Origin of the sequence: Paenibacillus abyssi (assembly GCF_014640295.1) — a bacterium.
GTDB lineage: Bacteria > Bacillota > Bacilli > Paenibacillales > Paenibacillaceae > Paenibacillus_D > Paenibacillus_D abyssi.
Genome location: NZ_BMGR01000001.1, coordinates 1 through 57,671, shown reverse-complemented (window position 1 = coordinate 57,671; position 57,671 = coordinate 1). Strand labels below are relative to the sequence as shown.

Annotated in this window: 63 protein-coding genes, 2 tRNA genes and 1 pseudogene (1 of these 66 running past the window's edge); 10 read left to right on the top strand and 56 right to left on the bottom strand. The window is 48.8% G+C overall.

Annotated elements, in window-relative coordinates; genetic code table 11:
• From dxs to IEW11_RS00230, 20 genes are all read right to left on the bottom strand, one after another.
• A protein-coding gene (gene dxs / locus IEW11_RS00325) for a 1-deoxy-D-xylulose-5-phosphate synthase (RefSeq protein ID WP_188527897.1) crosses the window boundary here: on the bottom strand, positions 1–1,045 show its 5' portion. The gene continues 854 nt to the left of window position 1, outside the view; 1,045 of the gene's 1,899 nt are visible here — the first part of the coding sequence; its start codon is at positions 1,043–1,045; the stop codon falls past the left edge of the window.
• Positions 1,046–1,166: 121 nt separating this feature from the next.
• Positions 1,167–2,081: a polyprenyl synthetase family protein gene (locus tag IEW11_RS00320; protein ID WP_188527895.1), complete on the bottom strand. Its 915-nt coding sequence runs from the start codon at positions 2,079–2,081 to the stop codon at positions 1,167–1,169.
• 2 nt (positions 2,082–2,083) lie between these two features.
• Positions 2,084–2,335, bottom strand: a complete 252-nt coding sequence (xseB, locus tag IEW11_RS00315; protein ID WP_188527893.1) for an exodeoxyribonuclease VII small subunit — start codon at positions 2,333–2,335, stop codon at positions 2,084–2,086.
• Positions 2,319–3,692, bottom strand: a complete 1,374-nt coding sequence (gene xseA, locus IEW11_RS00310; RefSeq protein ID WP_188527891.1) for an exodeoxyribonuclease VII large subunit — start codon at positions 3,690–3,692, stop codon at positions 2,319–2,321. The genes xseB and xseA overlap by 17 nt, the downstream gene beginning before the upstream one ends.
• Before the next feature lie 8 nt (positions 3,693–3,700).
• Positions 3,701–4,561 carry a bifunctional methylenetetrahydrofolate dehydrogenase/methenyltetrahydrofolate cyclohydrolase FolD gene (gene folD / locus IEW11_RS00305; protein WP_188527889.1) on the bottom strand — a complete coding sequence of 287 codons (861 nt, stop codon included), beginning with the start codon at positions 4,559–4,561 and terminating at the stop codon, positions 3,701–3,703.
• 38 nt (positions 4,562–4,599) lie between these two features.
• On the bottom strand, positions 4,600–5,049 hold the full coding sequence (nusB, locus tag IEW11_RS00300; protein ID WP_188527887.1) for a transcription antitermination factor NusB: 450 nt from the start codon (positions 5,047–5,049) through the stop codon (positions 4,600–4,602).
• A 102-nt stretch (positions 5,050–5,151) separates the two neighbouring features.
• Complete coding sequence (locus IEW11_RS00295; protein WP_188527885.1) at positions 5,152–5,382, bottom strand: DUF2273 domain-containing protein; 231 nt, start codon at positions 5,380–5,382, stop codon at positions 5,152–5,154.
• Between the two features lie 14 nt (positions 5,383–5,396).
• Positions 5,397–5,957 carry an alkaline shock response membrane anchor protein AmaP gene (gene amaP, locus IEW11_RS00290; protein ID WP_188527884.1) on the bottom strand — a complete coding sequence of 187 codons (561 nt, stop codon included), beginning with the start codon at positions 5,955–5,957 and terminating at the stop codon, positions 5,397–5,399.
• A gap of 103 nt (positions 5,958–6,060) precedes the next feature.
• Positions 6,061–6,471 carry an Asp23/Gls24 family envelope stress response protein gene (locus IEW11_RS00285; protein WP_188527882.1) on the bottom strand — a complete coding sequence of 137 codons (411 nt, stop codon included), beginning with the start codon at positions 6,469–6,471 and terminating at the stop codon, positions 6,061–6,063.
• 114 nt (positions 6,472–6,585) lie between these two features.
• Positions 6,586–7,971: an acetyl-CoA carboxylase biotin carboxylase subunit gene (accC, locus tag IEW11_RS00280; RefSeq protein WP_188527880.1), complete on the bottom strand. Its 1,386-nt coding sequence runs from the start codon at positions 7,969–7,971 to the stop codon at positions 6,586–6,588.
• A gap of 29 nt (positions 7,972–8,000) precedes the next feature.
• Positions 8,001–8,489, bottom strand: a complete 489-nt coding sequence (gene accB, locus IEW11_RS00275) for an acetyl-CoA carboxylase biotin carboxyl carrier protein (protein ID WP_188527878.1) — start codon at positions 8,487–8,489, stop codon at positions 8,001–8,003.
• A gap of 172 nt (positions 8,490–8,661) precedes the next feature.
• Positions 8,662–9,288: a SpoIIIAH-like family protein gene (locus IEW11_RS00270; protein ID WP_188527876.1), complete on the bottom strand. Its 627-nt coding sequence runs from the start codon at positions 9,286–9,288 to the stop codon at positions 8,662–8,664.
• Positions 9,289–9,339: 51 nt separating this feature from the next.
• Positions 9,340–9,972: a stage III sporulation protein AG gene (spoIIIAG, locus tag IEW11_RS00265; RefSeq protein WP_188527874.1), complete on the bottom strand. Its 633-nt coding sequence runs from the start codon at positions 9,970–9,972 to the stop codon at positions 9,340–9,342.
• A 25-nt stretch (positions 9,973–9,997) separates the two neighbouring features.
• On the bottom strand, positions 9,998–10,732 hold the full coding sequence (spoIIIAF, locus tag IEW11_RS00260; protein ID WP_188527872.1) for a stage III sporulation protein AF: 735 nt from the start codon (positions 10,730–10,732) through the stop codon (positions 9,998–10,000).
• Positions 10,733–10,784: 52 nt separating this feature from the next.
• Positions 10,785–12,026: a stage III sporulation protein AE gene (spoIIIAE, locus tag IEW11_RS00255; protein WP_188527870.1), complete on the bottom strand. Its 1,242-nt coding sequence runs from the start codon at positions 12,024–12,026 to the stop codon at positions 10,785–10,787.
• Positions 12,027–12,031: 5 nt separating this feature from the next.
• A complete protein-coding gene (gene spoIIIAD, locus IEW11_RS00250; RefSeq protein WP_188527869.1) occupies positions 12,032–12,427 on the bottom strand; it encodes a stage III sporulation protein AD in 396 nt (131 codons plus the stop codon).
• Between the two features lie 41 nt (positions 12,428–12,468).
• Positions 12,469–12,672: a stage III sporulation protein AC gene (spoIIIAC, locus tag IEW11_RS00245; RefSeq protein ID WP_188527867.1), complete on the bottom strand. Its 204-nt coding sequence runs from the start codon at positions 12,670–12,672 to the stop codon at positions 12,469–12,471.
• Between the two features lie 21 nt (positions 12,673–12,693).
• Positions 12,694–13,212 (bottom strand): stage III sporulation protein SpoIIIAB, encoded by a 519-nt coding sequence (spoIIIAB, locus tag IEW11_RS00240; protein WP_188527865.1) that lies wholly within the window; start codon positions 13,210–13,212, stop codon positions 12,694–12,696.
• Positions 13,205–14,275 (bottom strand): stage III sporulation protein AA, encoded by a 1,071-nt coding sequence (gene spoIIIAA / locus IEW11_RS00235; RefSeq protein WP_188527864.1) that lies wholly within the window; start codon positions 14,273–14,275, stop codon positions 13,205–13,207. The genes spoIIIAB and spoIIIAA overlap by 8 nt, the downstream gene beginning before the upstream one ends.
• Positions 14,276–14,375: 100 nt before the next feature.
• Complete coding sequence (locus IEW11_RS00230) at positions 14,376–14,642, bottom strand: YqhV family protein (protein ID WP_188527863.1); 267 nt, start codon at positions 14,640–14,642, stop codon at positions 14,376–14,378.
• A gap of 150 nt (positions 14,643–14,792) precedes the next feature.
• Between IEW11_RS00230 and comA the strand changes: the two genes are divergently transcribed.
• Entirely contained in the window at positions 14,793–15,656 is an 864-nt protein-coding gene (gene comA, locus IEW11_RS00225; RefSeq protein WP_188527862.1) for a phosphosulfolactate synthase, read from the top strand.
• 105 nt (positions 15,657–15,761) lie between these two features.
• On the top strand, positions 15,762–16,226 hold the full coding sequence (locus tag IEW11_RS00220) for a DUF441 domain-containing protein (protein ID WP_188527861.1): 465 nt from the start codon (positions 15,762–15,764) through the stop codon (positions 16,224–16,226).
• Between the two features lie 123 nt (positions 16,227–16,349).
• Here the strand turns inward: IEW11_RS00220 and IEW11_RS00215 are convergent, their stop codons facing one another.
• The 5 genes from IEW11_RS00215 to IEW11_RS00195 all read right to left on the bottom strand — a co-directional run bounded on the left by IEW11_RS00215 (position 16,350) and on the right by IEW11_RS00195 (position 20,495).
• Positions 16,350–17,603 carry an aspartate kinase gene (locus tag IEW11_RS00215; RefSeq protein WP_188527860.1) on the bottom strand — a complete coding sequence of 418 codons (1,254 nt, stop codon included), beginning with the start codon at positions 17,601–17,603 and terminating at the stop codon, positions 16,350–16,352.
• A gap of 149 nt (positions 17,604–17,752) precedes the next feature.
• Entirely contained in the window at positions 17,753–18,310 is a 558-nt protein-coding gene (efp, locus tag IEW11_RS00210; protein WP_188527858.1) for an elongation factor P, read from the bottom strand.
• A 32-nt stretch (positions 18,311–18,342) separates the two neighbouring features.
• Positions 18,343–19,416, bottom strand: a complete 1,074-nt coding sequence (locus IEW11_RS00205; RefSeq protein WP_308422674.1) for a M24 family metallopeptidase — start codon at positions 19,414–19,416, stop codon at positions 18,343–18,345.
• 35 nt (positions 19,417–19,451) lie between these two features.
• Positions 19,452–19,889, bottom strand: a complete 438-nt coding sequence (aroQ, locus tag IEW11_RS00200; RefSeq protein WP_188527854.1) for a type II 3-dehydroquinate dehydratase — start codon at positions 19,887–19,889, stop codon at positions 19,452–19,454.
• A 102-nt stretch (positions 19,890–19,991) separates the two neighbouring features.
• Positions 19,992–20,495 (bottom strand): YqhR family membrane protein, encoded by a 504-nt coding sequence (locus IEW11_RS00195; protein WP_188527852.1) that lies wholly within the window; start codon positions 20,493–20,495, stop codon positions 19,992–19,994.
• A 172-nt stretch (positions 20,496–20,667) separates the two neighbouring features.
• Here IEW11_RS00195 and IEW11_RS00190 point away from each other — a divergent pair, with 172 nt between their 5' ends.
• Both IEW11_RS00190 and IEW11_RS00185 read left to right on the top strand, forming a co-directional pair.
• On the top strand, positions 20,668–21,663 hold the full coding sequence (locus IEW11_RS00190; RefSeq protein WP_229724894.1) for a DUF1385 domain-containing protein: 996 nt from the start codon (positions 20,668–20,670) through the stop codon (positions 21,661–21,663).
• A gap of 16 nt (positions 21,664–21,679) precedes the next feature.
• A complete protein-coding gene (locus tag IEW11_RS00185; protein ID WP_229724893.1) occupies positions 21,680–21,973 on the top strand; it encodes a hypothetical protein in 294 nt (97 codons plus the stop codon).
• On the opposite strand, the gene IEW11_RS00180 is transcribed toward IEW11_RS00185, so the two are convergent.
• Positions 21,970–22,887, bottom strand: coding sequence for a patatin-like phospholipase family protein (locus tag IEW11_RS00180; RefSeq protein WP_188527851.1), 918 nt, complete (start codon positions 22,885–22,887; stop codon positions 21,970–21,972). The genes IEW11_RS00185 and IEW11_RS00180 overlap by 4 nt on opposite strands.
• A gap of 135 nt (positions 22,888–23,022) precedes the next feature.
• The gene (gene mntR / locus IEW11_RS00175; protein WP_188527849.1) at positions 23,023–23,445 is read right to left on the bottom strand and encodes a transcriptional regulator MntR; all 423 of its coding nucleotides are present in this window, start codon (positions 23,443–23,445) and stop codon (positions 23,023–23,025) included.
• Between the two features lie 170 nt (positions 23,446–23,615).
• Here mntR and splB point away from each other — a divergent pair, with 170 nt between their 5' ends.
• Positions 23,616–24,683 carry a spore photoproduct lyase gene (gene splB, locus IEW11_RS00170; protein WP_188527847.1) on the top strand — a complete coding sequence of 356 codons (1,068 nt, stop codon included), beginning with the start codon at positions 23,616–23,618 and terminating at the stop codon, positions 24,681–24,683.
• 14 nt (positions 24,684–24,697) lie between these two features.
• Here the strand turns inward: splB and IEW11_RS00165 are convergent, their stop codons facing one another.
• From IEW11_RS00165 to IEW11_RS25090, 17 genes and pseudogenes are all read right to left on the bottom strand, one after another.
• Positions 24,698–25,405 (bottom strand): cytochrome c biogenesis CcdA family protein, encoded by a 708-nt coding sequence (locus IEW11_RS00165; protein ID WP_188527845.1) that lies wholly within the window; start codon positions 25,403–25,405, stop codon positions 24,698–24,700.
• A 62-nt stretch (positions 25,406–25,467) separates the two neighbouring features.
• A complete protein-coding gene (locus tag IEW11_RS00160) occupies positions 25,468–26,271 on the bottom strand; it encodes a metal ABC transporter permease (RefSeq protein ID WP_188527843.1) in 804 nt (267 codons plus the stop codon).
• A 19-nt stretch (positions 26,272–26,290) separates the two neighbouring features.
• Complete coding sequence (locus IEW11_RS00155; protein WP_188527841.1) at positions 26,291–27,097, bottom strand: metal ABC transporter ATP-binding protein; 807 nt, start codon at positions 27,095–27,097, stop codon at positions 26,291–26,293.
• Between the two features lie 94 nt (positions 27,098–27,191).
• Positions 27,192–28,367, bottom strand: coding sequence for a metal ABC transporter solute-binding protein, Zn/Mn family (locus tag IEW11_RS00150; protein WP_229724892.1), 1,176 nt, complete (start codon positions 28,365–28,367; stop codon positions 27,192–27,194).
• A gap of 178 nt (positions 28,368–28,545) precedes the next feature.
• Positions 28,546–30,558, bottom strand: a complete 2,013-nt coding sequence (gene metG / locus IEW11_RS00145; protein WP_188527839.1) for a methionine--tRNA ligase — start codon at positions 30,556–30,558, stop codon at positions 28,546–28,548.
• A gap of 405 nt (positions 30,559–30,963) precedes the next feature.
• Positions 30,964–31,200 (bottom strand): membrane protein insertion efficiency factor YidD, encoded by a 237-nt coding sequence (gene yidD / locus IEW11_RS00140; RefSeq protein WP_188527837.1) that lies wholly within the window; start codon positions 31,198–31,200, stop codon positions 30,964–30,966.
• 20 nt (positions 31,201–31,220) lie between these two features.
• The gene (locus IEW11_RS00135) at positions 31,221–31,652 is read right to left on the bottom strand and encodes a Fur family transcriptional regulator (RefSeq protein ID WP_188527835.1); all 432 of its coding nucleotides are present in this window, start codon (positions 31,650–31,652) and stop codon (positions 31,221–31,223) included.
• A 104-nt stretch (positions 31,653–31,756) separates the two neighbouring features.
• A complete protein-coding gene (locus IEW11_RS00130; protein WP_188527833.1) occupies positions 31,757–33,733 on the bottom strand; it encodes a copper amine oxidase N-terminal domain-containing protein in 1,977 nt (658 codons plus the stop codon).
• 144 nt (positions 33,734–33,877) lie between these two features.
• Positions 33,878–34,096, bottom strand: a complete 219-nt coding sequence (locus IEW11_RS00125) for a hypothetical protein (protein WP_188527831.1) — start codon at positions 34,094–34,096, stop codon at positions 33,878–33,880.
• 114 nt (positions 34,097–34,210) lie between these two features.
• Entirely contained in the window at positions 34,211–34,411 is a 201-nt protein-coding gene (locus IEW11_RS00120; RefSeq protein WP_188527829.1) for a hypothetical protein, read from the bottom strand.
• Positions 34,412–34,554: 143 nt separating this feature from the next.
• Positions 34,555–36,516 (bottom strand): glycoside hydrolase family 15 protein, encoded by a 1,962-nt coding sequence (locus IEW11_RS00115; protein WP_188527827.1) that lies wholly within the window; start codon positions 36,514–36,516, stop codon positions 34,555–34,557.
• The gene (glgA, locus tag IEW11_RS00110; RefSeq protein WP_188527825.1) at positions 36,516–37,961 is read right to left on the bottom strand and encodes a glycogen synthase GlgA; all 1,446 of its coding nucleotides are present in this window, start codon (positions 37,959–37,961) and stop codon (positions 36,516–36,518) included. The genes IEW11_RS00115 and glgA overlap by 1 nt, the downstream gene beginning before the upstream one ends.
• A 42-nt stretch (positions 37,962–38,003) precedes the next feature.
• A complete protein-coding gene (gene glgD / locus IEW11_RS00105; RefSeq protein WP_188527823.1) occupies positions 38,004–39,116 on the bottom strand; it encodes a glucose-1-phosphate adenylyltransferase subunit GlgD in 1,113 nt (370 codons plus the stop codon).
• Position 39,117: 1 nt separating this feature from the next.
• Positions 39,118–40,278 (bottom strand): glucose-1-phosphate adenylyltransferase, encoded by a 1,161-nt coding sequence (locus tag IEW11_RS00100; RefSeq protein WP_188527821.1) that lies wholly within the window; start codon positions 40,276–40,278, stop codon positions 39,118–39,120.
• Between the two features lie 627 nt (positions 40,279–40,905).
• Positions 40,906–41,040 (bottom strand): annotated as a pseudogene (locus tag IEW11_RS00095) (metallophosphoesterase family protein); the annotation flags it as partial.
• 24 nt (positions 41,041–41,064) lie between these two features.
• A complete protein-coding gene (locus IEW11_RS00090; protein WP_188527817.1) occupies positions 41,065–41,619 on the bottom strand; it encodes a hypothetical protein in 555 nt (184 codons plus the stop codon).
• Between the two features lie 22 nt (positions 41,620–41,641).
• Complete coding sequence (locus IEW11_RS25090; RefSeq protein ID WP_268237349.1) at positions 41,642–41,770, bottom strand: hypothetical protein; 129 nt, start codon at positions 41,768–41,770, stop codon at positions 41,642–41,644.
• Between the two features lie 222 nt (positions 41,771–41,992).
• Between IEW11_RS25090 and IEW11_RS00085 the strand changes: the two genes are divergently transcribed.
• On the top strand, positions 41,993–44,500 hold the full coding sequence (locus IEW11_RS00085; RefSeq protein WP_188527815.1) for a septation ring formation regulator EzrA: 2,508 nt from the start codon (positions 41,993–41,995) through the stop codon (positions 44,498–44,500).
• Positions 44,501–44,567: 67 nt separating this feature from the next.
• Here the strand turns inward: IEW11_RS00085 and IEW11_RS00080 are convergent, their stop codons facing one another.
• Positions 44,568–45,590: a Gfo/Idh/MocA family protein gene (locus tag IEW11_RS00080; protein ID WP_188527813.1), complete on the bottom strand. Its 1,023-nt coding sequence runs from the start codon at positions 45,588–45,590 to the stop codon at positions 44,568–44,570.
• 22 nt (positions 45,591–45,612) lie between these two features.
• Positions 45,613–46,380, bottom strand: coding sequence for a sugar phosphate isomerase/epimerase family protein (locus IEW11_RS00075; protein ID WP_188527811.1), 768 nt, complete (start codon positions 46,378–46,380; stop codon positions 45,613–45,615).
• Between the two features lie 144 nt (positions 46,381–46,524).
• Between IEW11_RS00075 and IEW11_RS00070 the strand changes: the two genes are divergently transcribed.
• Positions 46,525–47,361 carry an AraC family transcriptional regulator gene (locus IEW11_RS00070; RefSeq protein WP_188527809.1) on the top strand — a complete coding sequence of 279 codons (837 nt, stop codon included), beginning with the start codon at positions 46,525–46,527 and terminating at the stop codon, positions 47,359–47,361.
• A gap of 32 nt (positions 47,362–47,393) precedes the next feature.
• Here IEW11_RS00070 and IEW11_RS00065 read toward each other — a convergent pair whose 3' ends face one another.
• From IEW11_RS00065 to helD, 3 genes are all read right to left on the bottom strand, one after another.
• On the bottom strand, positions 47,394–47,657 hold the full coding sequence (locus IEW11_RS00065; protein ID WP_188527807.1) for a DUF1294 domain-containing protein: 264 nt from the start codon (positions 47,655–47,657) through the stop codon (positions 47,394–47,396).
• Positions 47,657–48,295, bottom strand: a complete 639-nt coding sequence (locus tag IEW11_RS00060) for a DUF4309 domain-containing protein (protein WP_188527805.1) — start codon at positions 48,293–48,295, stop codon at positions 47,657–47,659. The genes IEW11_RS00065 and IEW11_RS00060 overlap by 1 nt, the downstream gene beginning before the upstream one ends.
• A gap of 182 nt (positions 48,296–48,477) precedes the next feature.
• The gene (gene helD, locus IEW11_RS00055; protein ID WP_188528734.1) at positions 48,478–50,862 is read right to left on the bottom strand and encodes an RNA polymerase recycling motor HelD; all 2,385 of its coding nucleotides are present in this window, start codon (positions 50,860–50,862) and stop codon (positions 48,478–48,480) included.
• A 229-nt stretch (positions 50,863–51,091) separates the two neighbouring features.
• On the opposite strand from helD, the gene IEW11_RS00050 reads away from it, so the two are divergent.
• Positions 51,092–51,568, top strand: a complete 477-nt coding sequence (locus IEW11_RS00050) for a glutathione peroxidase (RefSeq protein WP_188527803.1) — start codon at positions 51,092–51,094, stop codon at positions 51,566–51,568.
• Positions 51,569–51,865: 297 nt separating this feature from the next.
• On the opposite strand, the gene IEW11_RS00045 is transcribed toward IEW11_RS00050, so the two are convergent.
• The gene (locus IEW11_RS00045; RefSeq protein ID WP_188527801.1) at positions 51,866–52,156 is read right to left on the bottom strand and encodes a Rieske (2Fe-2S) protein; all 291 of its coding nucleotides are present in this window, start codon (positions 52,154–52,156) and stop codon (positions 51,866–51,868) included.
• A gap of 178 nt (positions 52,157–52,334) precedes the next feature.
• On the opposite strand from IEW11_RS00045, the gene IEW11_RS00040 reads away from it, so the two are divergent.
• Both IEW11_RS00040 and IEW11_RS00035 read left to right on the top strand, forming a co-directional pair.
• Positions 52,335–52,410, top strand: a tRNA-Thr gene (locus IEW11_RS00040).
• 9 nt (positions 52,411–52,419) lie between these two features.
• A tRNA-Pro gene (locus IEW11_RS00035) sits at positions 52,420–52,496 on the top strand.
• A gap of 78 nt (positions 52,497–52,574) precedes the next feature.
• On the opposite strand, the gene IEW11_RS00030 is transcribed toward IEW11_RS00035, so the two are convergent.
• The 6 genes from IEW11_RS00030 to IEW11_RS00005 form a co-directional block, all read right to left on the bottom strand.
• Positions 52,575–53,252: an oxidoreductase gene (locus IEW11_RS00030; RefSeq protein ID WP_188527800.1), complete on the bottom strand. Its 678-nt coding sequence runs from the start codon at positions 53,250–53,252 to the stop codon at positions 52,575–52,577.
• A 168-nt stretch (positions 53,253–53,420) separates the two neighbouring features.
• On the bottom strand, positions 53,421–54,632 hold the full coding sequence (locus IEW11_RS00025; protein ID WP_188528732.1) for a stalk domain-containing protein: 1,212 nt from the start codon (positions 54,630–54,632) through the stop codon (positions 53,421–53,423).
• Between the two features lie 249 nt (positions 54,633–54,881).
• The gene (locus IEW11_RS00020) at positions 54,882–55,574 is read right to left on the bottom strand and encodes an LrgB family protein (protein ID WP_188527798.1); all 693 of its coding nucleotides are present in this window, start codon (positions 55,572–55,574) and stop codon (positions 54,882–54,884) included.
• A complete protein-coding gene (locus IEW11_RS00015; RefSeq protein WP_188527796.1) occupies positions 55,558–55,920 on the bottom strand; it encodes a CidA/LrgA family protein in 363 nt (120 codons plus the stop codon). Before IEW11_RS00015 ends, IEW11_RS00020 begins: the two co-directional genes overlap by 17 nt.
• A 33-nt stretch (positions 55,921–55,953) precedes the next feature.
• Positions 55,954–56,550 (bottom strand): thymidine kinase, encoded by a 597-nt coding sequence (locus IEW11_RS00010; RefSeq protein WP_188527794.1) that lies wholly within the window; start codon positions 56,548–56,550, stop codon positions 55,954–55,956.
• A gap of 35 nt (positions 56,551–56,585) precedes the next feature.
• Complete coding sequence (locus IEW11_RS00005) at positions 56,586–57,560, bottom strand: NAD(P)H-quinone oxidoreductase (RefSeq protein WP_188527792.1); 975 nt, start codon at positions 57,558–57,560, stop codon at positions 56,586–56,588.
• Between the last annotated feature and the right edge of the window lie 111 nt (positions 57,561–57,671).

Below are 57,671 nucleotides of genomic sequence, written 5' to 3'. Positions count from 1 at the left end.
TCATCAATCCGGAGCCGCCAGGCATAGCCGGCGTAACAGCTATAATGCGTTCATCCTTTTCCGCCAATTCGATCAAAGCATCCCCGAACACTTCCGTATACATAGGAGGCCCGACCGCCTTGAGGACTTGTCCTGATTCAATCTTATACGGCGTTATGCCGTGCCACTTGTGGGAGTCTGACTCAGCAGGCGAGTAGCCCTTTCCCTTCGTCGTGAGGACATGAACCAGAACAGGGCCGGTCACATTATTGGCTTGCTGGAATACCTCCTGCAATTTGTTTAGATCATGTCCATCAACCGGACCAAGGTAAGTAAGCCCAAGCTCCTCAAACAGCACGCCGGAGACGACCATATATTTCAGGCTATCCTTCAAGCGTTCGGCCGTTTTGGCTATTTTGCCGCCAATCGCCGGGATTTTGTTCAATAGGTACTGAAGCTCGTCCTTGGCTTTTTGATAATGCTTATCCGAACGAATCTTGCCCAAGTAATTATGAATCGCACCGACATTAGGCGCGATCGACATCTCGTTGTCATTCAGAACGACGATGAGATTCTTTTTCTCATGACCGATATGATTGAGCGCTTCCAAAGCCATACCGCCCGTTAGCGCACCATCCCCGATTACCGCGATAACCTTATTGGTCTCTCCCTTTAAATCCCGCGCAAGCGCCATCCCCATTGCGGCAGACAGTGAAGTGCTGCTATGGCCGGCTTCCCAAACGTCATGCTCACTTTCGGAGCGTTTAACGAAACCGCACAACCCTTTGTACTTGCGCAGCGTATCAAACCGGTCCATGCGCCCGGTTAACATTTTGTGTACGTATGATTGGTGTCCCACGTCGAAGATGAACTTATCGGTCGGGCTATCATATAAGTAATGCAGCATAAGCGTTAATTCAACAACGCCTAAGTTGGGAGCCAAATGGCCGCCTGTAATTGATAATTTCTCTATTAAGAACTGCCTGATTTCAGCTGCCAATTGCTCCAACTGGCTAATCGACAATTCCTTTACATTTTTAGGCTCTTTAATCTTCTCGAGCAGCACGTGTTTTCCTCGCTTTCTTGGACTGAAAACACTGTTGTCCAACGAACGTCTAACGTTTTTCCTAATTATATCACAATATAACCTATAATCCCAAGCGCAAACCAAGAGACCTCCAACCGCATCAATGATCCCGTTGCATCAAGAAGTCCGCAATTTGAATCAGCCGTTCCGGTTGAGCCAAGTTTGCGGCAAGCAGAAGCTGCTTTGCTTCAGCTGTTAAGCGTTCCACCTGCGCTTTGCTCTCGTCCAAGCCGATCAGATATGGATATGTAACTTTGTTTTGTTCCACATCACTGTTTATTTTTTTGCCGAGCTTTTGTTCATCACCGATCAAATCAAGGATATCATCCTGAATTTGAAAAGCAAGACCAAGTTTACGCCCATATTGTTCCAATGCATTTAATTGTGCGCTGTTCGCGCCGCCAATCCGACCGCCGGCTTTCAATGAAAAAGCGATAAGATCGCTCGTTTTATGGCGGTGAATATATTCAAGATCAGCTAACGTGGTAACGCCCTGCTCGCCGAGGATATCCGCCGCTTGACCTCCGACCATTCCCGGTGCGCCAGCCAGTACGGAGAGATCTTCTACGATGGATAGCGCAGTTTCTGCGCTTACCTGATGCTGCTTGGCCGCCATCGTTACACAATAGAAAGCATGCGTAAGCAATGCGTCGCCAGCCAGTATTGCTATCGCCTCGCCATACACCTTATGGTTGGTCGGCTTGCCTCTGCGAAAATCATCATCATCCATAGCCGGCAGATCGTCATGGATAAGCGAATAAGTATGTATAAGCTCGACAGCACAAGCGATCGGCGTAGCCGCATCTACAGCAGATTGATCCCCAGTTACGGCTTCCGCCGCCGTAAGCACAAATACCGGACGCAATCTTTTGCCGCCTGCCATCGTGGAGTAATTCATCGACTCGCGCAGCGTAGGCGGCACATCCCATTCGGAAGGCACAATACACTGCAGCGCGGCTTCGATGTGCTCTGCTTGTGCAGCAATATATTCTTTAATCGAATTCGATGCTTTCAAGCTTATTCCCCTTTATCTTCGTTTGGCGTTGCAAACGGTTTTTTCTGCAGTCCTTGTTCTGTTTCGATCAGCATTTCAATTCTGCGCTCTACCTGCTCCAGCTTGCTTCCGCATAACTGTGAGAGCCTCATGCCTTCCTGAAACAGCTCAATTGCCGTCTCCAAAGGAACATCGCCGTTCTCCAGCTTCGCTACAATGATCTCAAGCTGCTCCATCGCTTCCTCGAAGCTTTCGGTTTTATCCGTTGTTTCCATCGTTAACCGTCTCCCCTTTCATCGACCAAACATGACATTCCATTTGCCCGTCGGCCAGCTTTACCTTTATCATATCGCCCGGCTGTACATCTCCGATTGATTTGATCAGGCGTTTCTCCTGCTCATCATATACAAGGCTGTAACCTCTTGCCATGACTTTCAAAGGGCTTAAAGCGTCCAATCCGCGTATTTTGCCGTGCAGTTCCATTTTACGGGAACGTACAAGCCCCAGCATTGTCGATTCCAGCTGCCGTGAAGTTGTGCGCCACCGCTTATTGGCATAAGCCAATTGCTCTCCGGGATGCGCTGCCGCCACCGCGGCGGATAACCGCATAAAACGTCCTCTGACACGCTCGGCTTGCCTGGTTGTCAAGTGCCTAAGCTTGTCCTGCAAGCGATCCAGCCGCTCAGCAGGCTCCATTAAATAACGCCGCGGATGCATGAACAACGAAGAACGCCTAACGCGCAGCAGCCGCTCTTGGCCGGATTGAAGCTTCATATGTAATGCTTGCCGCAACCGCTGCTGAATCCGCGTAAGCTGCTGCTGCAGCTCCATCCGGTGCGGAACAGCAAGTTCCGCGGCCGCGGTAGGCGTGGCGGCTCTTAAATCCGCAACAAAATCGGCAATCGTATAGTCGGTCTCATGACCGACAGCTGAAATAATCGGAATAGTGGAAGCAGCTATGCTGCGTGCGACCGTTTCTTCGTTAAAGGCCCATAGTTCCTCCAACGACCCGCCGCCCCGGCCGACGATTAACACGTCCACTTCATTTTGTTCATTCAATTGCTGAATCGCTTTTACAATGGATGGCGCCGCTTGGGGGCCCTGCACGAGCACAGGCACCACAATTACCGGCACGGTAGGAAACCGGCGCTCCAGCGTAATCAGGATATCCCTAACCGCCGCGCCAGTAGGTGAAGTGACTACGCCGATCGCTCTAGGATAAAGAGGGATTGTCCGCTTACGTTCCTGAGCAAACAATCCTTCCGACTCCAGCTTTTGCTTTAACTGCTCAAATGCAAGATATAAACTTCCAATGCCATCCGGCTGCATTTGCGTGACATAGAACTGATAATTCCCGTCACGTTCATAAACCGAGACATTTCCTCTTGCGATTACTTTCGTGCCTTCGCGGGGAATAAACGGAAGCCGTTGATTATGTGAGGCAAACATGATGCATTTCACGCGGCTGTCCTTATCCTTTAGCGTAAAGTACATATGCCCGCTGGAATGATGCGTAAAGTTCGATATCTCGCCGCGAAGCCAGACATCGGATAGTACATGATCCGATTCCAGTTTCATACGAATATAACGATTAATTTCCTTGATCGAATAAATGCGAGGACTTTCTGCCATTGTTCGGATCACTCCTTGATTCCGTTCAACCTTTTAGCCGCTTTTAATGTATTCATCATCAGCATCGTGATGGTCATTGGGCCTACACCGCCTGGAACCGGCGTGATGTATCCGGCCGTTTCGAGGGCATCCTCAAAATCAACATCCCCTGCCAGCTTCCCATCAGGCAAACGATTAATACCCACATCAATGACAACTGCACCCGGCTTAATATAGCTGCTGTCAATCGCCTTCGCTTTGCCGATGGCTACAACCAGAATGTCCGCCTGCTTGGTGATCTCTTTCATATTCGACGTTTTGGAATGGCAGATCGTTACAGTTGCATTTTCACGAAGCAGCAGCATGGAGACAGGCTTGCCCACGATATTGCTTCGTCCGATTACAACAGCATGTTTGCCTGCAATATCAATGCCTGTCCGTTTGATCAGCTCAATGCTGCCCGCTGGCGTGCAAGGCAGAAGGCTGTCATCGCCAATAACCAGATTACCTGTGCTTACCGGATGAAAGCCATCAACGTCTTTATCCACGCTGATCGCGTCGATTACTGCTTTCTCTTCGATGTGGGCAGGGAGCGGCAGTTGAACCAAAATACCGTGAATAGTGTCCTGCCCGTTTAATTGTGCGATAAGCTCTAAAAGCTCCTCCTGCGAAGTTGTCTCAGGCAAGCGGTGCACTTCGGAATAAAAGCCCATTTGCTGACACGCTTTTTCTTTGCTTCCTACGTACACTTTTGATGCAGGATCTTCGCCTACAAGCACGACCGCCAGACCAGGTATCACTGCTTGTCCTTTAAGTTTCTCGGTTTGCTGCTGAATTTCCAAACGAATGGTATCCGATATTTTTTTACCTTCAATGCGTTGTGCGGTCATATTGCGATCTCTCCAGTCTCCATAAACTTGATTCTGTTTTAGTTTGGTTTTTTAAGCTCTTCCAAAGCCTTGATCAATCGGCCAAGAACGCCGTTAACAAATTTCCCCGATTCATCGGTTCCAAAATGCTTGGCCAGTTCAATCGCTTCATTAATGACAGCTTTTGGCGGCACGTCATTACGATACACCATCTCATAACATGCCAATCTCAGCACCTGCCGGTCAACTCTGGACAACCGGTCCACTTGCCACCCTGTCAAATACTGCTGCAGCATATCATCGATAGACTGCCGTTGCCCGGTAACCCCATTCACGAGCTCCCTGACAAACGCATCAATTTTGTCGACCTCGCCGGTATCCGCACCGATTTCATTTTCTTCCTTTACTTCTTCAATAAGCATATCGACCGCATCGCTTGCGGTCACCTCATTCATTTCCATTTGATACAAGCTCTGTACCGCTATTTCTCGTGCCAGTCTTCGTTTCATGGATCCTCCCAAATGCTTTGTAATATTTGAAAAATCCTATGATCTCCTCCCTGCCCCGAACAGCAGCTTGCCGATGTCCGGCGTACGGAGGAGATCACAGGATTATCTAAACGGCCGCCAACGGTCAGAGAACCAGTCGGTTATCTGATGCCACGATATTCTAGGCAGGGCGGACATATCCTTCTGCTTGCCGAAAAAATATCCGATCCACAACAATAATGCGAAAAACAGCATATCCCAAAAACCGGAAAACAGATAAATAAAACCTAATAAAAGAGCAGTAGCAACACCGGTTATACGCCCGGCGTAGGTGATCCAAAACTCCCTCCACATGGATATGCTCACCTCTATTCTACACGACTTTTAAAGGTTTGGGTTTGGATGATATTTGCTACATATACCGTAACCAGCGCAACAGGAATTCCGGTAATTTCTTCAATATGTTCCTTGACTGCACGCTGGATGTCTTCCGTCAGCCCTGGAATCGAGGTTTCTCCGTCAACGACCGCGCGAAGCATGATTTCCAAACCAGCTTCCGCAATCCGGATGCGAGCCTTAAGATCTTTTACCCCCCGCTGCTTGCCTGCTGCTTTAAGCGCCAGGTTCTCGACGGTTTCCATAGAAATACGGATATCACCAAAATCGGTTCTTTGGTCGATGGAAGGTACGGAAGCATTCCCCCGCTTGACAGATACATAAAAGAATCGCAAGCTGACCAAAAACAGAACGATCGAGACGGATATGAGTGTAGCTTGAAGCCATAACGCATCTCCAAACAATTCATTGACCCATGCAGATACGATTCTCTCGGAAATCCATCCTGCCCCCAAACCTAATCCAGCGATCGAAACGGCACCGATTATTAAGCTGTAAAAGAACAATAGGAGCCTGTCCATTATTTTGACCAACGCGTATGCCTCCTCCTCCGACCATTCGAATGAAAAGCCCCCTTGCGCCGAGCGGCAAGCCCTTCACGAGGGGGATCTTATAATTTATGAATCATTACATCGTCTACTTCACGCGATGAGGCTGAGCATCTTCTTCCTCAGGTTTGTCCGAGGCTTTAAAATACACGTCATGGATGTGTACATTCACCTCGACAACATGAAGTCCTGTCATCGTTTCAATCGAGCGTTTGACATTGCGTTGAATCTCCGATGCGATATCCGGAATTCGATTGCCATATTCCACGATAATGGACACGTCAACAGCAGCTTCCCGCTGTCCGACTTCAACCTTGACCCCTTTGGATAAGTTCTTGCGCCCGAGCAGTTCCGCAATCCCGCCGGCAAAACCGCCGCTCATCCCTGCAACGCCTTCCACTTCGACCGTTGCAAGTCCGGCAATCACTTCGATAACCTCTGGAGCGATCTGAATGGTTCCCATTTCAGTCTTTTCATAATCCGCAGCAATCGTACTCATATTGGATCACTCACCTCCCATAAAGTTGCGGAATTATCCGCTGATTTTCCTATATGCTTATCCGCAATCTTATTCCTATACTATAACATTTGAAGAGATTTATGACAAACTTGCTTAAATGTTAAAATTGGCTCCATTACTGGCTCCGTCGGCATCATTGACATCGTATTCCTCGAGAAATTTGATATCAAAATCGCCTTGGATGAACTTCGGATGATTGAGCAATTTCATATGGAACGGGATCGTCGTTTTAATTCCTTCGATCGCGAATTCAGAGAGCGCCCTCTTCATCCGGTTTATCGCTTCTTCACGTGTGGCTCCCCATACGATCAATTTTGCGATCATCGAGTCGTAATGCGGCGATATCGTATAGCCGGGATACGCAGCACTATCAACACGAACACCCAAGCCTCCCGGAGGCAGATAAAACTGGATATGGCCTGGTGAAGGCATGAAATTACGTTCGGAGTCCTCGGCATTAATCCGGCATTCCATTGACCAGCCGTTAATCGTTAAATCCTCCTGCTTGAAAGAAAGCTCATTGCCTTCAGCAACGGAGATCATTTCTTTAATCAGGTCCGTATTTGTAATCATCTCTGTTACGGGATGCTCGACTTGGATGCGGGTATTCATCTCCATAAAGTAGAATTGCCCGTCCTGTCCCATCAGAAATTCAAGCGTACCGGCTCCGGAATAATTAACCGCTAACGCAGCCCTGACTGCAGCCTGCCCCATCCGCTCGCGCTGTTCCGGTGTAAGGATCGGACAAGGCGCTTCTTCAACAAGCTTCTGACGGCGGCGCTGGATCGAGCAGTCACGCTCGAAAAGATGAACGGCATTGCCGTGTTTATCCGCAATAATCTGGATCTCCACGTGTTTCATGCCTGTCAAATACTTTTCTAAGTATACCCCTGCATTACCGAACGCTTTTTGCGCTTCCTGCTGGGCGGTTGTAATCTGTTGGATAAGGGATTCTTCATCCTCTGCAATCCGGATCCCTTTCCCGCCGCCGCCGGCAGTCGCCTTAATGATGACCGGATAACCGATCTCGCGGGCGATCAGAACCGCTTTGTCCAAATCCTCGATCAGCCCGTCCGAGCCCGGGATTACCGGTACGTCGGCCTGTTTCATCGTCAGCTTCGCAACCGATTTGTCCCCCATCTTGCTGATCGCTTCCGGAGACGGTCCGATAAACGTAATATTGCAGGATTCACAAATCTCGGCAAAATCCGCGTTCTCGGCCAAAAACCCATATCCCGGATGAATCGCGTCACATTCAGTCAGCGTTGCAACGCTCATAATGTTCGTCAAGTTCAAATAACTGTCTCTAGATAACACGGGACCGATGCAATACGCTTCGTCAGCCAAACGCACATGCAGTGAATCACGGTCCGCTTCAGAATAAACGGCAACGGTCTGAATGCCCAATTCACGGCAAGCGCGAATAATGCGAACCGCAATTTCCCCGCGGTTAGCAATCAATATTTTATGAAATTTCACCCTTTGAACCCCTTTCGCGAAGCTATCGATTATTCCGGTTTGACAAGGAACAACGGTTGTCCAAATTCAACAAGCTGTCCATTCTCAACAAGAACCTCGACGATCTCCCCGCGTACTTCCGCTTCGAGCTCGTTCATTAATTTCATCGCTTCGAGAATGCAGACGACCGTTTTATCGTTCACTCGGTCTCCAATTTTAACAAAAGGCGCCGCATCCGGCGATGCCGCCCGGTAAAATGTGCCTACCATCGGAGAAACGATCTTATGCAGGTTGTCAGCTGCTGAAGATGCCGGCTCAGCGGCCTGAGGCGCTAGCGCAGCAGATACCGGCGCCGCTTGAGGCGCGGGAACCGCCGGTGAATATGTATGGGTAATCGGGGCGGTCTGTAAGTTCACCACTTCCGTTTTTCCCGGTTTGCGAATGAGCAGGCGTGCCCCTTCATTTTCAATTTCGAGCTCTTGTACAGAGGTCTGATCAACCAGTTTAATCAGCTCTTTAATCTCGCTCAATTTGAACATCGATTTTATTCACTCCTTAACATTTGTAAAGCTGTGTTATGTTACATTATTGCTATAACGTTAGTATTATATCACAAATGATCGTGAACACGAACCCATTTTTTACACAAGCTTTAACAAGCAAAATCCCCGTACCGGATTTGAGGGTACGGGGATGCGGCATTAATGTCTATTAAGGAACAAACTGAACGGATATGCGCTCTGCGCCTACGTCTAATGTAGTCATGACCAATTCAATAATGCTGTCCGCTTGGCTTCTCTCCAGCTTCTCGCTTTGTACGACGACCTTAAAGTTGTCGTTCTCTTCAGCGATCACCGCATTCGAATACTCGGCGAGCAGCTCCTCTTCGAGGCTCGTAAGTTTGAGCTCCTGCTCTTCAAGCAGATTCAGCTTTTCCAATGCGCTAGTCGCATCTTCTGTTTTCTGCTCCGTATCAGCCACGATACTTAACAGGCGATCGGTTTCCACGGCAAGTGTTTCAGCGCGAAGCAATTGCTGTTCTGTGAAATAATCGTTCGATAAGGCAGCCGCTCCATTCTCCTCCAATTTGTTAAGCACTTCCTGGTCGGCCTCGCTCAAGCCGGACTCCCCGATTTGTTCAATCTCTGTCACTATGACTTCATCGAGTGTAGGATCGGCGCCATTCGTGCCTGCGGCAGCTTCAGTCGCTCCCCCTTGGCCGGCGTCGGTAAACATATTCGAAGATCCTGAGTCTTCAGTAAACAGATAATATGCCGACAATATGACCATTAAACTGAGCATGGAAACCAACCAGACGGTTTGTCTCTTCGTGTTCATTGATAGATCATCCTTCCTGGATTATAGTTCGGTTGTATTGACATTATTTTCTTAAGGCTGCTTGCTTGGCAGGACTGAAATTCTGTGCGACTGCACATGAAACCCTTTTTGAATGGCGTCCACGATAAGCTGCCGGACGGTCTGATTCTCTGCGCCGCGGGCAACGACCAGAATACCGCGGATCCGCGGATTGATCCTTTTGGTTATGATCGGCGTATTCTCCCCAGCAACCTCGTACAGCACGACTTGGCCATCCTTTGTATAGGACGTAATATGTCTTCTGCCGCCATTCTTATCGGTTTCCTCCGTCGACTGCTGGGTCAGCTTTTCATTTCGCTCGACAACCAATTCCTCGGTCGATTCGATCGTTATTAATACATCCACTGTACCTACTCCAACGATCTTCTCTAAAATTTCTTTTAATCTGTTCTCCAGCGGATGTTCAATTGAAGCAAACATGGATTCCGGCTCCACGCGTCCGAGCAGTGTTTCTTGAGCTTCCGGCGGAGGAGGCACTGTATCTGCTGCAGGCTCGACTTGCTTCAGCGAGAAGAAGGAGTTCATAATCATCAGTCCGATGCCGATCGCACCGATCAATAATAACCAACGCAGCGTTTTCACCCTCTTCGGCCCCGAAGGGCCCCCTCCAAGCATGGTTTCCAATTTATTCAGCCATCCGGCCACCGCATTCGCACCTCCTTTAGGGCTGCTAGCCTTCGGCTGCAGCTGCGCTGACGCGCACGTCGCCTGGGGCAATCCCCCATCCAGCCGACAGCACTGCCGCAATGCGCCGAACCCTTTCATCGGTCGCAGGAAGCCATTGATCGGCGGCACCCTTTGAATCTGCAGTATCTGCGGTACCCTCCTTGTGCCCAACCGATTGCGCCTCGGCTGGATTCACAATGGGAATCGTCACATCAACTGCGATAGACTCCACCGGCACGATTTCTTCCTCTTCTTCCTGGGCATCTGTTAGTTGCTCAGGCGCCATATTGGACAGATATACATTCGCTTTTACGATGCGATCGTCACCTGTACGTCCGTTTTTCTCCAGCTTCACGCTCATTCCCAGCAAGTCCAGGCCGGTTATCCGCTCGACCTCGGCTTCGATCGACGCCGCCAAATGCTTTTCGGCTAACAGCGCCGCTTGCTGCTGCTGATCCTCTTTTATGCGCTGCGCTTGCTGGCGGATTTGTTCCAGTCCCATCATCTCCGATGATGAGGACAGGGAGCGATTCCAGGCCTTGAAGCTATCCGTTAATTTCCCTTCATAATCGCCTTGCAGCAGCTGTAAAACCGGAGAAAGCAGGATAAGCAAAATCAGCATGCCGACAACAAGACGGATATAACGCTGATAAGCGGAGCTTGGCAGCAGCAGCTCGATAATGCCGGCCAGTAGGATGACAGCGATAATCTGTCGTAACCAATCACTGAGCCACGCCATCAACCGTTCCGCCTCCAATCCTCAGGTTGCGGCTCAGTAGCCGCTCCATGTCTCATCTCACCATGATCGCCGCATTGCCGGCCATTAAAATGATGGTCACCGCCATAAAAAACATCAACCCGACCGAGGCCAACGCCGCAAATATGTAGATCATCGTCTTACCGATGGTTTCCAAGCAGGTGATGATCGGACTATCGCCAAGCGGCTGCAGGATAGCGGCGCACAGCCTGTAAATAAGCGCCATTACAAGAATCTTGACCGCAGGAAAAGCGCAGAGAAACAGCAGAATGACGACGCCCGCAATTCCGATCGCATTTTTGACAAGCAGCGACGCGGATAATACCGTATCAGCGGCATCCGAGAACATGCGTCCGACTACAGGCACAAAATTACCGGTAATGAATTTCGCTGTGCGCAATGTCACGCCATCGGTTACTGAACCCGTTGCTCCCTGTACAGAGATGACGCCGAGAAATATAGTCAACAGTCCACCAAGCAATCCCACGCTGATTGTGCGCAGCAGATTTGCAAGCTGTGTCACCTTGAAGCGATCCGAAATCGCACTGGCAATATGCAGCACGGCGGAGAAGAACAGCAGCGGAAACACGATGACATGGATCAAGGTGCCGACTGCATGGATCATGAATACGATCAAAGGATGCATGACAGATACCGTGATTACATTTCCCATCGAAGCCAGGAGCGTAAGCAGCAGCGGAATCATCGCCATCATGAATTGGATCATTCCGCTAATAGCATCCTTGGCGTACCCGATTGCAACATGAAAGCTGTTGACGGCGATCACGATCAACACCATATACGAGACCGCATAGGCGACTTTACTTACCGTTTTACGTTCGAACGCATTTTGCAGCGTCTCGAGAATCATGCTGAATACGGTAAGGATGACGATCGTAACGAGCAGCTTGCCATTGTACAACACCTCATGCAGCACATACTCGAGCAGGCCTTGCAGGATCATGCCAAGCTTTAAGCCTTCACCTCCCGGCCTTATCATGTCAAAGAAGCTGGGCATTTGCCCTTCGGGAAAGTACCCTCCGTATTCCCTCATCAAGCGATTCCAATAATCCTCCACCACACCGGTATCAATCGCCCGCAGCTGCTCCTCTGCTAAACGTCCGGGCAGTTGAACCTCTGCCTGTTCCTCAGGCTGTCCTGAATTTGACATCTCGGCATCCTGCGGCAATGCATAGCCAGATTGAACAGATACCAGGCAGATGAACACGAGAGCAAACATGCAAGCAGCCGTCTTCCATACGGTCAGTCGGTTCATTATACTCATCCTCCTGCCGGCAGCAGGTTCATGACGGATTCAACGATGACGCTGATAATCGGCACAGCCATCACTAGGATTAGAATTTTACCCGCGAATTCGATTTTGGAGGCAATGCTTTCTTGTCCGGCGTCACGTACGATCTGCGCGCCAAACTCGGCAATATAAGCAATCCCTATAATTTTGAGTATGGTCGACATATAAATAGAAGGAATACTCGAACGGTTAGCAAGATCTTCCAGCACCTTAATAACCGCATCAATCTTGCCGATCAAGAACAAGAATAAATAGACGCCGGTGAATGCCGCCAGCACGAAAGCGAATATCGGCTTCTGCTCTCGGACAACCAATATTAAAACGGTAGCAATGAGACCGAGGCCGACGATCTGGATCATTTCCATGCTGATTCACCTCTAAGTACCCTATGGCAAAATAAAGCCGGTTATTGGAAAAGAAAGATCGTTTTAATTTCTTGAAACAATTCATTCAACAAACGCACCACCATGAATAACACAACGACAAAGCCGATAACCGTGACCCAGTGAGCCATATCCTCCTTGCCCATTTGCTTCAGCACAGTGTGGATCATTGCAATAATAATTCCGATTCCAGCGATTTGAAATATCGCACTGACATCCATGTTCATTTCTCCGGCACCCCACCTCTGTTACACCATCAGAATGACGATCAGCGCAGCAGCCAGAATCCCCAGGCTCTTGCTCATTTTTTCGTATCTGCCTTGGTCTTCACGCGCCGCGTCTTCCTCCGATTTCAGCTGCAGCAGCGCCAGTCGAATATGTTTGATCTGATCGTCCCTGTCACTAATGCCTAATGCGGAGCCTAGACGAAGCAAGACGACCTTCTCATTGTCCTTCATCGCTGTCATTGACCACTGTTCATTAATTGCAATCTCCCAGCATTCCTGAAAAGTCAGTCCTTTCGTATCGCACAATTGGCTGGCAGTGTTTCGGAACACTCCGGCAACCGGCTCTGGTATCGTAAAGACCGCTCGTGCCAATGCCTCCGGCAGCGGCGTATAACCGTAACCGATCTCGGTTTCCAGCCTCTGCAGCGCATGAGCCAGCTGACGCAGCTGCCTTGGACGCGCGGCGAACTTCGCTGCTTGTTGAAAGCCAATCATCGTTCCTGCAAATAATACCAGCACAGCGCCAATGATTTTAATCATGCCGATCACCTCGGCTTGGCCGGCTGGAAATGGCCAGTTTCACGGGCTGACCCCTGGCAATGGCCTGCCTGTCTTCCGTCTCCGTCGGCTCCCTGGCTGCCGGCGCTCTTGCCCTTGTCCCTAATGGTATCGTCTGAAACACAGCACCAACAGCAGACCGCCGGATCACGACGACTGCGGCAAATACGCCTTCCTCCAGCAGTCCCCGCAGAACGGGCCTGCCCTTGGCATCCTCCAAATCATAAGCATGGGCGGTCGCAATGACACTTACCCCCGCATGGCTCGCTTCGCGGATGGCTTCCGAATCTTCGCGGCGCCCGATTTCATCAACGATCAAAATCTCCGGAGACATCGAACGCAGCAGCATCATCATGCCTTCAGCTTTCGGGCAAGCATCCATCACATCGGTACGCGGGCCGACATCAAAAGTCGGCACCCCCCGCATGCATGCGGCAATCTCCGATCGTTCATCCACAATGGCGACTTTTCTCCCCGGCCAGCCAGACGCTCCCGGATGCAGCCACCGGCCATAGCTAATCGACCTTGCCAGATCTCTGACCACTGTTGTTTTTCCTTGTTGGGGCGGACCGATGATGAGAGTTGGAAGCACCGATTTCCGATCCCAGTCCATCAGTTTATCCTGCAGCCGATCCGCTGCGCCTACTACTTCTCTGGCAATCCTAATATTGAACCCCCCGACTTCCCGGATCCCCCTTACCGCACCTGCTTCAAGCACCGTACGGCCAGCAAGGCCGATTCGATGACCACCGCCGACGGTGATATAGCCCCGCTTCAGCTCTTCTTCCATCGCATACAAGGAATGGTTCGTAATACGTTCGAGAAGCTTTCGGCAGGTTGTCCCTTCCGGCTTGTAAGCAGCTGTCGGGACCATGCTCAGCGAGCCGTCTGCGGATGCGAACCGGAACAAGCCTCCATAACTGATCTCCAGCGGACGTCCTTCGCGCACCCTGATTTCTTCAAGCTCATCCCGAACCTGCTCCGGCAGCCGCTCCAGCACGGCTTGCAGCTCTAATGGCAGCAGGTGCATTACGCGAGTCAACATGCGGCAACCCTCCCGGAAGTTTGTCCTTGCTTGTAATCATATGTATGCGATGTACTTGGTTTTATGACAAGCTTTGCCGCTGCTGAAGCTGCGAGGGTAGTCATTTTTTCAGTATCCCGACCAGCAAACAAGTAATGCCTGCAAGCACCCAAAAAAACTTGTCCATCGAAAGCTTGTCTGAAAGGCCGACCAGACCAATTGTCGTGGTCGATATTAAGATCAACGGCCCCACCAAAGCAAGCGATGAATTGACGACTAACGCTTTGTCAACTTGGTTTAGGCGGAGCATCAGAAAAGCCGCAAAGACCTCGATGCTGCCGGACAGGATGCGCAGAATCGCCATACTTAAGACAATTTTGTTCACCACGTTCCTCCTCCTTATTCATTTCTTACTAAACTGTATGCGGGCTTGTCTAATTTTAGGCATACCCGGCACCAGCCTACCCATGGCCGCATATATTGCTCACATGGTTGGATGGTTTCCACCCTAATACGATCAAGCAAGGAGAATCGGAATATGGAGGTAACCTCAAGCGGGGCATGGCACAGACTGCTGTGCGACCCTAAAGGTGAACGCAGCAAAATGCGGCAATCAAGCTCGGCTAACTGGGAGAAGAGCAGCGAAGCATGCGGCAGGACGATGATTATCGATAAAGGCCTGGGAAAACATGCGTATTCTGATCTTATCGAAACAGCGGGTCAATATGTGGACTGTATCAAGCTTGGCTTCGGCACGTCCCCCCTTTACTCGGATGAGCAGCTGCAGCACAAAATTAGATTGGCAGCAAAGCGGAATATTCTCATTATGCCTGGCGGAACATTGCTCGAAGCAGCCGTGGCGCAGGATGTGGTGTCATCGTTTTTCGATTCTGTATGCCAGTTAGGATTTACGGCTATTGAAGTGTCGGACGGCACAATTGAACTTAGCAGACGCAAAAGAACGGAGCTTATCCGTGAAGGGGCGGCCCGGGGACTGCGTGTTTTTACGGAATACGGTAAAAAAACAGCAGGATCTACGATCGACCCCTTTGAATTAGCGGATACGGCAGAGGAAGATCTTCAGGCGGGTGCGGATCTGGTTACAGTAGAGGCCAGGGAATCCGGCATCGGTGTAGGACTGTTTGATGAACAGGGAAATTGCCGGCAGGAAACCTTCGAACGCGTGATTGCGCAGCTGCCGGATGTCAACCGCATCTTATGGGAAGCACCGTTGAAATCACAACAGGTACTGCTTCTTGAAGCCATCGGCTCCAATGTAAACCTGGGTAACATCCCACCTGCTGATGTAATTGCCCTGGAGGCAATGAGACGCGGATTGCGCTCCGATACGTTCCCAATCATTACGAAGCAGTTGCCGGAGCCTATTCTTTATATGATATAAAGGGAGGAAGACTACAAGGGTTTGTCTGCATATTCTCGTTCTTCGGACATACATTGAACTATATGCTTTTGTAACCGAAAACGCGCAAAGAACGGGAGAATCGGCATGACCGGAGAAATCATACTTGTCGCCCTTATCATTATCGGATTAATAGGCAGGTCGCCGATCATCGCGACGGCTGCCTGCATTCTATTAATCGTGAAGCTCATTCATTTGGAACGCTTTTTGCCGACGATTGAGCGAAGAGGACTCGAGCTCGGCCTGTTATTTCTGACCTTTAGCGTGCTGGTGCCGTTCGCTTCAGGACGGATTCAGACGAAGGAAATCATGGGAGCCCTAACCTCATGGCCTGGTTGGCTGGCACTTGCCGGGGGAGCTCTGGCTACCTATGTAAATGGCAAGGGACTTGAGATGCTGAAGTTTGACCCCCAGCTTATCGTAGGGATTGTGATCGGCTCCATCCTCGGGATTGTCTTTTTGCGGGGAATACCTGTCGGCCCCTTGATGGCTGCGGGGCTCACAGCCCTACTGTATAAAATATTTTCCATGATCAGTGATCGGCTCGGTTAAGCTGGTTGAATCCTCCTGTTCAGAACATAAAACAAATTAAAAATCACCTCCGTTATGCCCATATTCGACATAGCGAAGGTGATTTTTTATTGCGCAAACCGAAGCAGGCAGAACCGGCTCAAATTACCTTCTATCCTGCGGTCCGCCAACAAACACCTGCTCGTTTGTATCCAGACCATATGCAGTATGCAAAGCGCGCACAACATCCTGCAGCGGGTCAGCGTTAATGACACAAGACACTTTGATCTCGGATGTGCTGACCATCTTTATGCTCACGCCGATTCTCGAGATCGCTTCAAACATCGTAGCGGCAACGCCCGGGTTACTCACCATGCCGGCACCTACAATCGATACCTTTACAAGGTTGTCTTCCGAGCTGGTTTCACGGAAAGGAATCTCTCCGCGAATGCTTTCGATTACGGATAAAGCTTTTTCCTTATCGCTGTTTGAAAGCGTGAAGGAGAAATCGGCTTTGCCGTCCAGCACACCGCTTTGTACGATGATATCCACATCTATTCCGTTTTTCGCTAGAGCGCCGAACACCTTAGCCAATACTCCCGGAATATCCTGAACTCCCATAATACTGATGCGTGCCACATTTTTGTCAAATGCAATACCGCGGACGACAACACCCTGCTCCATTACCGCTTCCTCCTTCACATACGTCCCATCATTTTGCGTAAAGCTGGATCTTACAACCAGGCACACATTGTTATGCTTCGCATATTCAACGGCTCTCGGATGCAGGACAGCTGCGCCTAAATGCGCAAGCTCCAACATTTCATCATACGAAATTTCATTCAGCTTTCTCGCGACCTTTACAACACGCGGATCCGTAGAATAAACGCCATCAACGTCGGTATAGATCTCGCACAGGTCTGCTTGTATTGCAGCGGCAAGCGCTACGGCAGTCGTATCCGATCCACCGCGGCCCAGCGTCGTAATCTCTCCATCTTCCGACATCGCTTGAAATCCCGCAACAACCACAATGTTTCCTTCGTCAAGCGCCTTGAAAATACGCTCCGGCCGGATATCCGTAATCCGGGCTTTACTGTGCACGCTATCCGTGCGGAAGCCAGCCTGCCAACCCGTATACGAAACCGCCTGATAGCCGAGGCTGTGAATCGTCATCGACAATAAGGCAATTGAAATTTGCTCTCCGGTCGTCAGAAGCATATCCATTTCGCGTGCCGGTGGATTCGGATTAAGCAGCTTGGACTGGTCAATCAGATCATCCGTTGTATCTCCCATTGCCGAGACAACGACAACGATCTTGTGGCCTTCTTGCTGTCTCTCTACAATTCGTTTGGCTACCCGCTGCATCCGCTCCGGACTGCCAACGGAACTACCGCCGAACTTCATCACTATTAACGACAACGCTCATTCACTCCTAACCACAACATTTACATACAAGTACATATTATAACATAACACAAAGCACGGCGAATAGACCGATCGTGATTTATATTCGAAAAAAAGCCGCTTTCAGCCTTAAAAGGCCGAAGCGGCTTTCCTTCACTCCCAATCTATGCGCGGGAGATATACTTGCCTTCACGAGTATCGATCAGCAGTACGTCGCCTTCATTAATGAACAACGGCACTTGTACGTTCAAGCCGGTTTCTACCTTCGCACTCTTCGTTGCGCCCGTAGCTGTATTTCCTTTAATGCCGGGCTCGGTCTCGATAACCTTCAGCTCGACACTGTTAGGAATGTTAATTCCGATAATTTCGCCTTGGTAGCTGGAGATATTGACGTTCATGTTTTCTTTCAGGAAGTTGATTTCCCATTCCAACTGTTTTTTATCCAGGTTAAACTGGTCATACGTTTCATTGTCCATGAACGTATATTCATTACCGGAGTTGTACAAATATTGCACTTCACGGTTCTCAATAATCGCCCGGCCAATCGTCTCGCCCGCACGGAACGTTTTTTCCACGGTATTGCCGTTGCGGAGATTTTTCAGCTTAGAGCGCACAAATGCAGCACCTTTGCCTGGCTTAACATGCTGAAAATCCAAAACGGTAAAAATGTCGCCATCTACTTCTACGGTCAAGCCTGTTTTAAAATCATTAACTGAAATCACTGCTTATAACCTCCATTTAATCTTGTTCCTTATCATCCCAACAGCATAAATTCCTTGGGAGACGAGGTTAATATTTTAATCCCGTTATCCGTAATGACAACGTCGTCCTCGATTCGAACTCCGCCAAAACCGGGGAGATAAATGCCGGGCTCCACCGTCACCGTCATGCCGGGGGTTAAAATTGTGTCGCTAAGTTTGGACAGTCGGGGCGCCTCATGGATCTCCATGCCAAGGCCATGCCCTGTGCCATGTCCAAAACGGTCACCATAACCATACCTCGTGATGATATCTCTCGTCAAGGCATCGGCTTCCCTGCCGGTCATACCGGGTTTAATCTCAGACAGCGCGTGCATTTGTGCCTCGAGGACGATCTCATAAATCTCCCGGTGTTTTGCCGTCGGCGTGCCGATGAACACAGTCCGGGTCAAATCGGAGCAATATCCCTCATAATAAGCGCCAAAATCCAGCTTTACGAACTCATTGTCCTGCAATATTCTGGCGCTTGCTACGCCATGGGGCAAGGCCGAACGCTCTCCGGACGCTACAATCGTGTCAAATGAGGAGGAAGTCGCACCGCGGCTGCGCATGAATACTTCCATCTCAAGCGCAATATCGGATTCCCGCATGCCCGGTTTAAGCAGGCCGGTGATATGCGCAAGGGTCTCATCTGCCAGCTTGGCGGCATCCTGCATGATCGCGATCTCGCTGTCATCCTTGATCATTCTCAGCTCTTCCACGACGGAAGATACCGGTACAAGCTCAATGCCCTGCAGTGCCTCTGACCAATTGGAATAATCGCTGAACACGACTGCATCCTGCTCGAAACCAAGCCGTTTGATCCCCGCATTCGCAAGCAATTCCTTCACCGTTTCGATCGGCTTGGCTGCGTGCTCGATCACGTCAAACGCCGGTGCTTGCGCAGGCGCCTGCGACATATAACGGAAATCGGTAAGGAGCCAGCTGTTGGTTGCTGTAATTAGAAGATAACCGGAAGATCCGGTAAAACCGCTGATATAACGGCGATTGACAGCGTTTGTGATGAATAGCGCCTCCAACCCCCGTTCAGAAAGCGACTCCCTCAATCGGGTAACCCGTTTGTTAACCAACTGCCTTCCTCCTTTGCAAATAAAATCCATGCTCTTTATGAAGAAAGATGCTGAATAAGCGCAAGCAAGCCCAATTCGTAACTATACGCGCCCATTCCGGCGATTTGTCCAACTGCCACCGGGGCGATGACTGATACATGGCGGAACGATTCTCTTTTGTGGATATTCGACATATGTACCTCGACGGTCGGCAATCCAACTGAGCTAATTGCGTCACGCAGCGCATAGCTGTAATGGGTATAGGCTCCGGGATTAATCACGATCCCGTCCACATTCCCGTATGCTTGATGAATCCGATCAATCAATCCGCCTTCTTGATTGGATTGGTAAAACTCAATATCAACGGACAGCCGCTTTGCTGTATCGCGCAGAGCAGCTTCAATACCGGACAGCGTCACCGTACCATAGACCCCGGGTTCGCGTATGCCGAGCATGTTTAAATTAGGTCCGTTGAGAACCAGAACCTTTGGCACGCCGCACCTCCAACAATATCGTATCGACATTTAAGAATAAAGCAAAAGATCACTTGACATTTTACCATAAAACAGACGAGATTGAGAAGACTTTCCTGTTTACTAATGAACGGTTGAGGGTTCGCGCGAAGCTTCGTCCGTAAATTCAAATGCTATGCTGTAACCGATAAACAATCCCCAGACAATAAATACGCAGCATTCAGTAAATACCGAGTTCCAACCAAGCTTTGCAGCAGGAGGCATCATACCCAGCATGGGACCGAGCCACATAAATAACACCAGCCACCATGTTACACCGTAGATCAATCCCGCCCAGGGGCCGAGTAATCGCCCAAGTACAGCCTTATATAAAAGCGCCGCCGCGATCGAAAAGACGATGAATACTGCGATTCCGGCAACATGCCCCCAGCCTGTAAGGAGAAAGGAATGAACCATAAACGGTTCGGCTAAAAAACCCGGCAGCACGTTGGTGAACGAGATCGTGTATAGCAGCCAACGCATCACTCCCCATATTAAACCGGCAAAGAAACCAAGCTGCAGACAATACAGCCAGCTGTTCGTATGGTATTCTTTTGCATGTGTTTCCAGATTATCTTTCTCGTGCATGGCGCTCTCCCTTTCTGTCTCGTGTTTCCACGTAGTATATGAAAATCCGGTACCCGTTTATCCAAATTGGTTCATATACTGCTTCGTTCAGTGGCAAAGCTCGAGGGAATGCAGTACAATACAAATACGGCCAATTAAGGTCATAAGTATAGACAAGGAAGGTGACATACTCTTGCCGGAGAAGAGACCAAACATTTACGGCGGACAGGCCGTTATCGAAGGCGTCATGTTTGGCGGTCAGCATGTGAATGTAACCGCAGTGCGCCGTAAAAACAATGAAATCGAGTTCTATGAGGTGCCCAAATCATCCAAATCTTGGGTGCAGCGGCTTAAAAAAATACCGCTTATTCGCGGCGTTGTGGGAATTATCGAATCAAGCGCAAAAGGCTCCCAGCATTTGAATTTCTCTGTTGAAGCGTATGCGGAAGATGAAACAGAGGAAGAATCAAAGAACGAAAGCGCAGCAAAACAGCTGGATGAGAAGAAAAAACCGGAAGAAAAGCCGGGCTGGAGCCTTTCCATGGTGTTCGGGGTTGCCGCTGCCGGCGTCATTTCCTTCATTCTCGGCAAGCTTGTATTTACCGTCGTACCCGCTGCGGTCGAGCAGCTTTTATTCGGTCAGGCATTCGAAAACATTTTTGTGCATAACCTGATTGAAGGAGCTATCAAAATCGCTTTTCTGCTGATTTATCTCTACATTATTTCATTAACACCGATCATTAAGCGGCTGTTTCAATATCACGGCGCTGAGCATAAAGTAATAAGCGCCTATGAAGCGGGATTAGAGTTAACCGTCCGCAACGTGCAAAAGTTCAATACCCTGCACTACCGGTGCGGCAGCAGCTTTATTATACTTTCGGTTATTATCGGCGTTATCGTATATTCATTTTTCCAATGGGACAGCTTGTGGGAAAGAGTCTATCTGCGCATTCTGCTGCTGCCTTTGGTATTAGGCATTTCATATGAAGCGCTGCGCTTCACGAACTCGCTGCGTGAGACGCCTGTGCTTCGTTATCTCGGCTATCCCGGATTGTGGCTTCAGAAATTGACGACAAAAGAGCCGACGGATGAGCAGGTCGAAGTGTCCATTGCTTCTTTCAATCGGATGCGTGAGCTTGACCAACAGTTTGCAAATGGCTTGTCCGCTTCAAACCGTCCAGCAAGTTAATGAAAGGGTGATTGAAATGCGAAGAATGCATCCTGGCATGATCATTATACTCTCTCTAATGGTCATTGGCATCATATGGATGTTGTTGACAAATCCGGGATATTTCATTATTCCGATCGCAGTTCTAGGTGTCATCTATTTGCTTTACAAGTTTCCGCCGTCCCGTTTTCGTTCGAAGCCTGCATCCCCTAGCCGGTACAAGCCGGCTCAACCAATGCAGGCGAAGGCAAAGAGCACACGGAAAAAGAACATCCCCTTCCGCGTTATTGAAGGCGGCAAGGACGATGACAACGTGCCAAAATATCACTAACGCTCGCAAAAGTATTTTTCCGCTGCCAGGCGGCCAGACTCAAATAATTGTTCACTTGCCTCCAAGGACAGATTGAATTGTGTCGTGCGAATGCCGAGCGTCGGGATTTTGATCGTACGGTCCCGGTTTTCCTTTTCGATATAACGCTCGTCATGCGCCTGCAGCATCGTCTCGAAAATGGCTGTAAGCATTGATAACGGACCGCGAATTGTTCGCGGTCTGTTTTCGTTTTTACCTACCATTTGGAATCCGACGACAGGGATCGGCTTTGCCTGATCGCGCTGCTCCCGATCAAATAACCATAACGGGAAATTGCTCAGCAGTCCGCCGTCCACGATATAAGCAGTTTTATGATACAGCCTGATTCCGCTAATTCGCGTTTTGAATTGCTTCTCCTTAATCACGACCGGGTCAAAGAAATACGGCAGGCTTGCACTCATCCGGATGGCTTTGGCCACTTCCAGACGTTTTGGATTCATGCCATATTGCGCGATGTCGTCAGGGAGCACCAGCAGCTTGCCGTTCGATATATCCGATGCAATGATTCTTAGCTTATTCGGAGGCAGATCTGCGAATGTCGATATGCCTTTGGCGCTAAGCAGCTTCCTCATCCACAGTTCCATCTCATCCCCGCTGTACAACCCTTTTCGCAGCAGCAGCCTTGCGGCTGGTCCTATGTATTTGACATTGAAAACCTGTGATCGTTTTAAGAAGGCAGCAAACGGTGTGCGGCGGATAATTATTGTCATCTCTTCAGCTGAATACCCGGCGGCCAGCAAGGCCGCTACAATCGCTCCCGACGATGTGCCTGCAACCTGTCCAAAGGTCACCCCGCACTGCTCTGCGGCAAAGACAGCGCCGACCAGCGAGATACCTTTGACACCTCCGCCTTCGAACACCGCGTTGATCTTCATCGCTCTCCCCCATTTGACTCAATTAGGCACTGCAGCCTAGTATTATCTGTCTGATGTATATGCAGGGAACGATCTCTACCATGAACAATTTACACAAAAAAACGTCTGCCGGGGGCAGACGTTTTTCCTTTGGAGCTATTCATTGTCTAGCTCAGAACGAATACGGGACAACTCTTCCGATCGTGCCGGATCCCTGTGGAAATACTCGACAAGCGTTTCGATGCAGGTAATAGAGTCCCAACTAAGATGATGTTCGATGCCCTCTACGTCACGATAAATATTCTCTTCTTGAACACCTATCGTCGTTAAAAATGTTTCCAGCAGCTGATGACGATCAACAAGCCGTTTACCCATCTTCTTCCCTTTATTGGTTAAGACAAGTCCCCTATATTTTTCGTAGATCAGATAATTATCCTTATCTAACTTCTGAATCATCTTCGTAACGGATGAGGGATGGACCTCCAGGCCTTCAGCAATATCAGAGACGCGCGCGTATCCTTTTTCATCGATGAGTTTGTAAATTCGTTCCAAGTAGTCTTCCATGCTCGGTGTCGGCATTGAAAGATCCCCCTAACCTGCTTCATTCACCATATCCATTGGCGGTACTCTATGTATCATACACTGTTCGCCACCCATACCGCAACCTGACAAACCCCAAACTTACCATGAGTGAATTTCTTCATCATGTCCAAACTAACGAAAGAATCTGATTGTTTTGGAGGTTAATGATGGGAACGACTGTTACGGACAAACCTGTAAAAGCCGCCGCGCTTTCATTTGTGCCTGAGCTTGTATACTTCGAACCGGCTGCTCTGGACTATCCAAAAGGAAAACAAATTTATGAATGGGTGCAGCGTCAAGGCATCCCTTTCCGCATGACTACTTCTCACAATCGAATAACAAATTTGCCTGGCGAAACCGAACTGGAGCAGTACAAAATCGCGAAACGCACGCTCGTTGTCGGTTTGCGCAAAACGCTCAAATTCGACACCTCTAAACCGTCTGCGGAATATGCGATTCCGATTGCTACAGGATGTATGGGACATTGCCATTATTGTTACCTGCAGACAACCCTGGGCGCTAAGCCTTATATCCGTGTTTATGTGAATATGGATGATATTTTACATGCCGCACAAGGCTACATTGACGAACGCAAACCGGAAATCACACGATTTGAGGCGGCCTGTACATCCGATCCGGTCGGATTAGAGCCAATTACCGGAAGCTTGAAGGACCTCATCGAATTTATGGCAGGCCAGGAATACGGCAGACTGCGGTTTGTCACCAAATTTCATCACGTGGATTCATTATTGGATGTGAAGCACAATGGACGCACACGTATTCGCTTTAGTGTCAACAGCAAATATGTCATCAAACACTTCGAACCATCAACATCACGTTTTGAGGACCGGATCGAGGCAGCTGGCAAGGTTGCCCGTGCAGGCTACCCTCTCGGATTCATCATTGCGCCAATCATATGGCATGAGGGCTGGCAGGAAGGGTATGCGGAATTAATCGAGTCCTTAGCCAAGACATTGCCTCCCGAAGCAGCAGGCGCCGGCTTGACCTTTGAGCTGATTCAGCACCGATTCACGAAGACGGCTAAAAACGTCATTGAAAAGCGTTATCCGCGTACAAAGCTGGAAATGGATATTGAGAAGCGGAAATACAAATGGGGGCGGTGGGGACAAGGGAAATACGTGTATCCCGATGAACAAGCAAATGCGCTCCGCATGTTTATATCGGAGCGCATTTTTGAGCATTTTCCGGAAGCCGTCATCGATTATTTTACCTGATAAACATCCTTTTGTTATCCTAACCCCGGAGGAGCAAACTGGTTGAGCCAGATTGTAATTTTTGTCATTTGATCGGTGAACAGCAGGATGCCCATGAGAATCATCAGCGCTCCCCCGACCTTCATAACCTTGTTTGAATGCTTTAAGATCCATCTTGTCGAGCCCAGGAAAAAGGCAAGGATAAAGAACGGAATCGAAAAACCAAGCGAAAAAGCTGTTGTAAGCCCAAACCATGTACCCGGCGATGATACAGCCAGAGCTAAAATCGCCGTTAGAATCGGCCCGACGCATGGGGACCAGCCTGCTGAAAATCCAATGCCAAAAATGAAAGATCCGAGAAACCCTTTCTTCCCCATCGGCATTTTGAGCTTACGTTCTTTCATTAATACTTGCGGCTGGAAAATACCAGCGAGGAATAAACCCATCAAAATAATTAAGATTGCGGATATTTGCCGGATCAAATCCTGATAATCGATGAAAAAGTCCGCAAACACATTCGTTCCGTAACCTAATGTATAGAACACAAGGGAAAAGCCCAGCAGAAAGAAAAACGTATGCGTCATCGTTCGGATCCGCACGTCTTTTGAGCGATGCTCTGCTTTTAAATCGCTAACGGAGATGCCCGTTATGTAAGATAAATAAGATGGATACAAAGGAAGACAGCAAGGTGAAATGAACGATGCGACCCCTGCTCCGAAAGCCAACCAAATATTCAAATCCATTCACGAAAGCTCCTTTGTGCTTGAGACTGCAGACTTTGATATGTCATAAGCTGCAGCTGATGTCATATTTTGAATCCGCGCTTCATCGCCAGCAGCAAAACGAGAATCAGAATTAACAACAATACAACAGATGCTCCAGGTGCCAGATTCCACACTCCGGCAGCCATCAGACCGCCGATCACAGCAAGCTCCGCAATCACAACGACCGTGATGATCGATTGCTTAAAGCTTCGCGCAATGATAAGGCTGCATGCTGCGGGTATCGTCAATAGAGCGGAAACAAGCAGCGCTCCGACAATTTTGATCGAGGCGCTAATGACAAGCGCAGTCAATACACTAATCATAATATTAAAATAGCGAACAGGCAAACCGTTGACCGCAGCGGCGTCTTCATCGAAGGTCAGAAGAAACAGTTCTTTGAAATGAAGCTTTACCATAAAAAGCACAATGACGGTTACCGCGCCGATGACGATCAGATCTGTATTATCCAGCGTATAAATACTGCCGAACAAATAACTCGTTACATTGACATTAAAGCCTTTGCCCAGCGTAAAGAGCAAAGAAGCAAGCGCTACACCGCCGGACATGATGATGGCGATCGAAAGCTCCGCATAGGTTTTGTAAGCGCGCCTGAGCTTCTCAATCGCAAAGGATGCCGCTAATGCAAATACAAGCCCCATCGCAATCGGATATACGCCGATCAAAAAACCGAGCGCAACGCCGGCGATCGAGACATGGGCCAGCGTATCGCCGATCATGGCAAGACGCCTAAGCACAAGAAACAGCCCCATTAAAGGAGCTGTAACACCGATCAGCACACCGCCGATCAGCGCTCTTTGAAAAAATTCAGTTGATAAAATGTCCAAAATAAAGCCCTACCTTCCTTTAAATCACGACCGGTGCACGTTGGTTCATCGATTGCCTGAGGCCCTTCAAGCTGTGCGTCAGATCATTCTCCACACAATTCTCCAATTCATGGGAATGCTTCACATAGAACTTCAGCTTGCCGTTCTGCTGCAGGGGCTCCTGGCCGAGGTATGAACGGACCATATCCATATCGTGCGAAACCATAAGAAATGTTATGTTATGATGCTGGTGCATATGCTTAATCATATGGAAGAAGCCTTCTTGTGTTTCCACATCGATTCCAACCGTCGGTTCGTCAAGAATAAGCAAGGCCGGGTTATTAATCAGCGCTCGAGCCAAAAATACCCGCTGCTGCTGGCCGCCGGAGAGCTGACCGATCCGTTTATTTGACAAATCTTCAATTTGCATCGCATGCATCGCGTCCTCAGCTTTCACCAAATCCGCTTTGCTGATGCGGGAAAATAATTTGCTGCGGCCGTACAGGCCGGATAATATGACCTCGCGCACAGTCACCGGAAATAAAGGGTTAAACGAATTTTTCTGCGGGACGTAGCCGATCCGCTCCCAATGCTTAAATTTCCCGATCGGCTCTCCGAACAAGGAGATCGAACCGTGCTCCGGTTTCAGCAATCCGACAATCATGCGCAGCAGCGTTGTTTTCCCCGCTCCGTTAGAACCGATCAAACCAACAAAATCCCGTTCTTTGATCGAAAAATTCAAGTCCGTAATGACCTGCTTTTGTTCATAGGAAAAAGTGATATTCTGCATGGTGATGATTTCTTGGTGACACGAGGGATTGAACTTTGATTTCGTATGCTCTGCCATGCTTGCCCTCTCCTTTCGCCCGCGAACGTTGCAACTGTTAATTGCAATTCTATGCAATTCAGTTGGCAACCAAGATTCGCAAGAAACTATCTTTCTATTGTAACGCCTTCAGCAGATTTTGCAAATTAACTTCCATAAGGGAAATAAAATCCTCGCCCGCCTGCTCCTGCTGCGGCGTCAAGCCTTCAAGCGGATTAAGCACCAGCGTGTCTACTTTCGCCTCTCTTGCCAACGTATCCGCTAAATCGCTGGACACCAATTCTTCAAAGAATATATACTGAATCCCGTTTTGTTTCACGAAATTCGCAATGTTCATCAAGTCCTGCGCCCGCGGTTCAGCATCTGGGGACAAGCCCATAATCGATACCTGATTCAAACCATAATCCCGTGTGAGGTAACCAAACGCTTGGTGAGATACAACGATATCTTTACGGGTTGTTTGAGACAATTGTTCCTCGAACTTTGCATCAAGGGCCGTGAGCTTCTCTTGTAAAACTTCAAAATTTGCGATGTAGCTTGCCTCATTGTCCGCATCCACTTCAATAAAGCTATTTTTGATATTTTCAGCCATGATGAGGGCGGATTTCGGGCTTACCCATGTATGCGGATCGATATCCAATGAATGGCCGTGGGCATCATGCCCGTGGCCGTCATCTTCTGCTTCTGCCTCGTGTGCTTGCTCATCTGCATGGCCTTCTTCATGTGCTTGCTCATCTGCATGGCCTTCTTCATGTGCTTGCTCATCTGCATGGCCTTCTTCTTCATGTGCGTGTTCATCTGCGTGGGCATCTTCTTGATGGGTTTGCTCTTCTGCAGCTTCTTCCTGATGATTGTCATCTGTTTTGCTGCCATCGATCAGCTCGATGCCATGGCTCACCTCGGAAGTGACGACTGTGCTGTCCGTGCTCAATCCTTTAAGGAAATTATCAACCCAGCCCTCAAATCCCGCTCCATTATAAAGGAACAGATCCGCCTTGGACGCATTGTCCAGATCACGGCTTTTCGGACTCCAGTCATGCGGCTCTACGCCTGCAGGAACCAGATTAACTACTTCCGCATGTTCTCCGCCGATCTCACTTGCTAAATAATACAGCGGATAAAAGGTGGTTACAACCCCGACCTTCCCATTCCCATCTTCGTTCGCGCCAGCTTCTGCTTGGCCTGTACTCTCTTGATTATTATTTCCGCATGCTGCTAATATCGTCATACAAACCAACAACACCGCTAAGGACAACCTTGACCCCATTAATTTCATGTTATTCACGCTCATATCCACTCATTCCTCTTCTTCTTATTCCAATTAGTAATCGTTACTATTACGTTAGAATTATATCGGCTCAGCCCACTGCTGTCAACCATCAATACAAAATGATAACCTTATCGTTTCCAATATTTCAAAACAAAAACCTGACGGAAAACCGTCAGGTTAAATGGTGATTCAGTTCCTATTACTTCACAATTGCGCCATTTGGCATGCTCTCAGGAACAGTGGCAAGCGTGAGCTGATCGCCGTGCGACGCAGCAAGAATCATGCCTTGCGACATCTCACCGCGAAGCTTCACCGGCTTCAGATTGGTTACACAGATCACCTTTCGGCCGACAAGCTCCTCCGGTGAATAAAATTTGGCGATTCCTGAAACAACCTGTCTGCGTTCCGTCCCCAGATCAAGCTGCAGCTTTAACAGCTTATCAGCTTTCTTAACCGGCTCAGCAAACAACACTTGGGCCACGCGAAGCTCCACTTTGGCAAATTCATCAATCGTGATTTCCGGCAATCGTTCCGACTCATCATCCGGCCCGGCTGCCCCTGCAGCCGCAGAAACCTCAGAAGCCGGCGTTGCGCCTGCTGCCTGCTGCGGCTCTGCGGCCGTAGTGCCTCCCGACATCGTAGAAGCGATAAAAGCTACCTCATCCGCCGTCTCCAAACGAGGGAAGATAGGGGCGCCTTTGCTGACGCGTATTCCGCCTGGCAGTTGACCGAATGTTTTCATGCTGTCCCATGAGGTTAGCGTTCCCTCCTGAATGCCCAGCTGCTCCCATATCGAACGCGGAGCATGGGTCAGGAACGGCTGCAGCAGGATGGATACAATGCGCAGCGATTCAGCCAGATGATACATGGCCGAGCCAAGCTCGCTCTTCCTGGCTTCGTCCTTCGCCAGTACCCACGGCTGTGTCTCATCGATATATTTATTCGTACGGCTCACAAGCTGCCAGATCGCGCTGAGCGCTACGGAGAACTCCATTTTCTCCATAGCAAGCTCAACTTGCGAGATCGTCTCGGCAGCCAGCCCACTCAGTTGACTGTCGAATGCTGTTACCTCTCCCGCAAAAGCAGGAATGACACCATCAAAATATTTATCAATCATCGCAATGGTTCGGTTCAGCAAATTTCCCAAATCATTAGCCAGGTCAAAGTTAATCCGCTCCACAAAATTTTCCGGCGTAAATGTGCCATCCGCACCGAAAGGCACTTCGCGCAGCAAATAATAACGCAGCGCATCCAGCCCGTAACGGTCGATCAATGTAACAGGATCCACTACATTGCCCTTTGATTTGGACATCTTTCCATCCTTCATCAGCAGCCACCCGTGAGCGAACACCTTCTTTGGAAGCGGCAGATCAAGCGCCATCAGCATAATCGGCCAGTAGATCGTATGAAAGCGGACAATCTCCTTCCCGACCAGATGCACGTCAGCCGGCCAAAAGCTTTGATATTTCTCATCATTCCCGCTTCCGTAGCCCAAAGCTGTAATATAATTGGACAGCGCATCGATCCACACGTAAATGACATGCTTCGGATCCCCCGGTACCTTGACACCCCAATCAAATGTCGTGCGCGAGACCGCCAAATCCTCTAATCCGGGCTTAATGAAATTGTTGATCATCTCATTTTTACGTGATTCCGGTTGAATAAAATCGGGATGCTCCTCATAATATTGCAGCAGCCGGTCCGCATACTTACTCATCCTGAAGAAGTAGCTCTCCTCCTTCACAAGCTCAACCGGACGTCCGCAATCCGGACAATTGCCATTATCCAGCTGCCGCTCCAGGAAGAACGATTCACATGGCGTACAATACCAGCCTTCATAATCCCCTTTGTAAATGTCCCCTTGGCGCAATAGCTGCTCAAAGATCTGCTCGACGATTGCCTTATGTCGGTCCTCTGTCGTGCGGATGAAATCGTCATTGGATATTTCAAGCTTAGCCCAAAGCTCTTTTATGCCCAGCACAATCTGATCGACAAATTGCTGCGGCGTCTGGCCCCGTTCTTTTGCTTTGCGCTCAATTTTTTGGCCATGCTCGTCAGTACCGGTCAAATACCAGACACGATAGCCTCGAAGCCGCTTATATCTTGCCATGGCATCTCCTGCTACAGTTGTGTATGCATGCCCGATATGCAGCTTGTCGCTTGGGTAATAAATCGGCGTTGTAATATAAAATGTTTTATCCTGCTCTGTCATTGTCATACCTCCAGCTCGATAGTTGTAAAATCATACAAAAAGACCCCCGTCCACATGGGACGAGAGTCTGCACTCACGCGTTACCACCCAATTTCCCTCCGGCCTTGCGGCTTGGAAGCTCAATCGGCCGTAATCCTTACGGCACCACCTCTATCGCCGGCAGCGCGCCTCCCCCTTACCGATGCTCCACGCTCGGGGGAAGATCCTCCAGGACCATTTTCCAAAGCGGCAACATACCGGTTCACAGCGTACCCGGCTCTCTGGAATGCGCCTTGCTTTGTACTTATCCGTTCATTGGATGTTCATATATAGCGAATCTCTTATGACAAAATATACCGGATGCGATTCATACGTGTCAAGCACAAGCATATAAAGGCTTATATGATCGAATCGTTAAGCAGATCACTATGATTGCACAGACTCTTCTTTGGCCGGTGGAACAGGATCGAAGCCGCCCGCATGAAACGGATGGCACTTGCATATCCTTTTCACCGCTAACATCGAGCCCTTAACTGAACCATGCTTCTCGAGCGCTTCCAGCGCATAGGCAGAACAGGTCGGATAAAAACGGCAGGTAGGCGGTTTTAACGGCGAGATGAACCGCCGATAAAACCGGATAGGCAGCTGCAGCGCCCTACGCATGTACACCACATCTTACGCTTTTATTCGACATTCGCTTCTTCCTGATTACAATCCTTGCAATATCCAAACACCTCAAATTTATGCTTGACCACCTTGAACTGCTCCGGCACGTTTGTCTGATCCATAGGACAGAACGTAATCGGATACGTAAGTCCGCACTGCAGGCAGATCATGTGATGATGATGATGGTGTTCACGGCAGTGCAGCTTAAACTTGACGCCTTCCTCGAACATGACCTGCTCGAGTACCCCTAACTCCTCCATAACACGCAAATTTCGGTATACGGTATCGAAGCTGAGACCGGAGTAGAATCTTCCCATATAATCATATACATCTTTTGGTGAAAGATAGCCCGGCGTATCCGAAAATAGTGTCGCTAACGTTTTTCGTTGATCCGTGATGCGCAGCCCCTGGCTCGACATCATACGGATAATTTCATCTGTTTTTAACAAGAGATACCCTCCGTATCAATCATTCTATTTCCATAATGCCCGAAAATAAACCGTTCGTCAAATACAAAGGGCAGCCCCGATTCACGGAGCTGCCCTTTGTCATTTTATTGCCGCATCTCAGGCAGCGGAAGGAACATCATCTGGATCGGCAGATTGCTTCCGGATGCCAACACGAATTGCATTTCAACCGTTTCAATGCTGTTTCCAGTGCGATAGAGAACGCCTGCCTCTGAAGAATTCCTTAAGATACTTTTATCGGTCGTATTAACCACCTTGCCGTTAATGAGGAAGGCTCCCGCATAATGGCCGCCGCGAGGGTTCAGCGCAATGAGCGTACGCGGTGCGACATCGACAGTTAATTTATATAAGACACCGAAGTTTCCGATGTTCAGCTCCCGGTATCCGGTTATCATATCCACGCCTTCTAGATACTGATCCATCATCCGGTCACCGAGCGCGATACGCTGCGGTTTCTCGCCGAGGATACCCGAGATTTCGAGTGAACGGTTGCCTCCGCTAAACGTCCCGCGCACATGTTTATTATCGCGATCCAGCGGTTTCAAACCAGGCAGTGAAGCGATCGGGTCTAATGCCTGATCAATAACCACGACTTGGAATCGGACATTCATGTCAGCGTAAACATCGCCATATGCGCTGACGACTTGGCCCGGTTTAATCGGTACCCGGCTAAGCTCCGGCATAATAATCTTGGATTCGCCTGGAAGAAGCGAAGTCCATTGCGTATCACTAGGGTTGGCCAGCGTATGCATAAACCGTGAAGCTGCCAATTTTCCGCCTGTCGATACATACGTATTCGGGCCTCCGATGCCGAATGCGTTAAGGCCTACACTGGCTGTTGTCTCATTCGTATTGGTTGCAACGACATACAGATTAAGATTTTTATTCGTAGCGTTTGCATTATGGAACAGAAAACGTATGTCGCCGCTCAACGTATCTTCGTAAGCAATGCCTTCGCCAAGCAATGTTTCGGGCGAATTGCTGTGAACTAACACGAGCTGTTCAGGAATGACGTTGTATGGAACAGGTTCCATGCGGAGGACAGATGATGCATTGATCGGGTACTTATCTCCGACCGGGGTAAAGAGCAAATTATATTCTTCTTCGGTATATAACACTTCATCGGTAACGGTAATGATCTGATTAATGATGCCCTTTCTGCCGTGACGGTCTTCAACCTCTAATTTGACATTATAATGGCCAGCTGCGAAAAATACGGGATCATTTCCCTCCCATTTCCTTTTTACAATTGCATCCTCATCATCAGTACTGGTATCCGTATACACGATCGTTTCGCCGATTCGGTATTGTGTCTTATCCGTCTTGAAGCTTGCTACGGGCGCCTGATTCGGTTCACGCACCTGAATCGTTACACTGAACGGCTCGCTCCAAGTACCGGATTCATCCATGACCTGTCTTGTAATCACATAAGTGCCGGGTTCATTGAAGTATTCCTGCTTGCCTTCCCAATGGACTTCAACAATCTTGCTGCCGCCCGCACCTGTCGACAGGTCCTCATATGTCACTCGAGTCTGTCCTGCATAAATTTCTTCCGGGACGACTTTAAAATCCGCTTTTGGCTCCGTCGTTGCGTTCCAAGTAAATGTAATTTCGGAATTGTTCAGTCTCAATCCGCTGCCGGTCAGATTCGACCAGGTCCGCATCGGAATCATCATGAAACCCTTTTGAATAAAAACCGGGCCTGGCGATTTGACGATTTCGCCATTTACCTTAATATTGGATGAGTTCGGTGTAAAGCGAATCTCCAGATCGCCGTTTCTAGCGATGGATTCTTTTGTTCTTGCTTCGTAAGACACAGTGAAGCCATACACTCTCGCAATACTTTTAAAAGGAGCATAAGATGAACCGTTTTTAAACGTTACCGGTTGAACAGCCTGTACGGATTGGCCATTATGTAACATAACACTGCTATTTTTCTTTAACACAAGCGTATCCAACGAACCTCCATTCGCTGCCGCTTGCGATGGTTTCCCGAAGGTTGGAACAGCAACTAATGAAGCGATCAATACCCATTTTATTGCGCTTACTCTCAGCAATTTCATATCCTGTCTCCTTTTTTACCGCATATCTTTCTCACATCCACACCGACGCCACAGATGATATGACGATGCGTTTGTTGGAAAAGTTGCGAGAAATTTGGAAACCGTCATGAAATCGTCACATAATAAATAACTTTTTAGCAGCCTTTATCCATTGATTCTCATGTGGACCATAAAGCTGCCCGCCATTGCTATGAATAAAGCTACCGTCAAAATGATCAGCGTGTTACGCCGTTTTTTCAGCTTTATCAGCCTCGATGAGTCTGCTCCATTCAGTTTTGCATCAAGCACCGCCCGATGGTTGAACAAAAGAACAATAAATGAAATGACGAAGAATAGATTAACAATAAACCAGATCTGCCCCACTTTTGTTTCCTCCCCAAAAATATTACCGGATTGGCGATCCGCGGACTTCTTGGCATCGCTCTACAAACTAGAAACGGTATCATCCATTCACTGGATGACACCGTTATTGTCTGCTCACATATACCAACGGTCCAGAATGATTCCGAACACTACGCCGCTTATGATCGCTCCGGCAAATGATAGCCAGCCTGCACGATACCGAAGCTGGAACATGCGAACAACACCTAAGCTCATCAGACCGAAAACCAACAAAATAAACACAACGGCCATAATGAAGAAAGCTCCGGAGACACCGCTTAAATCCACTAACGACACGATATACACTCCTCTAGATAAAGTAGTTACTTGCATTATAAGGGATAACAATAACAGTTACCAGCTGGCACCTTGGCAAATATGTGACAACAAAAAATAAGGGCCGCCCCGCCAGCCGTAAGACCAGGGACAGCCTGTTAACATTACTTCAACAGCTCGGCGTATTTTTTCGCATATTTACATACGCTCTGCACATAGGTTGCATGGGACCATGTCAATGGAGCTACAGAGAGCGGTGAGCCATCATGAGGATTAAGCTGTTCCGCCAACACACCGCTTTGCAGCGCATTTTTTACAACCCATTCCAGCGTCCGCTTGGGCTCCTCGAGATCCTCAAGCCGCTTCGCTGAGTCAATCTCAAAGTTGGCCGCCCAAAGTGTACAGATAATCCATGGATTACCAGGCACTTTGTCGATCTCCCCAGATTGCTGAAAGTAATAGTCATTTGTATAACGGGCAATGCCGCCCACTTCGGTGCGTATCGTTAAACCCTGTTTGATGGCGTTCATCGTCCGAATGACCCGGTCATCCTCAACAGGAAGGACGCCGAATTCCCAGATTCCGAACAGGCTGCTCTCAAGCGTCATATCCTTCACCCACACATTATCCTTCAGGACCAGTCCACGCGCGAACCTCCCCGCTTCTTCATCCCACAGGTGAGTGATCATCGCAGCTTTAATGCTCTGGGCGGTATTGCGGTAGTGATCGCTCCGTTCATAGTCCCCGAACAAGTCAGTGAAGTAGGCTGCCGCCATTAATCCGCCATACACGGAAGCGGCAGTATACGACCAGATACCGTAACGCTCCTCCCATAGATCATAACTTGGTTTTGGCAGTTGGAGAGACGGCTCGATATATTGGCTCAAAAAGTGTGCTGCTTTACGGATCAAATTGCTGTACAGCGACTGCGGCAGCTCAATGACCTGATGGCGGGTATAATCTTTCCATAAAGCATGCAGCACAAGTGCCGTTTCATCCTCTTGCAGCGGAATCCGTTCGCTTCCTTGGACAATGTACGGATGCCAGCTCGAACCCACCGTTCCATCCGGGTTATACTTGTGGTACAAATAACCTTCCGGCGAGAGTGTATCCGCACAGAACTGAAAAAATGGCGCGATCACGCTTTGATAACCTGCCAAAGACATCGCATCAGCAATCAATGCACCGTCGCGCGGCCACATATAACTGTAATGATCCCGATTGTATTGCAGAATATCGGTATCATTTGCTGCGAGAATGGCACCGCCTTCATCGATTTGTGTTCTCACAATAAGAAGGCTCTTTTTATACATGTCAATCACACGATCGGATAAATCGCCTTGATCCACTTCGGCGCGTTTGAGCCAATGTTTCCAATAAATCACAATTCGGCTGAGCAGCTTTTCGGGTTGGCTGTCCTGCACATATTGATTGAGCCTCTTGACTTCCTCCAAATTTTTGCCGATGGACATCCAATAGAAAAACGTCTTTTCATTGTCAGGCGTCACCTTCGCATGAAAGCTGATCGTACTGTCGACAGAGCCTTGAGAGATCGAGTTCCCCATCAGCACACCATCCTCCGCATCCCGCCAAGTACCTTCCGCGGATCCGAACCGCTTAATGCCTGTGGAATACTGGCGGATTCCGCCTTCATCGGAAAAACCGTTAAACATAAAGTAAGAAGACCGTTTATAATGAAAAAGCGTCTGGTTCTCAGGGTAAAAGGCTGCCGTATCCCCGACTTCAGTCCCGTCAATGATTAGATCCTGGTGGAAGAACAGTCTCACTTCCCGCTCAGCCGAAGCGCGGTTGCGCACCACGACACGTTTGATATAAATGCATTCACGCTGATGAATGCCATCATTCATATAAAGCTCCAAGCCAAGCCGATCATTTTTGGCAGTAATATTGGTTACGAGCGAATCATCAATATAGCCCAGTTCAAATTCCCAATCCGGCTCGTCGAGCCAAGAAAAGGTTCCATCCACCCACACCCCAAAGCGGCAGCGTTGGCCTCCAACATGATTCAATTGTCCGACATAAGGAAAATAAATATCTCTTATGTAACAGTGATTGTCAAGATTCACTAGCAATTTACCGTTTCCGACAACAAGATGACGGGCCATTATCCCCTCTCCCTTCTTTGAGATGCAAGCTCTCGATACAGTCTCATATAAGACCTTGCGGATCGATTCCAGCTGTAATCTTCTTTAGCTGCATTACCGGTGATTTGATTCCACAGCTCCTGATTCTCATATAACGTAACAGCCCTGCGAATCGTATCAAGAAGATCACCCGCATCGTAACGTGAAAAGCAAAAGCCGTTTCCTTCCCCTGTAACTTCATTGAATGGGCGTACAGTATCTTTCAAACCGCCCGTTTCACGAACAATCGGAACCGAGCGGTACTGCAATGCAATGAGCTGGCTTAATCCGCAAGGCTCGAATTGCGACGGCATAAGATACATGTCCGATCCAGCATAAATGCGCCTGGCCAAGCCATCGTCAAATCCGAAGTGCGCCGCAATGTTTAACGGATGTTTCTCCATCGCGGCGCGGAGCATGTCTTCATACCGGGTTTCGCCGGTTCCCAGCACAACAAGCTGCAGACGATCCGAGAGCAGCGGTTCCATGATTGCCTCAAGCAGATCGAGCCCTTTCTGTTCCACCAGGCGAGATACCAATCCAAGCACAGGCGTCTCCTCTGACTCAGGCAGCCCAAGCTCCCGCTGCAGCGCCAGCTTGTTCAACCTCTTCTTAGCCAGCGAATCCCGATAGGGAAAGGCGATTTCGGGGTCCTGCATCGGATCGAAGGATATCGCGTCAATGCCATTAATGATGCCCGACAGATCAGTTGCCCGTTTTCGCAGCACGCCATCCAGCTTCTCCCCGTACGCCCTCCCTTGAATCTCTTGCGCATATGTATTGCTAACGGTGGTCAGCTTGTCCGCATATAACAATGCCGCTTTCATGCAGCTGCCTCCGCCGAAAAACTCAAGCCCCTCCGGCGTAAAGAATTCCGGTCCGATTCCTAACAAATCACGCAGCACATCTTGGGAAAATACGCCCTGGTATTTCAAATTATGAATCGTGAATAACGAACGGACACCCTCCCAGGCAGGGTCATCGCGATAACGCGTTCGAAGCAGAAACGGGATCAGTCCGGTCTGCCAATCGTGACAGTGTATAATATCCGGTTTAAAATTCAGATAGGATAGCGACTCCATGACCGCCACACAGAAAAAAACAAATCGCTCCGCTTCATCCTCATAACCATACAAATAACCGCGTTTGAAATAAAACTCATTGTCGATTACATAATAATGAATGCCATCGATGACCGCCTCAAGCAGTCCGCAGTACTGCTCCCGCCAACCCAACCGGATGTTGAACGATCCTATGAGCCGGAATTGTTCTTTTTGGCAGGATGTGATTTCACCATAGAAAGGCATGATGACGCGAACATCTGCTCCAAGCGGGCCTAAGGCCTTGGGGAGCGAACCGGCGACATCCGCCAGTCCGCCCGTTTTGGCTACCGGTACGGCCTCTGAAGCAGCAAACAGTATGTTCATAACTTCCTCCCAGCTCCTTACTCCAATATCCAGCCAGTACGATTATATGACTTTGCGTTTTACGGCGATGAACGGAGAATCTGTCACGCCGCGAATATCCCGCCCGGCTTCTATCTGGACTTCCTTATCCAAGATCACATGGTCGATCGAGCTGCCTATGCCGATCTCACCATTTTGCATCACGATGCTGTTCCGGACGACAGCGCCCTTGTTTACCTTGACTCCGCGGAACAAGATGCTGTTGATAACCGTCCCCTCAATAACGCAGCCGTTCGCAATAAGGGAATTGCTGGTTTTGCCGCCTTCCAGATAACATGCCGGCGGTTCATCCTTGACCTTCGTATAGATGGGACCTGGCTCGAAGAACAGCTCGCGCCATATTTCCGGCTTCAGCAGCTGCATGCTGTTCCGGTAATAACTTGTAATCGTATTAATAATGCCGAGGTATCCGTTATATAAATAACCATTCACCTGCAACTGGTCCAGACGGGACATAATCGCATGCCGCACCAGGTGATCCTGGCCTTGTGCCAGCGACGTTTCCACCAGATCAAGCAGCAAATCCTTCTTCATGACATACATTTCCATTGATACGAGATCGCTTTGAAGCCGCCCGTAATGATCCTGCATGGCAATGACGCGCCCGTCAGGGTCAAGCTTGACCTTCCTGGCCTTACCGCTCAAATGGTCATCCTGCTTCTTGCATACAACAGTAATGTCCGCTCCCCGCGCTAAATGATCCTCCAGCACGGCGGACAGATCAATGTTGCAGATCATGTGGCTGCGGGCGATGACGACGTAATCCGCTTGGCTTCGCATAAAATAATCCCTATGCTGAAAGAAATGATACAAATCGCCTTTACGCAAATCGCTCATATCATCTGCAATCGGAGGCAGGATAAACAGCCCGCTTTGCCTATTATGAAGATCCCAGTGGCGCCCGGAACCTACATGGTCCATCAACGAACGGTATTTGGTATGCGCAAATACAGCAACCTTGGAAATCCCCGAATTCACCATGCTTGAGAGTGTAAAATCGATCAGCCGGTATCTTGCGCCAAAGGGAACGGTAGCCAAACACCGTCCAGCAGTGAGCGCTTCAAGCTCATCCGGCTCATGAATCAAATTGATGACGCCCATTAGCTGCTTGTTCACGTCACTCCACCTCCTGAAGGGCTTGGTTCATACCGATATATTCATCACTTGCCACCACGGTGATGTCTTTTCCATCCAAACTGCCCACCGTCATGCCTTCTTCAATGACTGCCCCTTCACCTACAATTGCCCGGTATATTCGGGCTCCCTTGCCAATTTTAACGCCAGGCATAATAACCGATTCATGAATGAACGTGCCTTCTCCCGCTTCAACTCCGTAGAACAACACAGACCGATGCACCTTGCCTTCGATAAAACAGCCTTCCGTAATGAGCGACTCTGTAACTTCAGCCTGAGGTGAAATGTACTGCGCAGGGCGGTTGGGGTTTACCGAATAAATCCGCCAATCTTTATCGTACAAATCGAGCTGCGGCATCTCCGACAGCAGGTCCATATTCGCTTCCCATAAGCTCTCGATCGTGCCGACGTCTTTCCAGTAGCCTTGGAACGGGTAGGCATTTAATTTCACGCCGTCTGTCAGCATCGCGGGAATAATATCTTTGCCAAAGTCATTGCTGGACTGCTTGTTGGCCTCGTCCCTCAGCAAATACTGCTGCAGGACCGGCCAGGAAAAGATATATACGCCCATCGACGCCAGATTGCTGTCCGGGACCTTCGGCTTTTCCCGAAATTCGGTAATCCCGCCGTTATCGTCTACGCTCATAATGCCGAAGCGGCTTGCTTCCTTCCAAGGCACTTCGAAGACGGCAATCGTTACGTCTGCGCCCTTCTTCTTATGATGCTGCAGCATGAGGTCATAGTTCATTTTATAAATGTGATCGCCTGAAATGATAAGCACATATTCCGGATCGTAACGGTCAATAAAACCCATGTTCTGATAAATCGCGTTGGCCGTACCCTTGTACCATGTGCCGCCTTTGGATTTGACATAGGGAGGAAGCACGGACATTCCTCCGTACCGGCGATCCAGCCCCCATGGGCTGCCGATCCCTAAATATTGATTTAATACGAGCGGTTGATATTGCGTTAATACGCCGACTGTATCGATGCCTGAATGCGTACAGTTACTGAGCGTGAAATCAATGATCCGATATTTACCGCCAAAATGAACGGCCGGTTTAGCCAAATCTTTTGTCAGAACGCCGAGCCGCTTTCCTTCGCCTCCGGCAAGCAGCATAGCCATCATTTCTTTTCGAACCATGGACACCACTCCCTTAATGATGTAGGTAACCAAAAAACAACCGCTGCTGAGCAGGCCTTTACTCTGAAGATTAAATTCATGTTGTCCAGCAGGGATCATACGTAAATGATTTTAATTGGGAAGGGGAAAACAACGTTTTACTATAAACCAAATAGCAGAAAAAAAGGTAATGAGGCGGTAATTGCGCTTGAATCTGAAACCATGCAAGGGGTGGAGAGGTAAACGCCGGTCAAGAGGAACAACCTTCGGCGATCATATAGCGGTAAAGCCCGTCCATCTAACACATTACCATCCGGAAGATGGCCTTGAACCTTCTTTTCAATTATATGCGCACTGAAGGCCAGATAACATAAAAATTATCGCCTTCGCAAAAAAGATACAAATTCTCAAGGAAAGGCCAGTTAAGCGCTAATCATTGTCGCTTCCAATACCACCCCCTGCGATTATTGTACCTTCTGTCAATCTGTGAGCTTCGTGTAATAATTAATAACATTAATTAATAACTATACTCTAATTATACTATGATTTGTAAAAGTTTACATCCCATTTTCCGAGATTTTACCCGGTTTTATACGTCAAAATACATAACATTTCCTGCTGCCGCTAACGATAGTATCAGCCGTTTCCGGAATGAGGGACTTTGCCTACCAGATCGCCAAGACAAAAGATTCTGGTAATCAGACGTGCAGCGATATTGTTCAGCACCGCTTCTAAGGCCGGTATATTGCCATGAATATCGGAAATGATCGCGATTCTCTCCATTTACTTCTCCGATAAGCCGTATATTTAGCGAGCCGTTTCCGCCGGCCCGCCGGTCCGGAAAACTTCCTCGTTCTTGTCGTTATACCCGATAGCGCCCGTTGGCATATCATATTCCGTCTTCTCCTGAAGCGGACTGGACACGATGAAATATTCACCGGGCTCAATATCCAGCTCATATGAATCTTCTTCTACATATGCAACGATCCTGCTCATATGATCCGCATTATCGCCTGCACATACGATATATTGCCCATCAGAGGTATCAGCGACGGTTAAATGGAAGGTATTCCCAAGACCAGCCGTTTCGATCATCCATTTATCATTGCTCCCCCGCTCAAACATCGCCAAGCCGGTCTGTGACCCGAGCGAGAACAGAACAACCTTCTTGTTCGCCATGTCCTTCATCTGTTGAATGTGAATTTTCTGATCGATCCTGGTTAATTCATAAATAGCTTGGCTGATTGCCGCCTCGTTGTTCTCCACATTATAATTCATGCGGGGCGCGAGCCAAAAATGATAAAAAACAACGCCGGCGATCAGACATACAAGTAGTATTGATAAAAATAGCGGCTTTCTCATCATTTCCTCCGGTTATTAAATATCATTCGTTCACTTCGGCCAAGGTTCCCTTTAACGTCGTAACCGCATGTCCCGATACGATAACGCGATCATTGTTGACCTTTAAGTATAAAATGCCTTTCAAAGCCGACAGCTGCTTTGCTGTAAACAAACACCTCGCATATCCATCATTGAACAATTCTACAACCTCTATACCTATACTATCAGCCTGACCGCAATTCCACAAACCTCACTGTCGATCCCCTGCTCGACTGGACGAATTTTCTATGCTTTCCAAATAGATGTTGATTTTATTGAAACACTCACGGTATCGTTTACGTATGAATGAAATACGAATAACAAATGGAATATTTCATAACGGAGGTACTCAAATTTGCGAAGAACGATAGTTTTATTATGGCTGATCAGCCTGCTTCTTTCCGTACCTTCCTTTGCCGCGGCAGCCGTTCCTGATAAGGATGGCCGTATTCATGATTTAGCGGCTATGCTGCCCGCTGACCGGCTTGGCCTGTTGGAACAAGCTGCCCAATCAGGCGAATATACGTTCTATGTTTTAACGATTGATACGTTCAATGCCAATGCTCCCGCTGACTATGCAACTGAAGTGTACCGAACTTGGGAACTGCAGGCCAATGACGTGTTAGTTGTTATTGCAGATGTCGACCGCCTGATAGAAATGAACTTTAACAATCCGGGCCTACAGGCTAAGCTTAACGCGCTCCCAGCAGATTACGACGGCAACGGGAACACCGATGAATCAAAGATTACGGAATTCGTGAATCAGCACTTCATCCCCTCGGCAATCGAGGGCGACTTTGTCCAAGCGATATTATCCTTAATCGAAGCCACACAAAATCTCAAAGAAATCAGAACAGATTCCAGTTCCACACCTGCCGTACCTCAGCCGGGTGTCTCTTCCGAGATTTCCAGACCTGTACCGGGAACACAGACAACTGCGCCACAGGCAACCAGCAGCAGCCAAGTTACCTTTTCTTTTTTCTGGATCGGACTGGCAATCGTCCTGCTGGCCATAATGATCCTCTTGGTGTTGGCAGGCTGGTCTAATAAGAAGCGCATTAGAAGACAGCAGTCGCGATTGGAAGAGCTAATGGTACAAGTTTATCAAGCCAGTGAACAGTTGAAGCCTTATATCGGGCTTGTTCAAGGGGTGTCAGAACAGCTCGTGTCTAAGCTCGAACGCCAGCTAGAGGACCAAATGGTTCGCCTGAACAAGAAGAAAAACGAATTGTCCGGCACCCGTATCTCGTTGTTTCAATTCTCGCGAATGAATGCTTTATACACACAAATAAAATCAATGTTGGACGCAATCGAGCAGGAAATCACAAATGAACGCGCCGAAATCGCGCAGCTGATCGATGCAGATAGAACGATCAAAGAGAAGGTTGACCGGCTTGAGGCGCGTCTGCAGAACCTGCGCAGCCAGCTCGACGGACAGGTGCAGAAAACATCCTATCCATTGACAACGTTGTTCGACTCGTTAGATGAGCTTGATGCAGAGATGAAGAAGGCCGAGCAGTTGGAGATGTTCGATCCCATCGCAGCGACACAGGAGGTCATGGAGTCCAAGGTTGAAACGTCAAAACTTGAAGAAGAAGTGTTGTCCATTCCGGTCTATCTGGAACGCTATCATGGTTTTCCGTCAGCTTCTTCGGAGCGGAGAACTGAAATCGACCGTTTGACTGAAACACACCGGATTCAGCTGGTCATGCTGCGCTTAAATCCATACAGTCTCATCCATGATGCCCGTGAAACGAATGAGCGCATGCTCGAATCGCTTAAGCAGGGAAACATAAATGACGTATCCAGGCTGGCCGAACAAACAGAGCGGTTACTTGCCGATGCGCTGGCGATCACCACGCGCCAAGCCGAGCTGAAGCAGCTGAATCGGAACAATATAAAATATATCGAATCGAAACAAGCTTCTTATCTGGTTGAAATCCAAGAGTTAAATGCTTTGCTGCGGCATGTTAGCGCTAAGTATACAGCTAATCATTGGGCAGCCCTTCAGGAGCGATTCGAACAAATGCAAATAACAGTCAGGGATGCAGGTGCAAACCTGCTGGAAATCAAGTCGCTTTGCGATGACCAGCGGCAGGAATATGACCTTGCCAACACGGAGCTTCAGCACTGGCTGCAGAAGCTGCGTGAAGCAGACAACATCGCGGCGGAATGCCGCAGCTATTGGCAGGCGTTGGATGAGCGGCTGTCGCAAGCGGATCGCGATACGGAGCGTTTGTGGCAGCAGTTCCAGCAGGGAATGTCGCTGATTCAGAGCGAATCGCTGCCCTATCTGCAAATATGGGAGCACAGCAGTGTGGGAATCGTGCAGCTTCATCGCCAGCTTAGAGACCGCTTGGCAGCCGGCCTGATCAACCTCGACGACATTGACAAGGGCCGTACACATTATGAACAAGAAATTACATCTCTTCTTCAGCAAATTCACCGTAAGCTGGAGGAGAAACGGGAAGCGCAACGCCAGCTTCACGAGGCAGGGGCCCGGTTCACATCAATGTCCAATAAGGTCGGCTCCCGCGTGAACCAGCGAAGCTACGGCAGCCGCTATCAATCGTTGCATGGCGAGGCGGAACGGTTGATTACACAAGGCTTGTTCGTTGAAGCGATGAACCAATTGGCAGGAGTGATCCACATAACAAATGAGATGAACCGTGATTATAATGCGGCGTTAGCTGCGGAACAAATGCAAAGGCAAATGAACGATAGAAATAACACGCCCTTCGGCGGCGGAGGTTCTGGTGGTTCCTCAGGGGGCAGTTCTTTCGGGGGCGGTGGCTCGAGAAATTCCTCTGGAGGCGGTTCATGGGGCTCCAAGAGCAACTCTTCCGGCGGATCCAAGTGGTAACAGGGCAAAAGCAAAATCCACTACCTGACGCAATGTATGCGCAGGTAGTGGATTTTTTGATGCCCGATTAGTTTAAGGAGATCATCTTGCCTGTGGCTTGTGATTCGAAAGCAGCCAGAATAACGTTGAGTGATTTTCTACCTTCTTCACCAGAAATGCTTGGCGGTGTGTTGGTCACGATACAATGAACAAATTCATCGATAACGCCGCTTGTTACTTGAACGGTGTTGGTCGCAATGGCTCCAACCTTGTAGCGCTCTACATTTCCGTTGCGCAGCTCGACAATGACTTGATCTTCAGGATCTGTACCGATTTTCATTACGCCGTTCTCACACCAAAGCACAGTGCTGTTGTCTTCGCCTTTGTAGTATGTCCAGCTTGCTACGAGCGAGCCAATCGCGCCGCTCTTCATGCGCAGGATGCAGTTCGCGCTGTCGTCTACATCTGTGTCCTGCTTGCTCACGGTACCGATAAAGCCGGCTACATCAGCCACTTCATCATCCAGCAGCCAACGGATCAAGTCGGATTTGTGAACACCCAGATCACCCATCGCGCCCATAATCGCCTCTTCTTTACGGAAGAACCAGCTTTCCTTGCCGTCGACGCTCCAACCTTCCGGTCCAGGATGGCCAAATGACGTGCGGAACGATAATACTTTGCCCAGAACGCCTGACTTCAGGATTTCTTTTGCTTTCACATGCGGCGGCATAAAACGTTGGTTGTGGCCAACCATCAGCATAACACCGTTTTTCTTCGCTGCTTCGATCATTTGCGCAGCTTCTTTATCTGTAGAAGCCATCGGCTTCTCTACCAGCACGTGTGCACCAGCTTCAGCTGCAGCAATGGAGATTATGGCATGCGTTGCATTTGGCGTACATACGCTTACAGCATCCGGCTTAATTTCTTTTAACATTACAGTATAATCTGCATACGCTTTGGCACCGAATGGCGCCGCGCATTGCTCGGCCCTCTCCAATACAGGGTCAACGAACGCTACAAGCTCAACGTGCTCATTCGTTTGATATTCGATAATATGCCTTCTTTGCGCGATTGCTCCACACCCGATAACAGCTACTCTGATTTTGCTCATGTCGTTGTATTTCCCCCTCAAATTAGTTGTAATTTTGTTTTAGCCAAGCTCTGCTTGTTTTCACCGATTGCAGCGGCGGATTTGCGCATCTGTCCTGCTCTACGATGATCCACTCCACATCGGCTTGCTCGGCAGCTGTGATAATGCTCGGCAGATCCAGATCGCCTTGTCCAAGCTCAACCGTATCAATCGGTTCATTCGGCGCCGTTTTACGGAAATCCTTCAAATGCAGCAACGGCAGACGTCCTTTGTATTTGGCGATGTAAGCAAGCGGATCTTGTCCGGAGTATTGAACCCAACCCAGATCCATCTCGACCGTCAAACGGTCTGCGCTTACTTGCTCGTACATCGCATCAAATACGAACGAACCGTTAATCTTCATCGCGAATTCGAAATCATGGTTGTGGTAACCCAGCTGCAAGCCGTTTTGGCGGAAAACCTCACCATAGCGGTCCAAACGGTCGATGATCGACTGCCATGCTGCAGTATCCCGACGGTCTTCTTCGAATACATAAGGAACGATGCCGTATTTAGCGCCGATCGTTTTCAGGTAAGCGATCTCATTTTCCAGCTGCTCATCCAAACGCTGAAGGCTGATATGACTGCCAACTGCCTTTAGATTAAGCTCTTGCAGCAATGCCTTCATCTCTTCTGCAGATAAATCGCCATATCCTGCGAATTCCACGCCTTCATATCCCATTGCAGCGATTTCCCGGAGCGTTCCGGCAAAATCCCGCTGCAGATCATCCCGCACGGTATACAATTGCAATGCAATGCCCATCTTTGCCATTTCTTATATCCTCCTTAATATACGTGTACCATAGTGGAATTGAATTTTCTATAGTTTATTATAAATACATTTGCATCAAAGTTACCATGTAGGATAATGTTATAACATGAACTATTCTGCTATTGATATAAAGGAGTTATGAACATGGAGTCCGAGATTCTTATGTGCGATTATTCGCATCATATCCAGCCTTTTTATACGTATGCTTCAAATGGCTTACCAGGCTACTTGATTCGTCTGCAGACTGAAGGTTATGCCAGCGTACTGATTGACGGTAAAATGCAGCCGATCGGCCCAGGCCACCTGCTCATCTTACACCCCGGTGATCCTTATCAATTAGCGATCGAAGCCTATGAGCATCCGCAGCGGGGACTGATCGTGTCAAGCAGCGATTATTATCTGGCTTGCCAGGGCAAATGGCTCGATAAATGGCGGGAACAGCGCAAGCATCCTCCGCTTGTACGGGTCGATGTGGAAGAAAAGCTGTTGTCGTTATGGAGATTGCTTATTCTGGAGAAACGCAGAATGGAGAAAGAAAACGAAGAGCTGTCGGAATACTTACTTCGTTCCCTCTGCTTGAGTATAGACCGATTGATCGATGACCAATCCATCCACCGCGGCAGGCCTTTCGTTGCATCACGAATCAAATCCTATATCGAGGAGCACGCTACGTCTTCATTCAAAATAGAAGATCTTGCCAATCATGTCGGTCTTAGTGTCTCACGCGCTTCCCATTTATTCAAGGAGTGTTATGGAAAGACAATCATAGAATATATGCAGGAAATACGCCTTGCAATAGCTGAAGAGCGAATGAAATACAGCTCGATGACATTAGAACAAATCGCGGAAACCTGCGGTTTTGCGAGTTACTCTTACTTCTTCCGGGTATTCCGTAAAAAATTCAATATGTCGCCTGTCGATTATAGGGTCAAACATGCCCCTGCCTTGGCATCCATAGCGCGGCAGCGCAACAAAAAATAAGCAGCCAAATGCATAGCCTTGGCTGCTTTTTGCTAGAGAAAATAGATAAACCACAGCGCTGCGATGTTCAAAATAAACAGCGCCGGAATACCGTAGACGAACGAGTTGTGCTTTGTCTTATGCCGCCAGATCCGCATGCCCAGCCAAGCGCCCAATGCACCGCCGATCGCTGCGATGACGAATAACTGTTTTTCCGGCACGCGCCGTCCATGTTTGACAGCTTGCCGCTTGTCGTATCTCATCATGCTAAAACTCACAATATTAATTAGAAGCAGGTAGAAAGCCATCTCAATCATCAGGTTTCCTCATAATAGGCCGCGTTCGTCGGCCCATTCTCTTCCTCAGCGGTAAATATGACCGCATACTCGCCAACTCTATATTCCATGGACCACATACCTGCATAAAATTCATTATTCACGTTTTCATCCGGCGTATGCATCGTGTAACCATCCCCCAGAACAACGGCAATCTCTTCGAATGGCTGGCCAATCGTTACCCCGAATAATGAGTTGTCAGTACCAAAACCCATTCCTTTGATCGTACCGTCAACAATGTTATTTTCTCCGTCGAGCTCCGCATCGCTAAAAAACACCACGTTTGGATAAGACAAATAAACACCCCCGGCAAAATAATCCATTTGATCCGGCTCTCCGAGCTCTTCTGTGATGCCTTCCGTGAGATCGCCTAACCCATAGGCTATGCCTTCTACTTTCCCTTCATACGCGCCGGCCGGGAATCGATCTGTAGATTGTCCGGCGTCCGTTTCTCCTTCGCCCTGTTCGTTGGCAGGATCAACTGCCGGTGCAGAATCGTTGTTCTCTATATTAACCGTATTCACGTTTTGGGTTTGATCCTCCGATGGCGGCTCGGAGCTGCACGCCGAGAGAAGTGCTGCCAACATTGCAGAAGTTATCGCTAGGCTGCGCCATTTCATCATTTATTCCTCCTTAGTATGTAATCTCTTAAACTAGCAATTCCTGCTTCTATATTAAACGATGTTACGGCCCAGCTCAACTTTGGCCAGACCTATAGAAATGGAAACAGCCTGTACAGGTTCATCCGCTGGGCGGATTTTTTCTATACAGGCTGTTCTTGAAAGCTTAATATTCTGTTGGATTAACGCGGTGCAGCTGGGTCCGCTTCCGGCACCAAAGCAATAGGCACATAGGTTTCTTGCGGCTGCGTTGTGACAAAGAAGCTCGGTTCACCTATCGAGAATACCCGCAGCGAATGCATGGCACGCGTACAGGCTGTATAGAACAGCTTCCTTTCGTTCTCCCGGCCGTATTGATGCTGTGAGCCGTTATAAAGAATGACTGCATCAAACTCCACGCCTTTAGCCAGATAAGCAGGGATAATCTGCGTTCCCTTGGAGAAAGCGGCCGTCTCTTTCTTGACCAGATTCACCGGTGTGCGCGATGCCAATGCTTCATAGGCCGCCCGGCTCTCTGCTGCAGTCTTGCAAATCACTGCGATCGATTCATACCCATCCGCTTGCAGCTCTTCAATGTGCATCGCAACCTGTTCATGAAGCTCATCTTCATTCATTACGCTAATCACTTGTGGTTTCTCTCCACCGCGGTTAAATGGAATGATGGACTCGCCTCCCGGCACCATGCCGCGCGTAAACTCGACGATCTCTCTGGTTGACCGGTAGCTGCGGGTCAACCGGATCAATTCGGTCTGCTCGCTCCCAAACAGCTGAACAAGAGGCTCCTCTTCTCCAAAAACAGAAGTATGCGCGAAGATGGCTTGATTCAAATCGCCCAAAGCAGTCATACGGCCGCGCGGGAACAATCGCTTCAAAAACTCCAGTTGGAACGGTGAGTAGTCCTGCGCTTCATCAACGAACACATGGCGAACATTCGTATTCATCTGAAAACCTTGAACCTGCTCCTTCAGGTATAAGTATGGAGTACTATCCTCATACGACAGCTCTTTCTTGTCCATTCGTTCCGTCGTCTGCCTGCTGATCTCCGACCAGTAAGCCGGTACGAGGTCAGAGCCTCCGACCAGCTCTGTTAATAAATGCGGGTTATCGAACAGCTGGCGATACAGCTTGGTCACATCTACAAAGCGAAGTGATTTGATACGCGAACGCACCGGTTTGAGCCTCTCGCGTACGATAACCCGGGCAAGCAGCTCCTTCTCCATGTTGAAATCGTCAAACGACATTTCCTTATTTCTTCCTTGCTTTCGAACCTTCTGATAGGCGCGCTGATAATCCTCCTGGGAGAGCAGCTCCATCTCTTCTTCAACCCATGCTTCGTTCCATTCCTTCTTTGCGAAAGCCGACAGCTCCGTCAGCAGCCAATCCCGCAGCAGCACAACCCGGTTGGCCAGCTTGACCTGCGCATCCATCGCATAGAACCTAACTTTCATCGCCTCCGCGGAGACAATCTCTTTCCCGCGAAATGCCAGCGGTTTGAATAACATCCCTTCAGTTTCAAGACGTTCTGTATACTTACGCAAGGTTTCCAGATAAGCGGCTGATGATTTATAACGAATGGATTCCATTCTGGCGGCATAACCTTCCGTGTGCGGATCGGTGGACAAGATGTATTCCATTTGCTCGAAAGGATCCTCCAATTCGAATTCCTTTCCGAGGCGGTTCTCCAGATACTCCTGAAAAGTTGTCTGTTCCATATTCTCTTCCCCAAGCTCAGGCAGTACCGTGGAGACATAACTGTTAAAGAGCGGGTTAGGCGAAAATAACACCATCTGATCAGCCCTTAACGTCTCGCGATTCTTGTAGAGCAAATAAGCGACACGCTGCAGGGCAGCTGATGTTTTGCCGCTGCCTGCGGCGCCTTGTACGATCAGCATACGGCTGCGCTCATTACGGATAATTTGGTTTTGTTCCTTCTGAATCGTCGCTACGATGCTGCGCATCTGGGAATCCGCGCTTCGGCTGAGCGCTTGCTGCAGCAGCTCGTCGCCGATCGTTATCCCGGTATCAAACAACAGCTTGATCTGTCCGTCCCGGATGACAAACTGACGTTTCAACAGCATCTCACCCTTGATGATACCGCCGGGTGTATCATATTGTGCGGCTCCCGGTCCGTAATCGTAGTACAAGCTGGATACCGGAGCCCGCCAATCATAAATAAGAAACGTGTCATTCTCCTCATCCATGAAGGACGCGATGCCTAAATATATGGATTCCTTTTTTTCTGTGTTTTCTTCCACAAAGTCAATCCGGCCGAAGTATGGCGATTGAACCAAGCGCCGGTATTTACCCAGCGTTGCTGACGCATGCCTATGGCTGCGCTCACGCTCGGACATGACGTCCGCCTGCTGCTTCATGCTGAAATACGTTTCCGTCAAATCCTCCGCATGGCTGAAATTGATCGTAACCTCATCCCAAAAATGCTTTCGGATCTCCACAACATCTGAACGTACATTGCCCGTCCGCTTTTCAAGCTCATCCATTTGTAATGCCACTTTTTGAATGACTTCGTCCACACGCGACTGTTCCTGCTGCCATTCTGCTTCCTTCATGCTCAATCCGGTTCGACCTCCTAAGTAAAGATATATCATTCAATAATTGGCCTTTTTTCATAGGGTTGACACGCTTGCCCCAAAGTGATATAATTATTATTGGGTTAATCTCATTCAATTCACTTTTTTATTGTCACCAGTTTATATTGTATCAGCAAGTGTATCTGAAATCAATTCAGGTGCTTTTTTTTTTGCTCAATCACACATCAATTACATAGGAGGAAAGCAAATGACAATCTATGATTTCCAAGTCAAAACGATTGACGGTGAGGAGACAACCCTCTCGTCTTACAAAGGGAAAGTCATGCTGATCGTGAATACGGCAAGCGCATGCGGACTGACGCCGCATTACGAAGGACTTCAAAAACTGTACGAATCGTATCAGGATCAAGGGCTTGTCGTGCTTGGCTTTCCGTGCAATCAATTTGCAGGTCAGGAACCGGGTACGGAAGAAGAAATCAAACAGTTCTGCGATCTTAATTACAAGGTCACCTTCCCGATGTTTGCCAAAATCGATGTAAAAGGCGAGCATGCGCATCCGCTCTATGTACATCTTGTCAACGAGGTTCCCGAAGCTTACCGCACTGGTGAGATTGAATGGAACTTTGTTAAATTCCTCGTTGACCGGGACGGCAATGTGATCAAACAGTACAGCGCGCGTACCGAACCTTCTGCAATCGAAGAAGATATCAAAAGCTTGTTATAAAATAAAAGCCGAATCCTGCAGCACTGCTTTTCTTTATGAAGAGCTGTGCTGTTTTTGTTAGCTCCAGCAGTATATAGTTTATATCTATTCCTGTATTCAATCATTAGCAACGGGGCAAGCGTATTGATACGGGCATGACCTCGGATTTTACCTGATGCTAATGGATACCGATAGCCAGCTTGACTATCATATCACTAGCGGGCAGAGTGAACTCTGATCGTATTGAACGAATCGGTTGTACAACCATGAAGGGCCTGCCCCATAAAGGTGCAGACCCTCAGTCAACCCATCGCTGTTTTACAGCTGCGCGATTAATTCATCATCTCTCACGATGACCGGATAAGATTCGAGCCCCTTGCTCGGTACATTAAGACACGCACCTGTGTGCGTATTGAAAGTCCAGCCGTGCATCGGACACACTAATTCACCATATTCAATCTCAACAAGCTGCCCTGCATGCGGACAAATGCTGGAGACAAGAAGAAACTGATCTTCGTTCTTCAGCAAAAAGTAAGTATCCTTTTCAATCCGCAGTTCTGCCGGAAGCTTTTCGAATTGCTGAACCCGGCCAATTACAACTTCATTCATTGGTTTCCCTCCGCTAGAAATGATGGATCTGTCCATTGTAATACCTTCGCTTTGCGCCCGCAATCCCCTTCTACTCCACCGATAGTTCTTGATTTTAAACCATCAAAATATTTCAAAAAAACACTTGCATATTTATAATAATCTGTGAGATAATACATTTCGTGATTGCGAGATACGTGCCGTTGTAGCTCAATTGGTAGAGCAACTGACTTGTAATCAGTAGGTTGGGGGTTCAAGTCCTCTCGACGGCACCATCTTTCTCTCGGGACGTAGCTCAGCTTGGTAGAGCACCTGGTTTGGGACCAGGGGGTCGCATGTTCAAATCGTGTCGTCCCGACCATTTATACTACTGAAATTTGAATAAAACCAATCGTAGAAAGCTTGAGAAATCAAGCTTTTTTTGTTTTCTATGTTCACTTCACTTTGCAAATGATTTTGCGATTTGTTCAATTCGATCGGATTCATAGATATGTACACCTGGATTCGATTCCCTCTGTACCGCGGCCACCATCGCTTCAGCTACCGTCGTCGCTTCGATCGCGCGATATTTGCGAAGCGGCCCGTTTAACAGGAAAGACAACGGTTTGGCAGCGGCCCCGCCGATCCGTTCTCCGAGCCTGAATTCCTCGCGATCCCCGAGCAGCAGTGACGGCCTGAAGATATGGAGTGTATTCAGCCCTAGTGCGGCAAGCCTCGTTTCCAGCTCGCCTTTTACGCGGCTGTAAAAGAATCTCGACTGCTCATTGGCACCCATTGCCGTTATGACGGAATAGGAACGAACCCCTTCCCGTTTCCCAAGCTCACCCAATTGCAGCGGATAAACATAATCAACCCGGCGAAACTGCTCCTGCGATTTCGCTTTTTTAATCGTTGTGCCTAACGCACAGAACACGTCAGCCCCCTTCATCAAGCCAGACGCTTCCTGTTCAAGCCGGTCGAACGACACGACTAGCTCGATCAGCTTGCCCTGCTCTGCTCCTGACTTACGGCGAACCAACGCAATGACCCGTTCATAATCGGGATGCTGTAACAGCAATTGCACCAATTCTTTTCCGACTAAACCCGCAGCACCAGCTACAACCGCAACCTTCCCCATAGCTTGCCTCCCCAAACTTTGTTTCTTTATTTTAACTCTGTTATCTTTATTATTTCAGTTCACAACAACGAAATCAACCAACTCCATAACACGCACAATCGCTCAAAAGAATGGGGTCGCGTAATGATACGCGGCCCCATGATTGTCGTCTGCACTTATTTTCATCACTTAAAACGAGATCGATTTTTTCATTTCATGAAAGGCTTCTTCACCGATCAATCCTAATCTCCATAAAGCGATTCCTTTCAGATTATAACGCTTGGCTAACCCGATCTTGCTATTTACGGATTGGGCGTTTTCACTGCCCATCGAAATGCCGAGCACGAGCTTGCCGGCTTCCGTTTCTTGCAGAGCAAGGCGAATCGCCTCATCCACTTTGTCCATCGGTTCCGGTCGGCTCTCATCTTCATAAGCATAAGCCATGATCACCAATTCATCCGCATATGCGGCTAAAGTTCGGTAATCATAACCTTGATACACTGAATTTATCGGATGTAAGGCAAGGGAAAGCTTTAAGTTGGCCGCCCGGGTTTGTTCCGACATCAACCTGACGAACTCATTAAATTGCTTTCTCACTTTCTGCTTGTCTCCCGTCATCCCTAATCCTTCGAAGTCAAGATGCACCCCTTGGAAGCCCTTCTGAACGGCCAGATCAACAATACTGTCTATCGTTTGCTGCCGCAGATTCGAGTCCTCGATGACCTTCGTAAGCTCGAGCATTCCGTCTGTCGCATACACCATCAGATAAGGCGTTGTACCGGCCGCTGCAGTCTCCTGTACGATTCGCTCTGGCGTGATCTCCCCGGCAGCCCTCGGCCATCTGAAATCCGTTCCCTCCGTCGTAAAGCTGCTCTCCCGATCGATGCGGCTCCAGCCGAAAGCAACCGAACCCATTCCGGTGATCATTCCCCGCTCGGAAAATGAGGAGAGCGCATAATACCCGGATACATACATGCTTCTCTTTGGAGAAGTGATCGCAACGGTCTTCGTCTTGTTTTCAAAACCCACTCCTGCACCGAACTGGCGGCTGAAGAAGCTAAGCGGAATTAAGGTATGTCCGTTCTTGGCTTGAGGCGGAACCGCAAGCTTCACCGGTTGACCATCCACTTGTGCCGTTGTGTTATTAAGCTGAAGCACCACTGTATGGCTGCCGGATTCATCCTGTCTTGTCGCTGTAATGCGTTTGGATGAATTTTCGTACTGCACTTTAATGCCGATCGCTTCTGCAATTGCGCGAAACGGCACCATGGTATACCCTTTAATAATAATGGGCTCCTCTGGAAACGGCAGAGGATACCCATCGAGCAATATCGTAACCTTGGGGGCCGCGGCAGCATGTATAGCCTCGTTATTAAATGGCGTGCAGAGAAGGGCAACCATCAGGAATACAGAGATAAAAGCTTTCCATCTCAACGAATAAAACCTCCTTCTCTAGCTGGTCTATCTATCATTATACGCTTAAAAACTAGAAATCTCTAATCATATCTTGAAAAAGATAGGAGAATCTATCATTGAAAAAAGCAGAAAAAAGGGATAGCCGTCCTTTTGAACGGCCATCCCTCTTCAAGTGTTATCGATCCACCTGCTCAAATATTTATATTATTATAGCAACTATAGCAACCTGTTAATTCAGATCAACCAATACAGCGGCAGGATGAAAATAGGCGTAATAATACAGCTTAGGCTCATCGAGAGCGCACTGACGCTGGCTTGCCATTCTGAATCGTTCACCAGTCTTGCCGTACCGATCCCATGCGAGGCGGTTCCGACCGCAACCCCGATCGCCAGATCACGGCGAATGCCGAAAAGCTTCAGCACCATCGGACCGAACATACTGCCTATTAAGCCTGTCAATACCGTCAATACTGCTGTCAGTTCCGGGATTCCGCCCAGCTGTTCAGACAGCGGTACAGAAACAGCTGCGGTCACGGATTTGGGGATCATCGAATATAAGATTGCCGTAGACAAACCCGATACAGAAGCCAGCAGCCACGCACCGGCTATGGAAACCACCGAGCCTGCCATTACGCCCGCCAGGATGCCGGGAATGTGGCGGCGCAGCCGCTGCGAATGCTTGTATAAGGGTACGCCAAGCGCCACGGTTGCCGGTCCAAGCATAAACAAGATCAGATCGCCGCCGATTCGGTAATCCTCGTAGGAAATGTCTGTGAAAGTAAGAAACAGGATGACAGCTGCAGCACCTGTAAATAACGGATGCATCCATTTGAATTTATTTCGGAGAAGCAGTGCTGCCGCATAAGCTGCTACAGTGACGGCAACGGCCCACTCCGGCCCTTGTATCCAATCAGCGATCGCCGGCATTGGCCTCCGCCTCCTTCCGCTCTAACAGCTTCGCAACCCACCCGGTCGCGAGCAATACCGCAATCGTGCTCGCAACCAATGAAAAAGCGACGGCGAGCAGCTTATTTGTTTCCACATAACGTGAAAGAACTAACGTGCCAACGACATAAGGCAAAAAAAACAGCATCATATGTCGGATCAAAAACGTGGCCGCGCCTTCCACCCACTGCAGCTTCACCCATCCGAAAAACAGCGAGCAGGTGAATAGAAGCATGCCGATGACATTCGCCGGAATCGGAAGCGAGAGCCACTCTTTCAGAAGAATTCCCGCGAACTGAAACATTAGTAGTATAGCTAAACCAAGCATATGCCAGCCTCCTGCCTTCTCTTATGATCGGCCCTATTGCGATTCCTTCTGAAAGGCTTGATTGTAACAGCGCCGGCATACCGGTTTATAGTCATCATTGCCCCCGATTTGAATCTGCTCGCCGGTATTGATCGGCTGCCCGTCCAGAAATCGGATCACCATCGTCGCCTTGCGATCACAGTACCAGCATATCGTCTTAATCTCCTCGATTTTGTCTGCTTGCACTAGTAAATAGTAACTGCCTTCAAAGAGCCGGTTTTGAAAATCATTTTTCAATCCGAACGCCATAACGGGGATATTCAATTCATCAACAACGCGCGTGAGCTGTAAAATATGATGCTGCTTGAGAAATTGCGCTTCATCAATAAGCACACAATGGATCCGTCTGGAACCATCCGACGAAAGCTGCGTCAGGACACTCTCGTAAAGATCAGTCTGCTCATTCACAGGTATGGCCGGACGCTCGAATCCCACCCGGGAACCTACGAGCTCCGCTTGACCCCTCGCGCTGACCGCAGGGGAGTAGATAAGCACGGGCTTGCCCTGCTCCTCATAGTTATGGGCGACCTTGATGATTTCGAACGATTTGCCGCTGTTCATCGTTCCGTATTTGTAGTAAAGCTGTGCCAATGAATTCTCCCCCAAATAAATTTCGATAGGATCTATTATACACGAAGAATGATCTTACCCGTGTTTTTGTTTTCTTCCATATACTCATGCGCACTGTCCGCTTTATCCCATTCCCATACCGAGTCAATGACCGGTTTCAGGCGCCCATCTTCAAATAAGGGCATAGCAAAGGCAGCAAATTGCTGCGTAAGGCGTATCTTATACTCAGGCAGCTGGGAACGGAGTGCGGTTCCAATGATCTGCAGCCGCTTTCTTAGCAGCAGGCCGAGATCCAGTTCCTTGATTGTACTTCCGCCCATCATGCCAATAACAATCAGCCTTCCATCCATGGCCAGCGATTCGATATTTTGTTCCCAGTACGAAGCGCCGATAAAATCCATAATGATATGAACGCCGTGACCGGCTGTTGCTTCCATTACGCGCGGAGCAAATGGGCCCGCTTTATAATCGATCGCTGCATCGGCGCCAAGTTGAAGGCAGCTGTTACGTTTTTCCTCACTGCCGGCTGTTACGATGGCGGTCGCCACTGCTTCTTTCACCAGCTGGATCGCCGCCGTTCCGACGCCGCTCGCTCCGGCATGAATCAGAACCGTCTGGCCGGGCTTTAATCCGCCAAGCACAAACAGATTCAGATAAGCGGTTAAAAAAACCTCGGGGATCGCCGCTGCTTCCTCAAATGAAAACCGGTCGGGAATTCGCATGGCCATACCGGCCGGAATGCTGACTTTCTCTGCATAACCGCCGCCAGGAAGAAGAGCAAACACCCGATCTCCCGCTTTCCAAGCCTCTACCTTACTCCCGACTTTCTCCACTACGCCGGACATTTCGAGTCCGAGAATCGGCGATGCTCCCTGCGGCGGCGGATAGAGCCCCCGCTTTTGCAAAAGATCCGCCCGGTTGAGCGCAGTTGCTTTGACGCTGACAAGCAGCTCCCCTTCAGACATTTCAGGGTCTGCGGCATTGCCTATGTACAGCTGTTTCGTTTTTTCATCGACCAATACAGCTTTCATTTGAATACCTCCTACAGAGTTATGCTGCAAATGAGCTTGTACAATAGGGATACTAGAGTGAAAGGCTGGGCGAAGCCCAGCCCCTCCTCATCAAACCGTACGTGAGGTTTT

Excerpts from the sequence above, each read along its gene's own strand:
- IEW11_RS00060 (WP_188527805.1), bottom strand. The coding sequence starts at position 48,295 with ATGAAATGGCGCAGCCTAGCGATAACTTCTGCAATGTTGGCAGCACTT.
- IEW11_RS00025 (WP_188528732.1), bottom strand. The coding sequence starts at position 54,632 with ATGGTTGCCCTTCTCTGCACGCCATTTAATAACGAGGCTATACATGCT.
- IEW11_RS00220 (WP_188527861.1), top strand. The coding sequence starts at position 15,762 with ATGACCGGAGAAATCATACTTGTCGCCCTTATCATTATCGGATTAATA.
- glgA (WP_188527825.1), bottom strand. The coding sequence starts at position 37,961 with ATGAACATACTGTTTGCTGCTTCAGAGGCCGTACCGGTAGCCAAAACG.
- nusB (WP_188527887.1), bottom strand. The coding sequence starts at position 5,049 with ATGAAACGAAGACTGGCACGAGAAATAGCGGTACAGAGCTTGTATCAA.
- spoIIIAF (WP_188527872.1), bottom strand. The coding sequence starts at position 10,732 with ATGGCGTGGCTCAGTGATTGGTTACGACAGATTATCGCTGTCATCCTA.
- spoIIIAA (WP_188527864.1), bottom strand. The coding sequence starts at position 14,275 with ATGTTGACTCGCGTAATGCACCTGCTGCCATTAGAGCTGCAAGCCGTG.
- IEW11_RS00080 (WP_188527813.1), bottom strand. The coding sequence starts at position 45,590 with ATGAGCAAAATCAGAGTAGCTGTTATCGGGTGTGGAGCAATCGCGCAA.
- spoIIIAE (WP_188527870.1), bottom strand. The coding sequence starts at position 12,026 with ATGAACCGACTGACCGTATGGAAGACGGCTGCTTGCATGTTTGCTCTC.
- IEW11_RS00285 (WP_188527882.1), bottom strand. The coding sequence starts at position 6,471 with ATGAGTACGATTGCTGCGGATTATGAAAAGACTGAAATGGGAACCATT.
- IEW11_RS00270 (WP_188527876.1), bottom strand. The coding sequence starts at position 9,288 with ATGAACACGAAGAGACAAACCGTCTGGTTGGTTTCCATGCTCAGTTTA.
- IEW11_RS00195 (WP_188527852.1), bottom strand. The coding sequence starts at position 20,495 with ATGCACGAGAAAGATAATCTGGAAACACATGCAAAAGAATACCATACG.
- IEW11_RS00005 (WP_188527792.1), bottom strand. The coding sequence starts at position 57,560 with ATGAAAGCTGTATTGGTCGATGAAAAAACGAAACAGCTGTACATAGGC.
- spoIIIAC (WP_188527867.1), bottom strand. The coding sequence starts at position 12,672 with ATGAACATGGATGTCAGTGCGATATTTCAAATCGCTGGAATCGGAATT.
- IEW11_RS00090 (WP_188527817.1), bottom strand. The coding sequence starts at position 41,619 with ATGAGAAAGCCGCTATTTTTATCAATACTACTTGTATGTCTGATCGCC.
- spoIIIAB (WP_188527865.1), bottom strand. The coding sequence starts at position 13,212 with ATGATTAAAATCATTGGCGCTGTGCTGGTATTATTTGCAGGAACGATG.
- IEW11_RS00180 (WP_188527851.1), bottom strand. The coding sequence starts at position 22,887 with ATGAAGATCAACGCGGTGTTCGAAGGCGGAGGTGTCAAAGGTATCTCG.
- mntR (WP_188527849.1), bottom strand. The coding sequence starts at position 23,445 with ATGCCGACACCGAGCATGGAAGACTACTTGGAACGAATTTACAAACTC.
- IEW11_RS00065 (WP_188527807.1), bottom strand. The coding sequence starts at position 47,657 with ATGATTGAGATGGCTTTCTACCTGCTTCTAATTAATATTGTGAGTTTT.
- IEW11_RS00045 (WP_188527801.1), bottom strand. The coding sequence starts at position 52,156 with ATGAATGAAGTTGTAATTGGCCGGGTTCAGCAATTCGAAAAGCTTCCG.
- accB (WP_188527878.1), bottom strand. The coding sequence starts at position 8,489 with ATGTTCAAATTGAGCGAGATTAAAGAGCTGATTAAACTGGTTGATCAG.
- IEW11_RS00070 (WP_188527809.1), top strand. The coding sequence starts at position 46,525 with ATGGAGTCCGAGATTCTTATGTGCGATTATTCGCATCATATCCAGCCT.
- xseB (WP_188527893.1), bottom strand. The coding sequence starts at position 2,335 with ATGGAAACAACGGATAAAACCGAAAGCTTCGAGGAAGCGATGGAGCAG.
- IEW11_RS00050 (WP_188527803.1), top strand. The coding sequence starts at position 51,092 with ATGACAATCTATGATTTCCAAGTCAAAACGATTGACGGTGAGGAGACA.
- xseA (WP_188527891.1), bottom strand. The coding sequence starts at position 3,692 with ATGGCAGAAAGTCCTCGCATTTATTCGATCAAGGAAATTAATCGTTAT.
- IEW11_RS00115 (WP_188527827.1), bottom strand. The coding sequence starts at position 36,516 with ATGGCCCGTCATCTTGTTGTCGGAAACGGTAAATTGCTAGTGAATCTT.
- spoIIIAD (WP_188527869.1), bottom strand. The coding sequence starts at position 12,427 with ATGGAAATGATCCAGATCGTCGGCCTCGGTCTCATTGCTACCGTTTTA.
- IEW11_RS00030 (WP_188527800.1), bottom strand. The coding sequence starts at position 53,252 with ATGGGGAAGGTTGCGGTTGTAGCTGGTGCTGCGGGTTTAGTCGGAAAA.
- comA (WP_188527862.1), top strand. The coding sequence starts at position 14,793 with ATGGAGGTAACCTCAAGCGGGGCATGGCACAGACTGCTGTGCGACCCT.
- metG (WP_188527839.1), bottom strand. The coding sequence starts at position 30,558 with ATGACAGAGCAGGATAAAACATTTTATATTACAACGCCGATTTATTAC.
- folD (WP_188527889.1), bottom strand. The coding sequence starts at position 4,561 with ATGACCGCACAACGCATTGAAGGTAAAAAAATATCGGATACCATTCGT.
- IEW11_RS00020 (WP_188527798.1), bottom strand. The coding sequence starts at position 55,574 with ATGCCGGCGATCGCTGATTGGATACAAGGGCCGGAGTGGGCCGTTGCC.
- IEW11_RS00100 (WP_188527821.1), bottom strand. The coding sequence starts at position 40,278 with ATGGTTCGAAAAGAAATGATGGCTATGCTGCTTGCCGGAGGCGAAGGA.
- yidD (WP_188527837.1), bottom strand. The coding sequence starts at position 31,200 with ATGCGTAGGGCGCTGCAGCTGCCTATCCGGTTTTATCGGCGGTTCATC.
- splB (WP_188527847.1), top strand. The coding sequence starts at position 23,616 with ATGGGAACGACTGTTACGGACAAACCTGTAAAAGCCGCCGCGCTTTCA.
- IEW11_RS00165 (WP_188527845.1), bottom strand. The coding sequence starts at position 25,405 with ATGGATTTGAATATTTGGTTGGCTTTCGGAGCAGGGGTCGCATCGTTC.
- IEW11_RS00295 (WP_188527885.1), bottom strand. The coding sequence starts at position 5,382 with ATGTGGAGGGAGTTTTGGATCACCTACGCCGGGCGTATAACCGGTGTT.
- IEW11_RS00155 (WP_188527841.1), bottom strand. The coding sequence starts at position 27,097 with ATGGCAGAGCATACGAAATCAAAGTTCAATCCCTCGTGTCACCAAGAA.
- IEW11_RS00075 (WP_188527811.1), bottom strand. The coding sequence starts at position 46,380 with ATGGCAAAGATGGGCATTGCATTGCAATTGTATACCGTGCGGGATGAT.
- IEW11_RS00150 (WP_229724892.1), bottom strand. The coding sequence starts at position 28,367 with ATGAGCGTGAATAACATGAAATTAATGGGGTCAAGGTTGTCCTTAGCG.
- IEW11_RS00015 (WP_188527796.1), bottom strand. The coding sequence starts at position 55,920 with ATGCTTGGTTTAGCTATACTACTAATGTTTCAGTTCGCGGGAATTCTT.
- IEW11_RS00130 (WP_188527833.1), bottom strand. The coding sequence starts at position 33,733 with ATGAAATTGCTGAGAGTAAGCGCAATAAAATGGGTATTGATCGCTTCA.
- IEW11_RS00185 (WP_229724893.1), top strand. The coding sequence starts at position 21,680 with ATGCGAAGAATGCATCCTGGCATGATCATTATACTCTCTCTAATGGTC.
- helD (WP_188528734.1), bottom strand. The coding sequence starts at position 50,862 with ATGAAGGAAGCAGAATGGCAGCAGGAACAGTCGCGTGTGGACGAAGTC.